The following is a 57,387-nucleotide window of genomic DNA, read 5'->3' as shown; positions in this document are numbered from 1 at the left end:
CGCCAGCAACACCAAATCGACAATCGCCTGAACCGTGGCAGCGTAGTCGTCACGCGGCGTATTGACGCGATGACGGAACAGTTCTTTACCCTGATCGGACAAGGCAATCACTTCAATTTTGGTACCGCCTAAATCAATCCCGATACGCACGATTTATTCCTCATTATTCGTTCTGGTGACCAATACAGTAGAAGGCTGAATCGGGAAAGGCAATGAAACGAATCCGATGTTTCGCTATCATGCGCGCTGACTTTGAGACTTGTGCGCCCGATCGCACCCACGGTAAGGAATCCCGATGTTGTGGTTTAAAAATATGATGGTTTATCGTCTGAATCGTGACATTCCGCTGTCCGCAGACGATCTGGAAAAACAGCTCGACGCCTTCACCTTTTCACCGTGCGGCAGCCAGGATATGGCGAAAACCGGTTGGGTTTCACCCATGGGCAATCGCGGCGAATCGCTGACGCATGAAATCAACGGACAGATGGTGATTTGCGCACGCACCGAGCAAAAAATCCTGCCGTCGCCGGTGGTGAAGCAGGCGCTGGAAGCCAAAATCGACAAGCTGGAAGCGGAACAGAGCCGCAAGCTGAAGAAGACGGAGAAAGACTCGCTGAAAGATGAAGTGCTGCACAGCCTGCTTCCGCGTGCGTTTAGCCGTTTCAGCCAGACTTATATGTGGATCGATACTGTTAATAACCTGATCATCGTCGATTGCGCCAGCGCCAAAAAAGCTGAAGATACGCTGGCATTGCTGCGTAAGAGCCTCGGTTCGCTGCCGGTGGTGCCGCTGACGCTGGAAAATCCGATCGAACTGACGCTGACCGAATGGGTGCGTTCCGGTGAGTTGCCCGCTGGTTTTGCTTTGATGGATGAAGCCGAGCTGAAAGCGATGCTGGAAGATGGCGGCGTGATCCGCTGCAAGAAGCAGGATTTGATCTCTGACGAGATCGCCACGCACATTGAAGCCGGTAAAGTGGTCACCAAACTGGCCCTCGACTGGCAGGAACGCATTCAGTTGGTTATCGCCGATGATGCTTCGGTAAAACGCCTGAAGTTCAGCGACACGCTGCGTGAACAGAATGATGACATCGACCGCGATGATTTCGCTCAGCGTTTCGATGCCGATTTCATTCTGATGACCAGCGAACTGGCCGCGCTGATCGCGAATCTGGTGGAAGCGTTAGGCGGAGAAGCGAAGCGTTAAAACGGTGCGTGGCTGATTGCAGCAAAAAACCTGCCATCCCAAAGGAATGGCAGGTTGATAAAATTCGGGTTCCACTACAACTTATAAATAGCGGCACAGATAAGAGGAAGGCTCTGCCACCTGCAGATGAAATTCGCTCTGGCCCGGTACGCTGAAGACGGAACCGGCTTCATACCATTTCCACTCAGTTTCGCCCGGCAGCAGCACTTTTAGCGCGCCGCTCACCACCGTCATCTCTTCCGGTTGATTGGTGCCGAAGGTGTATTCACCTTCCGCCATCACGCCAACGCTGGCACGGCCAATGGTCACGCTGTCGAAACCAATGGATTTCACTTTTCCGTCGAAATACTCACTCGTATTGAGCATATTACTTCCTCACAGCACATTATCGTGACTGGCAGATTACTAAGGAACTCGCTGATCTGTCACGCGAATTAGCGCCACAGATTGCAACTTGTGATCTGCTCGCATTAGACGATCAATTCTGCCGCCAGCTTGGCCACCAGCACGTTCGACAGCAGAACCGGAATGCCCAGCATTTTCTGCAGGAAATCGCGGTGCTTTTGGTGATAGCCGATGCAATCCAGCACCACCACATCCGCACCCTGCTCCTGCAGCGACAATCCCGCATCCATCAAATCGGCCTGCTCCGCCAGATACGGACTGGCGACGGCAAAGCACGGCGGGCTGTTCAGATTGCGCCACTTGTTGGCCTGCTCGGCAATCTGCTCCTCCACCGGCACCACAATGCCGACTTTATGCGCTTGCACAATCGCGCGCACCAGCGGGGGAATGATGCGATCCGGCTCCAGCAATAAAGCGGATTGGGTTTTCAGCGCGCCGAACTCACCGGTACACAACAGCAAAATGGTGTCGTAGCCCTGCTGTTCAAGCGCGTTGATCTTACGTTGCAGTCCCTGCTCTACTTTCGGCCCGGACAGGCGCACTTGCTCGCCACTGGTCATGCGTGACACCAGCACCTTGTCGCCCGGTGCAGGCCCATACTGCGACTCGACATCAGCCAGCGTCAGACCGTCGAGTAAACCGGCATGCGCTACCTGATCGGCGGGCAGATATTCCTGCAGCAGCGGCAGAATGTCGCTGCGCGGTGATTGACCAATGGTAAGAGTGATCAGGGACATATTCATCATCAGGCTTTCCGGTTACGCAAGTGGCTGAGACTACCATACAAAGATAGCAGCAGCGCGTACTCTTGCGCGTCATAGAACTGGCAGGTTTCGCGTCCGAACTCTTTCGCCACTTCCACCGCAAACTTCACCGCAGAGGCGATATCCACTTCGTGACTCGCGCCGGTACCACAGCCAGGCACCACCGACTGCGCGCAGATCGCCACGCCGACCACCGGCACATCGGTGGCGGTTGAAGGCTGCAGAATGCTGTTGAGGTGATAAACCCCGTTGCCGTATGGCGTGATGTCCTGCGTGGTGATCGGGAAGGTGACTGCCGGTTGGCCGCTGGTCATCTCCATGATGCGTAACAGATCTTCTGAGACACGCAGGATGTAGCCCTCTTTCACTGTCGGCGACAGCGCGTAGCCTTTGTGATTGAGGATGCGGTTACCTTTAGTGGTATCGATCGACAAAATCGCATCAACCCCAGCAATCACTTCATTGTCATTCATGGTGATGTCGTCGCACGGCGAATCCATGAAATCGACCGGTTCGTGCGGACGCGTTGGTGCATCTGGACAGATGTGGGTGGTGATGATCACATCACCGGCTAACACGTCACCTTTCGTCTGCATCTGCGCCAGTTTCAGCGCACTGCTCACCGCCGCGACTGCGCCATCGGCGTCTGACACCATACCAATTCGCGTTGGGCGCGCACCGATACCGCCGAGGCGACCAATAATGCCGAGCGTCGGTGCGTTGCCGCCGTTACTTTTGCCCTGCGCGCCGGGGATATCGATGCGGACGAAGTCGGTACGCCCTTTTGGCCCGCTAACGCGTTTTGTGCTGGCGGTCACGCCCGGATAGGCAGCGAACAAATCCACCACCTGTTGGCCATCAATGTAGGCGCTATCGAGTAACTCAAAGACCTGTAGTGTTTGCTGTAAACTCATAATGAATTCCCTGGATTATTTTTTGGTGCCACTGGCAAAAAGTGAATGGAAGAAGCTGTAAAGCGCGTCACCCGCGATAAATCCAGCGGCCATCACCTCCATCGGTGAACGTCCACGCTCACCCCACACGCGCAGGATCAGGATACGCAACGCGATGCCCACCATCACAGCCCAACCGGCAGCGGCGTTGTTGATTAATAAGCCGGTCGCCAGCAGTACGCCAAGCTGACGCTTCGGTCCGCCGATCAACTGAATAATCGCGCCCGGTATCGCCCACATCAGCAGATTACCGGCGATACCCGGCTCCGCACCGGCCTGAATGGTTTTAGCGTAAACGCGCGCCACCGGCGGCAGCAGATTCTCCGCAAAGAAAATCGTGTGCGCATACCACACCACCGGAATACAGATGACAAAGGCGATCATCGCGGCGATCAGCTGGATGCGGCGGCCCCACAGCTCTTGCTGCACATCGGCACCGTTACCGCGCAGGATAAAACCGGCTTTCAGGTCATAACCCATATCGGCAAACGCCGGACCGGTGGCGGCGGTAAAGCCGCACAGCAGACACAACGCCAGCGGCGGGAAGCCAAGCAAAATACCGAGAATCAACGTAATCAGCGCCACGGCAAAAGCCGGGAACCAGCCGGAGTGCATGGCGGCGATACCAACGATCAATTCATGCACGAAGGCGGCAAAGGCGGCATAGAGAATAAACAGCACCAGCATCGGCAGGCCCATCTGGCTCCATAAACCGCCTGCCAGCGCCAGCAGTGTGGAGATGACGATGTAGCCCACGGTGCCAAAACCGAGCGAACGTTTTACTTCGCTGTCGCTACGGCTGACGTTGAGCTGATCATTGCGGCGGCTGCGAATCACCTGCACCACCTGAATCAGCGCCACTAAACCCGCCCCAACCATCACGCCATGCGGAATATACAGTGCGTTGATATCGATACCCGCAACCGGTTGCGCATAAGCACGCAGTAGGAAACCGATGCCGAGCATGCTCAGCGCCCAGATATTGCCGATAAACGCGGTACCAAATGCCGACATGGGGATCTTCAGCATCGAACCGACTATGCCGCCGACAATTCCCACCACCAGCAGCCATGCCTGACGACCGCCTTTATCACCGGCTTTGATCGCTTCCGCTGCCGCCACGCCCGGCGGCCATGCATTGCTGGCCGGGAACACGCGCGTATCGAACAGGCGATAGAGTAAATAGGCATCCAGCAACATCGCCGCACTGACGCCGACAAACAGCGGCAGCACCAGCTGCGGTTCGCCCAGCGCCCACGGCACCGCAATGGGCATTAACAGGCTGTTGGCCGCACCGAAGGTGGCAGAAGAGATGGCGGTTTGCGCGAGGTTTTGCACTTCAATAGAGCGATAGCGCCGAAACCATTGCAGTGGAATACGCGCCAACAGCATGGCAAACAGCGCGCCGATAATAGAGGTATTGGGTGTCACCCCAATGGTGGTAATAAGCTGAACCCCAATGATGGCGCCTGCAACCGACAGCAGAACCAGCATTAAGGCAACGCCAACACTTTTTATTGGATTATTTTGACGCATGAGATCCCCGTATTTTCACCCTGAAGAAAACGCATTAAAATGCAATGCCCGGCACGCGGGACATCCACATCTTTATTTAATCGTTTCCTGATTATTGAAATAAGCAGGTCCGAAGACCTGCTATTTCCCTGGTGTGGCGCGAATAAACGCCTTTAAATCGAAAATAAGGTTATGCGCCGTATTTTTCGGCCATCAGTGCAGCCGTTGCGCGTAGTTCACTGAGCAGTGCTTCCGGGTATCCGGGCGCTGCTTCTTGCGATAAAAACGAGAGGCACAGCGCGGCACTTTCGCCGCGATGTTTGTTGGTTACAGACACCGCCAGAGAACTGATGCCTGGCAGCGTCTCATTGCGCGCCAGTGCCCAGCCTTGTTGGCGAATCACCGCTAATTCTTTACACAAATCATCCAGCGTCAGCGGAGAGTTCATCGACGCCGCCTGCCAGTTGCTGGCGAAACGATCGCGAACCTCTTCCTCACTCAACTGCGCCAACAGTACGCGTCCGGTCGAGGTACCGGTTAATGAAACCCGCGTGCCTGGCGGTGTCACCAGTTGGGTAAAAAAACGACCGTGATACATGCGCATGACCAACACATCATCACCATCCAGCACCGAGATATAGCCCATGCACCCACTGCTGGCCGCCAGACGCGCCATCGGCGCCGAAGCGCTATCCACCAGCGGCGTAGACAGATAATGACCGGCAACCGACAGCAGCACGCGACCAATCTGAAAACAGCGACTCTCGGTATCGCGCTCGAGCAACCCTTCACTTTCCATGGTCGCCAGCAGGCGCGACACCGTACTTTTCGGCAAGCTCAACGCATCAACCACCTCGGTAAAGGTCAAGCCGGGATGGCCCTGCGTCACGCTAAAGCGCTGGAAAAGCTTAAGTACCGCGGAGGCATTTTCGAGTGTCGTCATGGCGCTTGTTTCACTATGCGGAACTTGGTTCCTCTATCAAGTTCTCGAAAGTAAAACGCTACGCTTACTGCGTCAAGCGCAAATTTTAAGCCGGACTTTTCTCATCAGATTTAAGGCAGCATAAAATACGGTGGAAAAAGAGAATTAAATGACGTTATCAGGCGAGCAATATATTCAGCAGGAAGGTGTGCAGATTTATTTGTGGATGACAGATATTTAGCAGAATTAATAAAAACCTTTAGCAACGGAAAGTAACCAAATTTGTGCCGGCGTCCTTGCCAGCCGACATTAACCGTTTTCGAAACCTTTACTCTTTTTCGACATCTTCGTAGCGCTCTTTAGCATCTTGCGCTTCGGCTTCGGTTTTGTGTTCACTAATTAACGTATCGGGTTTGGGATGGTCGGCGCGTAATTCATACCAGGTCACGGTTTGGTCCGCCGAGCCTTTTTCGACGCTAACGATGCGAGCTTCACGCGGGTACGGTGGTCTGCTTGGCATAATGTTCCCTCTTTTTCAGTTGTCCACAGACAGTGGTGATCCTCTGCCTACCGCTAAGTATAGACAACTGAGGATCGCTGCAAAAAAAGAGAGAAGAATCTGAGGGGTTAGCTCGCGCGTGCGAGTGACAGCGCGCGCAGGATTTGCTCTACAACGCGATCCGGCGATTGCATGGCATCCACTTCGTGATGGGCCGTTTGACGATACAGATGCGCACGCTCGCGCAGGATATCGCCCATCTCTTCGGCGATCGGGCGGCCAGTCAAGGTTGGACGCTGCGCCGCTTCCGGTTGATGTTCAAGACGACCGGCCAGCACTTCAGAGGGTGCATTCAGCCAAATCACCTGACCGTGTTCGCGCATAAAGCGGCAGTTTACCTCCGCCAATACCATGCCGCCGCCGGTGGCGATAACGGTATTCGGTGCGGTAACCGCACGCAGCGATTCGGTTTCGCGGGCACGGAAGCTATCCCACCCTTCAGATGCCACAATCTCCGCCACGCTTCGCTGCGTAGTGAGTTGTAGATAGTGATCGGTATCGTTAAAGGTATAGCCCAGCGCTTGCGACAACGCCTGGCCAACCGTGGTTTTACCGCAACCGCGTGCGCCGATCAGATAGATGGGTAATGACATCCGGGCTCATCCTCCGCCGTAATGTGCCGCACGGGCATCGTCATCAGGTCAATAATGCGTCGCATAATACCTGGATTTTATTTTATCAGCCACACGTGAGGCACGTTTTACGCATATTTCAGTCACATCCTAAGCTATTCGTTTGAATAGCCAGCGAAAAACTGCGCATGAATCGTGCATCGACCAAAATGTAAGAGCGGGCAACATTTCCTTACCAGGCCGTTGATTTACTTTCCTCAACCGCGCCCTCATATATGGGGTCATACCGTAAATGGAGGTTTGCCATGCAAAACGAAGAACAACAACTTATTGATAACCTGTTCAGCCGACTGAAACAGGCAGAGACCCAAAGCGGCCCGCGCGATGCCGGTGCTGAACAGTTAATTAAACAGCATTTACAAAATCAGCCCGGCGCACCGTATTACATGTCGCAGGCGATCCTGATTCAGGAAGCGGCGCTGAAAAAACTTAATGCGCAGGTTACAGACTTGGAAAATCGTCTGGCGCAGGCGCAGCAGCAACAAGCACCGCAGCAGAGCAGCGGCGGTTTTCTCTCAAGCCTGTTTGGCGGCGGTTCGCGTCCGGCAGCGTCGCAACAGCAGCAACCGGCGTGGAATAATCCCCCACCGCAGCCGCAGCAGCAGTATGCACCGCCTCCGCAGCAGCAATATGGCGCGGCGCCGGCGCGCGGCACTGGCTTCCTTGGCGGCGCGTTGCAAACGGCTGTGGGTGTCGCGGGCGGCGTGGTAATGGCGGATATGCTGACCAGCATGTTCCACCATTCACAGCCGGAAGAGATTGTTAACATCATCAACGAACCGGCGCTGCCGCAGGTGGATAACAGCCTCGATACCTTTAATGGCAACGACAGCAACAATGCGTTCCTGAACGATAATTCGGGTTGGGATAACAACCTTGCGGATAACAATGATTTCGGTGACTTTGGCAGTGGCGGCGACTTTGATGACGATGACAGCTTCGTCTGATTAGCGCTGCCGTAACCACTTATCCAGTTCATTGGCAAATAGTTGGCGGTCGCGTTGGCTTAACGTCGACGGTCCGCCACTCTGAATCCCGCTGGCGCGCATCGTTTCCATAAAATCACGCATAGTCAAACGCTGGCGAATGGTATCCGGTGAATAACGTTCACCGCGCGGATTTAACGCCGCTGCGCCCTTCTCCAGCACTTCCGCCGCCAGCGGAATATCACCGGTAATCACCAGCTCACCGGGCTGCACGCGTTTCACAATTTCGTTATCGGCCACGTCAAACCCAGCGGCCACCTGCAGCGTTTTCAACCACGGTGACGGCGGCACTCGCAGCGGCTGGTTGGCGACAAACGTCACGGTAACGTTGGCGCGCTCGGCAGCGCGGTACAACACTTCTTTAATAACATTCGGACAGGCATCCGCATCAACCCAAATCGACATGATGAATCCTTTTTCGCAGACAATGAGGCTGATCTTGCCGTGCTGCAGCAGAATGGCAACTTTTTTTGCTGGTTGCCCGCCTTGTTATTAATCCTCGCTGACGTAAGCTTACCCCCACAGAAAATGAACCACTGAGAGGATAAAGCGATGCTGGAGAAGAAAATCGGGTTTGTCGGCTGCGGCAATATGGCTAAAGCTATCATCAGCGGACTGGTCAACAGCGGGCAGATTGCCCCTGCCAACATCTGGGTGTTTGACCGTAAGCCCGCCACCAATCAGGCGATGGCACAGCAATATGGTGTGACCGCTGCGGACAGCGTAGAAAGCCTGGCGCGTGAAGTCGACATCCTATTTGGCGCGGTGAAACCCAATGTGATTCTCAAAGTGCTGAAAGATCTTGCCGGCCAACTGAAGAAGGATGTGCTGGTGGTCTCGATTGCGGCTGGCGTGACGCTTGATTCTCTGGCGTCGGTCCTCGGCCACGATCGCAAAATCATCCGTGTGATGCCTAATACGCCATCGCTGGTGAACGAAGGCATGACCTCCGTCACGCCGAACGTGCTGGTGGAAGCGCATGAAGTGGATGAAGTGGTGGGGATTTTCGAGAGCTTCGGCAAAGCGGCGGTGGTGAATGAATATCTGATTCACGCGGTGGTTGGCGTGAGCGGTTCAGCGCCGGCCTATGTGTTTATGTTTATTGAAGCGATGGCCGATGCAGCGGTGCTTGGCGGCATGCCGCGTGCGCAGGCATATCAGTTCGCGGCGCAGGCGGTAAAAGGCTCGGCGCAGATGGTGCTGGAAACCGGTAAACATCCGGGCGAGCTGAAAGATATGGTGTGCTCGCCGGGCGGCACCACCATCGAAGCGGTAAAAGTACTGGAAGAGAAAGGCTTCCGCGCTGCGGTGATTAATGCGATGCAGCAGTGTATGGCGAAATCAGAGGCGTTGAGTAAGCAGTAAGCGAGTATGGAGGTCGCCCATGATGGCGACCTCGGGCACCCATGTTACCCTTGGTACGCCTCATACAGCGCAATTCCCTGCGCCAGCGTCATAGGCTGTTGCATCTCCTGCACCAGCGCTGCTGTCAGCGTATACAGGCCCGCCGAACACACCGCCGCAATCATCCCTTCACGGCAATAGAAAGCAATAAACTGCTTATTCTGCAGCGAACCCAGCAATCGGTAATCATCCCACTCCTTTGCATGCCCCAAATACTCATAACGCGTGCCGTAATGCGCAGTCCAGAAAAACGGCACTCGGTCATAGAGGATATGTTTGCCCAACATATTGAGTGCCGCGATGCGCCCTTGCTGGTGCGCCACGCGATAGTGCTCAATACGTTGCGGACCCTGCACCGAAGGATAACTGGCGATATCACCGGCCACCCAAATGTTATCAGCAACACGTAGCTGGCTGTCAGTCAGCAAACTGCCATCTTCTTCCAGCGGAAGGTCGTGGATGAATTTTGTCGCCGGCACCACACCGGTTCCGAACAGCACTAAGCTGGCATCCACTTTTTTGCCACTCTTCAGGCGCACGGCGCTGACTTTGCCCTCGCCTTCCAGCGCCACGGGATCGCCTTCAACAAATTTCACGCCGTTGCTGCGATGCAGATCGTAAAAGTGGCGACCAATCTCTTCACCAAACTGTTTAGCAAACGGCAGCGGATGACGCGCAATCACCGTGACATCGATATCGCGATTACGCAGCGATCCCGCCATCTCCATGCCAATAAAGCTGTTGCCGATAATCACTAATTGCTCGGTTTTATCGACCTGTTTTAACAACTCATCGGCCTGATTGAGCGAACGCAGCAGATGCACGCCGTCCAAATCTTTGCCCGGTATATCGAGCGGTTGCGGCACGCCGCCGCTGGCAATCAGCAGTTGGTCAAACTTCACCAGCTGGCCACCTTTCAGGATCAGTTTTTGCTCATGGGCTTTAAGCTGTTCGACCTCGCCCTGAACTCGCTCCACGGCGCCGAGCACATCCTGTTTTAAGAGCTTTGGTACATCTTCAATCGCCATTTTGCCTGACGGCACAAATTTGCTCAGCGCGGTACGATCGTAAGGCGCGGCCGATTCTCGCTCCACCAGGACAATGTGTCCGCGAAAACCTTCGTCTCGCAGTGTCCAGATCGCCGCGCTCCCTGCCGCGCCCGATCCCAGAATCACGCATACCGGCGACTCGCCTTGTGTGGAGGGCGCACTGGCGGGCGACATCGCCTGCGGACTGACCAGCACCTTACCTTGTTCAATACGCACCGGATAACGCTTCAGATTCGCCAGCGCTAACGGCTCGCACATCTGCCCATCCTGCAGCTGAAACACCGCTTTGTGCCACGGACAGATCAGCTTGTCACCACACACCGCGCCCTGCTCTAACGGCGCGCCGGCGTGCGGACATTTGGCCTGAAACGCCTGCACACGATCGTCGTCACGAATCAACACCACATCGGTATCGCCGACGGTAAATTTGGTGGGTTTGCGCTGCGCCAGCGACTTGAGTTCCACGACAGTTTGATAGCTCACGTTAGGCCTCCTTTCTTTTGGTTTTTGATGTAAACAGCAAATCCCTACAAAGAGTAAGCCTGGCAAAGCATGGTGATTTGTCCGTAACAACAAAGCGCAGCGGGAGTTAACTCATTGTTAATTCATTAAAGATAATCTTCGCCTGCTCTCCACACCACAGCGCCTTGCTTCACACATCCGCGTAACGCCACGCTGCCATCCGCCTGCGCAGCAAGCAGCAGCACATCAGCGGGCGCGCCGCAGGTCAGGCCTCTCTGCTGCGGCAGATTGAGCTGGCGTGCCGGACGCAGCGACGCCATTTCAATTGCTTGCGCCAGCGTCGCCAACTGGTGGCGCAGCAGGAAGTTTACCCCCTCCAGCAAGCCACGCGCCGAGCCCGCCAGCAATTTCGGCGCATCCGCCATGCAAAGCCGACCGCTGGCGCTAAGCTGCACGCGGCCACCAATGGCGGTGTCATAGATGCCCGGCGGTTGCCCGGCAAAGGAAGTGACATCACTGACCAGCAGCGCCTGCTCGCCTTTGGCACGCAGAAACACCTTCAGCACGTCCGCGGGCAGATGATCGCCATCCGCAATCAAGGTTGCCGTCAACCCATCTTCGGCCAGCTGCTGCCAGATGTAATTGGGATGACGCGGCAGTTGCAGATGCGCGCCGTTGCCGAGATGAGTAGACAGCGTGGCACCCGCTTTTACCGCCGCATGGATTTGCTCTGGCGTTGCAGAGGTGTGCCCAATGGCAACACGCACTTGCTGCGCCACACAATGCCTGATCAGTGCCTCGCTGTGCGGCCATTCCGGCGACAGCGTTAACAGCCGAATATGCTGCTGTGCGGCATGCTGCCAACTGTCGAACAGCGCGATATCCGGCGCTCGAATTGCCTCATGCGGATGCGCACCACGCGGCCCATCTTCAGGCGACAGAAAAGGCCCTTCAAGGTGGAAACCCGGCACGGCGCGCGCAACCTCAGGATGGTGTTGGCAGGCGCAGGCGAGCCGCTGCATCGCCTGCGCAATCGCCTGCGGCATGGCGGTGATTACCGTCGGCAAAAAGCTGGTGACGCCTTGCTGCCATAGTGCGCACGTGACGTGCAGTACATCCGCTTCGCTGAACGGAAAATGGTTGAAATCGACACCCTGAAAACCGTTAACCTGCAGATCGATAAAGCCCGGCGCGAGGATTACGTCCTCTTGCAACTCACTCAGCGCACGCACATTCACGATGCTGCCGTGCTCAATCTCTAATTCAATCGGTTGCAGCGTGCGGTAATCGCGGCCGCGTAACATGAGGCTAGTCAAACGTCACCTCCGGGCAAGCATCGCTATCGGTGTAGAGCGTGCAATTGGCATGCTGACGCAAACGCGTCGCCGGGCACGCGGTGGAGATGGCATCGTGAAGCGTTGCCCGCACCGCCGCGCGTTTACTGGCGCCCGGCACCATGCAGAACAGCCGCGCTCCACTCATCAACGCGGGAATCGTCAAGGTCACCGCATGCGTCGGTACCGCAGCGGAAGTGGCGAAACAACCCTCGTTGACCTGCTGCTGGCGGCAGGCATCATCAAGCTGCACCACTTTCACACAGCAAGGATCGCTGAAGTCAGCCACCGGCGGATCGTTGAAAGCTAAATGGCCGTTCTCACCAATACCGAGACACACTACATCAATCGGTGCCATCGTGAGTTTTTGCGCGTAATCAGCACAGATGTCATCGGGATCGCCGCAAGATGGAATCAAACTGACTTCGCCAGGCTGCACCCGATCAAACAGCTGCTGGCGTAAAAAGTGGCTGAAACGCTGCGGCGCATCCGGCTCAAGCCCAATGTACTCATCCATATGGAAGGCGTGAATGCGCGACCAGTCGATATTCGTTGCCGCAGCCAGCGCCGCGAGAAACTCGTTTTGCGAGGGTGCGGCGGCAAATACCATGCGCACCACATCCTGTTCACTCAACCGTTGACGCAGAAACGCTGCCACATCCTGCGCCGCGTCAGCACCTAATGCAGCGCGACTGGCAAAGCGTTTAACCCGTAAGCGTTCTCTGGTTCCCTGTTGTAATAGCATCATGCTATCCCTCCTGAGAGACGTTGGGGTTGTGCGACCAGCGCTGAGCAGCGGGTGCATCCTGATCCTGATTCAGCGCATTTAGCAGGTGATCCACTTCCAGACGCACCGGCGCGCGACGTAACCAGCCCATCACCACGAACAGCAGCAGTGAAGACATTACCGGTGCAGCCACCACGGTTGCCGTGCTGACATCGTTAAAGATAAATTTCACGCAGAAGAAGGTGCCAACGCCAATCGCCCAACTCACTAACGCGGCGGCGCTGCCGCTGCGACGAAAGGCCGGCAACAAACCCAGCAGCATGGGGATGGAGATCGGTCCGACTAAGCCGCCAAACCAGACGATCAGCAGCGACAGCACGCCGCCGAAATGGCTGGCGTTCATGGCAATCACCAGCGTGGTGATAATGAAGAGAAAGGCGGTGAGCCGCGCCACCAGCAACGAGCTTTTGCCGCGCTGGAAGCGGTGCGGCAGCATGCCGGGCAGAATATCGCGCGTCACCACTGCGGTAATCGCGTTGGCATCAGAAGAGGTCATTGAAAGCGTATGGGTAAACATCGCCACCAGCACTAATCCCACTAAGCCGTTCGGCAGCAGTTCCATCGCCATCATTGAATAAGAGCGTGACGGATCGCTGAGGTTAGGAAATAGCAGCGGCGCTGCCCACATCGGCCAGAACAAAATCAACGGCCAGATGAGATAGAGCGCGGCGGAAAGGCGCGCCGCTTTGCGGGCATCGCGGCCTGCTGGTGCGGCAATGAAACGCTGCGCCAGGTTCCAGGTGCCGCCGTTATAGCTCAGCGTGTAAATGACAAAATAGGCGAGAATAAAGCCGATGCTGTACGGCTCCTGAATGATTTGCGTATGGGTTGGCGGTAACCGCTGCCAGATAGTGAACAGCTCGGTAAAACCGCCAAGATGCACCGCCACTGCCACCACCATTACAATGGCGGCAATAAACTGCACGATAAACTGGCCGAAATCGTTGCAGGCATCGGCCCATAACCCGCCCATCACGGTATAAAACAAACTGAGCGCGCCGGATACACAGATGCCGATCAGCGGATCCAGCCCGGTGAAGACATTGATAATCACCGCTATCGCCGCCCACTTTGCGCCTACGTCGAAGGTTTTCAGCAGCACCCCGCTCCATGCCAGCACCATTTGCGTTGGCAGGTTATAGCGCGTGGAGAGATATTCCATCGGCGACTCGATGTTCATATAGATGCGCAGACGCGCCCAGCGCGGCGCGAACAGTCGGGAACCCAATAGCACGGCGATGGCGATGGGAAATGCCCACCAAAAATAGACGGTGATGCCCATGTTGTACGCCACGGCCGCATAAGCCACGAACACCGCCGCGCTGTAGCCCGACATGTGATGCGACACGCCGGACAGCCACCACGGCATTTTGCCACCAGCAGCAAAGAAATCCCGCGTGCTGCCCACCTTGCGCATCGCCCACAGGGTAATAGCCACAATCATCAGCGCATAAAGCGCCATCACAGCATAATCAAGCACATTCATAGCAGACTCCACAGGTAAAGGCTGCCCAACGAACGGTCTGGCTTCGCGGGGATTGAGCGATCAAAATAATTAGTCATAGGTTAGGACTAAAGCATCCTGGCAGCATTATGGGCGCAGTTTTGTGATGAGGATCCTGATATGAGTTTTTCATCTGACGTGATAAGTAAATGTGAATATTACAGCGCTGCAGCTTACACCAATAAAAAAAGGGTTCACGATAAACATGAACCCCTATTACTTTTCACGCATGATTGATTTAAAACGACGACGATATTAGCCGTTAATTAAATCAGCTTTTCTTCAGGCACGAACTCATAAACGTTTTACGGGCATCGCCAGTGAGCTTTTTATCGCCTGCATCAGCGTTACAGGTTTTCATCTTCATTTGTTGCGGCGTCATACTGCCCATTTTGCTGTCTTTTTTCAGACAGTCACTCATAAAGCTTTTACGCGCATCACCTTTCAGATTTTGTGTCCCTGCGCTCTGGTTACACATCGTCATTTTTTCCTGCTGCGCGGTTTTTTCTGCCGCACTCGCTCCGCCTGCAATCAGCAAGCCTGCTGCCATTATTGCCAAAAGACACGATTTCATTACCGGATTCTCCATAGCATTATTGCCCATTAAGCATGGCACGGAATAAGCAAATACGAGAAATCGATAATGACCTTTTCCTGCAAAACAGGCGATAGCCCTTATACGCGGGGATGATGCAGCAACTTCTCTACGTAATTACGCAGCATAGTGGTATCAGGCGTTTCAGCAGCGGGCGCAACGGGCGGCATGGCGACTTTAATAGCGGCCTCAACATCGTGGAATTGTTCAGTATTCAGTTTGCGCAACATCGCGGTTAACACGATCTCCAGCGCCTCAACCTGAACCACTAATTCTTTAGACTCTTCTTCTTTTTCAGCCAGCTTTAGAAGGAGTTCCGCAATCAGGTTTTTCATGCGACAAGCTCAATGAGAGAAGAAAAACAGACGTTAGCATTGTGCATAATAAAACAACAACACATTTTCAGCGTTTTTTAGAAAAAATAAAGACGCGCTGCAGCGCGAAAAAAGAAGTGAAAATTCAATCTCTAATAGCGAAACGTTTCACTGATACCCAATCTATTATTGAAACGTTTCGCTGATTAAATTAATTAACGCTGGCGCGAATTAACCAGGCCCCATAAATCCACGTCCCGGACCACCGCCGCCATGTCCATGCCCCCCGCCCCAGCCGCCGCCCGGAGGTGGGAAGATACAACCGCTCAGCGCGGTGATTAATGCCGCAACAGCAGCGAATTTAATAATACGGACCATAATTACCTCGGAATGGTGAAATCGGGCTGAGTGTATGAGGCCGCATCGGGCGCGACAATACAGAATTCTCCGCAACCCGGCGCTATTCATCTTTGCTCACCACGCTTAACAATTTTCTGGCACTAAAGCGGCAAAAGCATCACACAGGTGCCATAAAAGCCTGCCAGCCGCCGCACAATATCGCCGTTGACCGCTTTACAGGCGCTGCATTTTCACGCAATGTGAGCGCATTACAATGAATGAGATCTCATCATGAGCTTATCTGCTGTGTCCCTCAGTGAAATTCTGGCGCGCCGCGACTGGGAAAATCCGGTGATCACTAGCCTTAATCGGCTGGATGCGCATCCGCCCTTTGCCAGCTGGCGCGATGAAACCCAGGCGCGTGACGATCGCCCCTCTCCTTCACGGCTGTCATTGAATGGCCAATGGCGCTTCAGCTATTTCACGCAGCCTGAAGACGTCCCCCAAAGCTGGCTACTGCAGGATCTTCCTGGCGCTGAAACGCTACCGGTGCCAGCCAACTGGCAGTTACACGGTTTTGATGCGCCGATTTATACCAACGTGCAATATCCGATTCCGGTCACGCCGCCTTGTGTGCCTAAAGAAAACCCAACCGGATGTTACTCGCTCACATTAAAAGTGGATGATCGCTGGCTGCATCAGGGCCAGACGCGCATTATCTTTGATGGCGTGAGTTCTGCCTTCTTCCTCTGGTGTAACGGACACTGGATCGGCTATTCGCAAGACAGTCGCCTGCCCGCCGAGTTTGATCTCAGCAAGGCGTTGCAGTCAGGCCAGAACCGCTTAACCGTGATGGTGCTGCGCTGGAGCGATGGTAGCTATCTGGAAGATCAGGATATGTGGCGCATGAGTGGCATCTTTCGCGATGTCAGCTTGCTGCATAAACCGGAGACGCAACTGGCCGATGTGCAGATTGAAACTGCACTTAGCCCGGAATACCTGCGCGGCGATCTGCGCGTCAGCGTAAAAATCCATGCCGGTGATCGTCAGCCCACGCAGTGCCGTTTGCGCGTCAGTGTGTGGCGCGGTGACCACTGTATTGGCGAGCAGGAACAAGCGCCCGGTAGCGCCATTATCGATGAACGCGGACATTATCCCGAACGCGCACTGCTGGTGTTGCCGGTAAACCAGCCGCTGCTGTGGAGCGCGGAAACGCCGCATCTCTATCGCGCAGTGATTTCGCTGCTGGATGAAAATGGCGCGCTGCTGGAAGCCGAAGCTTATGACGTCGGTTTCCGCCGCGTCAGCATTGAAAAAGGTCAGCTGTGCCTGAACGGTAAGCCGCTGCTGATTCGCGGCGTGAACCGTCACGAACATCATCCGGAAAACGGTCAGGTGGTGGATGAAGCCAGCATGCGCCGCGACATCGAACTGATGAAGCGCCACAACTTCAACGCCGTTCGCTGCGCGCACTATCCTAATCATCCGCTGTGGTATCGCCTGTGTGACCAATACGGATTGTATGTGGTGGATGAGGCCAATATCGAAACGCACGGTATGCAGCCGATGAATCGCCTTTCCAGCGATCCACGCTGGTTCGCCGCTTACAGTGAGCGCGTCACGCGTATGGTGCAGCGCGACCGCAATCATGCCTGCATCATTATCTGGTCGCTGGGCAACGAATCCGGTCACGGCAGCACGCATGATGCGCTCTATCAATGGGTGAAAAGCAGCGATCCAACGCGTCCGGTGCAGTACGAAGGCGGCGGCGCCAATACGGCCGCCACCGATATCGTCTGCCCGATGTATGCGCGTGTCGATCAGGATCAGCCCTTCCCGGCGGTGCCAAAGTGGTCGCTGAAAAAGTGGATTGGTCTGCCGGGCGAAACACGTCCGCTAATCCTGTGTGAATACGCGCATGCGATGGGCAACAGCTTTGGCGGTTTTGCTAAATACTGGCAAGCCTTCCGCCAGTTCCCGCGCTTGCAGGGCGGCTTCGTTTGGGATTGGGTTGATCAAAGCCTGACGCGTTATGACGATAATGGCGCGGCCTGGCAAGCCTACGGCGGTGATTTTGGCGATACGCCGAACGATCGCCAGTTCTGCATGAACGGTCTGGTTTTTGCCGATCGCTCACCGCATCCGGCGCTCTTTGAAGCCCAGCGTGCGCAGCAGTTCTTCCAGTTTGAGCGTGATGCTAACGATGCATATCGATTTACCGTCACCAGCGAATATCTTTTCCGCCGCAGCGATAACGAAGTGCTGCGCTGGTCGATTGAGCAGGATGGCGTCACCATCGTCAAAGGTGAACTGCCGCTCGAACTCGCCGCACAAGGCAGCCGGACGTTAACGCTGCCAGCGCGTGACGATTTGCAGGGCAACGCCTGGCTCAATCTCGCCGTGCATCAGGTCAACGCTACACCCTGGTCCGAAGCCGATGCACGCGTTGCCTGGGATCAGTGGCCGCTGCCCGCCGCGCTACCGGCGCGGCCAGCGGAGAGGGTCGTCAGCGCGCCGGAACTGATCGCCAATCACGATTTGGTGGCGGTGGTACTGCCGCAGCAGCGCTGGCATTTCTCCCGCCGCAGCGGCGAGCTGGTGCAATGGTTTGTCGATGATCAAGAAACGCTGCTCACGCCGCTACAAGAGTGCTTTATTCGTGCACCGATTGATAACGATATCGGCACCAGCGAAGCCGCCAATGTTGATCCTCATGCGTGGGTAGAGCGCTGGAAACGTGCAGGCTACGATGGGTTAGAAGCGGTGTTGGTGGATATGCAGGTCGATAGCCTGAAGCACAGCGTGCTGATCGAAACCTGGCATCAATGGCAGGCAAACGGTCAGTTAGCGTTCACCAGCCATAAACGTTATCAAATCAGCGGCAATGGCGAGTTGTCGGTAAGCGTTAGCGTGGAGCAGGCGCCAGGCTTGCCGCCCCCCGCGCGCCTCGGTCTGCGATGCCAGCTGATTAACACACCTCATCAGGTGAGCTGGCTCGGTTTGGGGCCACACGAAAACTACCCGGATCGCCAACTGGCGGCGCAGTTCTCACGCTGGCAGTTACCGCTGACGGCGCTCAGCACCGCGTATGTTTTTCCCGGCGAAAATGGCTTGCGCTGCGGCACGCGTCAGTTGCAGAGCGGCGGCTTGCAGGTCAGCGGCGACTTCGCCTTCTCGCTAAGCCGTTACAGCCTTGAACAGCTGCGTGAGACCTCACATCGCCATTTACTGCAGGACGAGGATGGTTGCTGGCTGCACCTCGACGGCTTCCACATGGGCGTCGGCGGCGACGATTCCTGGAGTCCAAGCGTTAGCCCGGAGTTTTTGCTTTCTCAGCAGCGCTGGCACTACGCGCTGACGTTGCGTCAGTAGGTTTTTCCGCCGCATCACGCTGACTTAACGGTGGAGTCAGCGTGGTTTTCGGCCGGCGATAGAAGCGGCGCAAGAAGATCACGTTGACCAACACCACTATCGCGGTGGCGAAGAACACCCAGCGATAGCCGGTGGCCGCCGATACCGCTGCACCCAGCAGCGGGCCCGCCACGTTACCCAGATACATAAACGATTGGTTGTAACCGAAAATGCGTCCGGTGACGTTATCGCGTGAATGCCGCACCAGCAGCGTTTGCACCGCCGGCATCATCGCGCCATCCGCAAATCCCAGCAGGAAGCGCAGCACGCCCAACTGCGTCGCGCTGGTGACAAATGACATCGCCACCAGCAGCAGTAACGACACAATCATGGTGGCGATCAGAATGCGTTGCGTACCAATACGATCGCCGAGTTTACCCAGCCGTGGCGCAGAGATCAGCGCCGATACGCCCGGCAGCGCGGCAATCACCCCGCTGAGAAACGCGATGTTCTGTGCATTGGGTGCCAGCTCGCGCACAAACAGCGTCAGGATCGGATTCACCGAGCCGTTGCACATCTGAATCACCATGGTGGTGAAGAACAGGCAGATCATTAAGCGCGGATTATCGAGGCTGCGAAACACATCGCGTCCGCTCAATTTGTCCTGCTTGCTGACTGGCGTATAACCGGTCTCTTTTATCAGGAACAAGGTTACGAAGAAGCTCACCATCAGCAGCACTGCGGTAACGATAAATACCAGACGCAAACCGAGCCAGTCAGCCAGTAAACCGCCAATCATCGGCCCGAGGATTACGCCGCTGATCTGCCCGGTTGAGACACAGCTCAGCGCCCAGCCGCTGCGTTCGCGCGGCACCTGCGCCGCCACCAGCGCCATCGCATTGGGAATGTAGCCGGAGGTGAGTCCCATTAGCGCCCGCAGCAGCAGCAGTTGCCACGCCTGCGTGACAAACGCCTGCAGCAAAATCACCGCGCCCATACCGAACGAGGCACGCAGCAGCATCAGCTTGCGCCCTTTACGGTCAGCCAGGCTGCCCCATAATGGCGCGACGGCGGCAGAAACAATGAAGGTGACGCTGAACGTGAGCCCTGACCACACGCTGAGCGCGTTACCGCCACGAATACCGAGTTCCTCAACATACAGCGGCAGGAAGGGAATGATCTGACTGATGGCGAGGCCAGTAAAAAAGCAGCCAAACCAAACAGATATCAGATTAACTTTCCAGGACTCGATGGAGCGTAACATGGGCGTGGGCATCAGAAGAATGAAACGAAGGTTTAGTCTAACAACCTCGTAACATTACCGGACGGCAAAACATGGCATCAGCTAAAAAACGCAGTTTTACGCTGTCGAGCGTGATTCTGCTCACAGCAAATCATGTCAGAAGGCCGTTTTTTAGTGTCTTTATGTGCGGAAACAATGCCTGCCGCAAGATAAGCGCATCGCGATGACCTGCAAACGTGAAAAAATATGTCTACTCGTTACTGACAATATTCCACACCGCAACTATGTTTAAAAAACCACCAGTTATCACTGGCGACGCGCTGCCCGTTCTGGACAGTTCGCATGATTAATTCCTATTTCCCCACGCTGACCTTATCCGTCGGTGGGCATCGTTGTCTCTGCGGAGGTCAGCTATGAGAACCCAGCCAAACAGCGCCAGTCGGGCCATTACCGACTACTTTAATAGCCCAGCCTGGCATGCACCGCATGAGAGCGATGTACTGGCGGCGATCATGCGCGAACTAATGGATGACGGACAGCCTACCACCAGCAAAGCGATTATTGCTCGTGTGATCGACAAACTGGAATTTGAAGGGGACGAACAGCAGTTGCAAAGCTATCGCACGCTGCTGGCAAAATTGCTGGAATCGGGGCCGCAGAAATAGCGACCCTCGGGATTATTTCACCGCACGCAGATGGTCGGCTTCGCTAACAAAGGCCTTGCCGCTCTGACGCTGGTACAAGCACAGTTCGCGTCCGACCTGATTCTTCATATGCTTTTGCGGGTAGCGACCTTCCAGCAGCAGCGCATCAAAGCCCACGCTGTCGTCATACTGAATCGGCTTACCCACCACTTTCACTGTCTTTAGGCCGCTGGCCTTTAGACAGCTTTGCTGCATATTTTTGTCGTTTTGTTGCCATGCGGCTTCGCTCGAAGCGTGCGCCAGCGGGCTCAACAACAGGGTTAACAGCAGTAACTTTTCGCGCGTTCTCATCATCACTCCTCAATCAGCCCTGCGGACCGAGAGATAAAAAAATTCCCGCCAAGGCGGGAAGAAATAAGACGAGCATTGCATATTCGAGAGTGACGAGGAAATCTCCGTAGTGCGCAGCTATCCTCGCCCGACGCTGTGACAGCCAGATGACAATGCAATGTCGTTTTGGTGTTATCCGCAGTACACCCGGGAAATCTTACCGCTTTGATCCGCTGCGAAATTCACCCGACGCAAATTGAAATCCATCGTTACCGCTGAATTCCATGGGATAGCGCGTACAGGGACTGCGAAGCGTTTGTTGTCGAGCGCCGATAACGGCTGACCAACGTAGTTTTGATATTGCGATGCGCCGCACTGATCGGTTTCTGGATCGTGGCTGGCTGCGGCGCTGGTGTCAGGTTTGCTGGCGGACTGGCAGGCAGTCAGGGCAAAAAAGGCCGTTACCAGTAGCGCTTTTCCATAATGGGTCACAAGTTTCTCCTCCTGGATAAATAGACAACCGGTTTTTGAGAGTAGCAAAGCGTGACTGTGAAGCGAAAATTTTTACAGCAGATTGGTCGCAGAAATCAGTTCAAAAGCGCGATCTTCCTCTCAAAAGTTAGGATTAATCGCACGCACTGTCTAAAAAACAATCTGCAGGGCACTACAATTAACTAAGAATTTTCTTAGTGAGGAGACAATGATGGAACTGGTGATTTTTGTTGCCTTCGCCGCTCTTATGACATTTGTTGCCATTAGAGTGCGTTAGTCGCAAGGCACATTTTGTAGCGGCGCGATTTATCGCGCGTTTTTGACGTAAGCGCACATGCAATGCGCAATACATTGCGCCGCTACGATGTGAGACATTATTGTATTAAAACTTCTTCCTTGAGCCGGGCATTAAATGCGGCTAATGGCATTGGTCGGCCCAGAAAATATCCCTGCCCTTCTTCGCAAGAGAGCCCCTTGAGCGCTTTTAACTGCGCATCGGTTTCAATCCCTTCCGCGGTAATCGTTAGCGCAAACGCGCGCGCCAAACCGACAATCCCTGCCACAACCGATTGTGCCTGCTGCGATTCCGGAAACTCCTTCATCCATGAACGATCAATTTTCAAGCCGTTAAACGGGAAGGTTTTCAGATAGCCGAGCGCCGCATAGCCGGTACCAAAATCATCCACCGTCAGCCGCACGCCGAGCGCACGCAGGCCTTGCATGATCTCTAACGCGCGGTCGGGATGTTCAAAGGTGACGTTTTCGGTAATTTCCAATTCGAGACGCGTGGCTGGCAGCCCGCTGACGTGCAGCGCATGCGCCACGCGCTGCACCAGATCATGGGTGCGGAACTCAACCGGTGAGATATTGACCGAAACATAGCGTTGTTCACCCCAATTGAAGGCATCAAGACAGGCGCGCATCAGTACCCAATCGCTGATCGCCGTGATCAAGCCCTTCTCCTCCGCCAACGGAATGAAACGATCGGGCGTGATCCATTGATCCGGCGCCACCTGCCAGCGAATCAGCGCTTCTGCCCCCGCTAGCTTACCGCTCTGCAGCTGATAGCGCGGCTGATAGTGCAGTGTAAAAGCTTTATTTTTCAGCGCTTCTTCTATTGCCTGTACCATGTCACGTTTCGACTGCAGGTGATTCGCCATGTCCGTGGAATACCACATCCATTGATTGCGCCCGGCACTGCGTGCCTGACTCAGCGCAATATCTGCCAGGCGTAATAGCGCTTCGGGTTGGGTCGCATCTTGTGGTGCCGAGACGATTCCCATGCTGGCGGTCAAGTTGATCTGATGCGAACCGCTAATGATGGGTTGTTGCACCATACGTTGCAGCGCACGGCAGCGATACTCCACCCCCGCGCGGGTGCTTTCGCGCAACAGGAGAATAAAGGCATCGCCGCCAAGTCGCGCCGCCAGCTCATTCGGTGCCAGCAGACTTTTCAGGCGCTGGGAGATCGCATTCAACACCTCATCCCCCACTGAGTGGCCCCAAGTATCGTTGATCGGTTTAAACTGATCGAGATCGAAACTGATCACAAACAGCGGATCCTCTTCACTGACGCTTTCCAGATAGGCGGTCAAATATTCCTGTAGCTGCACCCGATTCGCCAGCCCAGTCAACATATCGTGGCGTGATAAGAACTGAATGCGTGCCTCAGCGTCCACTTCATGAGTGATATCCGATACCGTGCCGCGAAAACCTGCGCACAGGCCATTGCGGAGAATGGCTTTTGCCATTAATTGTCCGATACGCCGCTCGCCATTCGCTGACATAAACTGGCAACGCAGCGGCACGTGTTGCACCTTTTCATCCTGATGCATTAGCCATGAAACCAGCGAATGACTAGGATGACTCAGCAGTTGATCGAGTGAACGACCTAACCAGTTTTTCACCTGATGACCGGTAACCGCCGCAAAGCGCGACGAGAGATAGCAGAGACGCCCTTTTTCGTCAATTTCCCAAATCCAGTCTGAGGCGGCCTCAGCCAGGTCGCGAAAACGCTCTTCGCTATGGCTCAGTTCGCTTTGGCTAACGATTAACATTTCAAAGCGACGATCGGAGATCACCGCATTATGCAGCGCGTGGCGCACGACACGGCGCGTGACCAGCGCAACTGCCAGCGCGGTGAAAAGCAGTAGCGGCATCATCATCCAGATTACGCCAAAGCCGGGATCTTTTGGCCGCCAGCGAATCACTAGCGGCTCACCTTGCACCACCGGTTCCACCAGACGCGGCTCATACTGAGCCTCATCCGCACTGCTGGCGAGGTGCGGGTCCAGCACATTGAGTGAATTTCCCAGCGCCTGTAGTTTATCGGCGCTGAAGATATTGACGAACACCATCACCGACTCAGGACCGGGAATAGTCGGTAAATCAGGTACTTTGCCTGGCGTAATGGGCGCGGCCACCACAATGGCGGGGCTGTTCTCAACCTTTACATTGCGTGCCATCGCATCATGCAGCGTTCGCGCCTCCTTCAGCAGCAAGGTGCTTTGAGCACCTAACCAACTCTCTAGCGACGCGTTGGATAATTGGCCATTGATTACCGCATAGCGTGTTTTTCCTGCACCATCGACAACAAAGACGCCGTCGTAGTGATACTCCTTGTAGAGCCCCGGTCCGAAGTTCTCTTCATCCCAGGCCCAGACTTTGTTTACCGTAAGATGCAGGTTTTTCCAGCCTTCGCCCCAGTTGGCGTAGTCACGCGCATCAACAATCATCTCTTGCTGCTGCTGCTGCCACGCCTGACGCATTAGGTTAGCGTCCTGCTTTATTGAATCGCTGTTTTGTTGATGAGCGATAACCAGCACCATTACCACGGACAGGAGGAGAACACCGAACAGTAGCGACGTTAAAGTGCGCAAGCTACGCCGCGTTACCTGCACCGTGAGCGCTTCCATGTTGGGCTGAGCGGGTGACGCCGCGTGTCGTTGATACTGAGAATTCATGCGCAATGCTCGCAAAATACAGACAGCAAAAGAGGTAAATGATGTCGCGCTGGTCGCCCATCGCCACCCTTTAAGGGTTTGATTGGTTATCGGCGCAGACTGCCGCAGATTTAGTTTTTATGGTGGAATATTTGAGCAGTGCAAATGTGCATCACGCCACCTCGACAGCAATGATCGCCGTTGCTACTATGCGCTCTCCTCTGCTCGCTGAGTCGCCTATGGACACCCAATCCGACAAAGTTACTTTAACGCTGTTTTACGTGGGTAGCTTTGTGGTCTATTACCTTGTGACCATGCTGGTTACGCTGTTTCCCAATTACGGGATGCTGCGTACCAACGGCTTGCTGATGCCTGTGCTTTGTCTGGTTGAATTTGCGGTGATCTATCCGCTATACCGTTTTTATTGCCAACGTCGTAACGATATTCCATTGGGGTTTGTTCATCCGATGCAGACGTTGCTGTTTATCGGTTTGCTGTTTGCTTTGATGGTGGCGCAGACGCAGTTTCTGCAACCGGAAGGCTGGCTGATTGCGCAATCTCAGCAGGGACGCAGCTCGATGCTGATTCTGTTGCTCACGGCGGTCTTGTTGGCGCCCGTTTTTGAAGAAGTGCTGTTTCGCGGATTTCTACTGCAAGGTTTTCTACTGTGGGCTCCAGGAAGCCGTTTTGCCTGCATGCTCCTCACTTCCCTGCTGTTCGCCGCCATGCATACTCAATATGTGCATTGGGAAACGCTGGTGGCGTTGACGCTATTTTCACTGCTGCTGTGCTATGCGCGTCTGCGCAGTAACAGCCTGGCGCTGCCGATTTTCCTGCATACGCTGAACAATTTGATCGCCATCCTCCCCGCCTGGTATTTCGCCTGATAAAGCAAAAACAGCCATCCTGAGATGGCCGTAAACACGCCTCACACTTGCGTCAAACCGCCATCCACACAGATTTCTGCGCCCGCAATGTAACTGCTTTCATCGCTGGCGAGGAACAGCGCGACGTTGGCCACTTCTTCGGGTTTGCCCATTCTGCTGAGTGGGATGGTGCTGGTTATTCCGGTGCGCACCTCGTCAGACGCCGCCTGCATCATATCGGTATCAATCGGGCCGGGAGCCACCACGTTAACACGGATGCCACGCGCGGAGAGCTCACGCGTCCAGGTACGCGCAAAGGATCGCAGCGCGGCTTTACTGGCGCTGTAAACGCCGTAACCTTGGGTGCCAATCACATCCGCAATTGACCCTATCAGCACCACGCTGGCGCCAGGCTTCAGCAGCGGCAACGCCGCCTGCAGGGCAAATACCGGCGAGCGTACATTGAGGCCGAAGATGCTATCAAAATGCTCTGCGTTGATCTCATCAATGGTGGCGTACTCCGCCATCCCAGCATTGATCACCAACACATCCAGCTGCCCGGATTCGCGCGTAATCGTCTCAATAATGCGCGTCAGTTCACTCTGCTGGCTCACATCGGCACGCAGCGGATGCGCGTTGCCCGTGATGCTGCGGCTGGCGGCCTGTAACTCTTCGTCACGGCGCGAGGTAAACCAGGTTGTCGCTCCTTCGCGGGCAAAACGCTGGCTAATTGCCAGACCTATTCCCTTTGCGCCGCCCAATACCACCGCCACTTTGTTTTCCAGTCTGCTCATCTGCTTTCTCCTGTTTGGGTAGAAAATAGATGGTATATATTTTATACTTAATAACAATTACGCACTTTGTTTATACCAGATATCGCGGAGTATATCGCCATGGCAGAGATCGACGGTAACAGCTTGAGAGATGTAGGAAAAACCCGGCCGGTGTTGGAGCACATCACCAATAAATGGTCGATATTAATTCTTACCGTGCTGTGCACGAAGCCCGCGCGGTTTAATGAGATTCGTCGTCGACTGGATGGCATCACCCATAAAGCGTTAGCGGATGCGTTAAAGCGGCTGGAGCGGAATGGGCTGGTGAATCGTGAAGTGCTGAACACGGCCCCAATCGGTGTGGAATATAGCCTGACGCCGCTCGCGCAGACGCTGCAACAACCGTTTATCGCGCTGTATGACTGGGCGCTGGAGCATGGTCCAAGCCTGGAACGTGCGCAGGAAGAGTACGACCGCACCCACACCGAAGAACGGGTGTAAGGTCGCCATTCATGGCGTAATGGTTGTCAGTTAAGAGATGAAAAAACTTAATTACCGAGCGCACACACTGTAGCGGCGCAATTCATTGCGCGATAAATCGCGCCGCTACGGAAGGTGCGGTGATTTGGTACGGCGTTTAACCGATCGGCATGACGCCATTCATGGCGACCCAAGGCGCAGAAATTACTCTTTTTCTGCTTCGAAATGATTTTTGAACTGCTCATAGATGGAAATCATATTAGACGCATCACCGTGCAGCGGGCTCAGCTTCCCCGCCCGCACCAATTCAATCACCAGTTGCAGGGCGGCTTGTTTTGGGTTGCTAGCCGGATGGGCAATTTCGTTTGACATGTTAACGCACTCATCGTTTTTATCAGGGCCGCATAGTTTAGCCCAGATTACGCTACTGATGCGCGCCGCGATGCGTATAATCTGCTCAGTCAGACAAGAAAGCCGCTCAGGGTGATAATTGACTCCCGCCGCGTTTAGCTATACTGGATCAAAAAAGGGAACGACCAGCCACACATTCCGTACCAACGAGAAGGTGTTAAAGGAGTCTGATTATGCTGATTGGTTTTGTTTTATTAGTGAGCGCGTGTGGACATGATGCCTGCGACGCCTTACCGGTTTCGGAGCGCATTTATCCGACCAAAGTGGCCTGTGAGCAGATGGCCGATCGCATCCATAAAGTCCGGCCTAATGTGGTCTTACTTTGTGGCGAAGTGCACCGTTAATTCGGTGCCAGTTTTATTAGGGTCGCGCAAAAAACAGCCAGGCAGCATTGCAAGAATCGGTTGTAGCGTTCAAAATATAAGCTGCTTTTCACTATCACCGTTGTGAATCCAATGAAAACTTCTCGTCCCCGTCGTCCAAACGGACGCTGGGTTTATTACATTTTGTATGATGGCATCCTGTGGCCCTGCCCCGTACGTTGGGAATGGGAAAGCGGCTTCGGCGGCTGGCTGCCCTTCTACTTCTCGCCCACCTTCGAGTTTGTGGCGGGCGATCCGCGCAAAGCCTATCGCATTGCGCGCAGCAGCGTGCGTAACGTCCGGCAGACCGATGGCGAATACGCCTGATTGATTAGCGAATTTGCCACGGGAACCACGACGCCGTGAGCAGATAATGCAGTAACTCCAGTACCAAAATCACCATCACCAATACGCCGAGCTTGTGGCTGCAAATCCAGTCCTTCAGCCCCATATCATCGCCGCCCAGCGAATCAGCATCAGCGCTCCGCAGATGCACAACAGCACCACGATCATTTTCCAGTGTTTGGTTGCAGCCAGTTTTTTTGCCACGCATCCTCCAGACGGCAGAAAGCAACGATGCGCCCTAAGGCGCACCGTTGATTCTAACGCTGGTCACCCAATTGGGCGATTATTTATTCAGCGTATAGTCGAGCGTAATCTCGGCATTCAGTACCTGAGATACCGGGCAGCCCGCTTTGGCTTTCTGGATAATCTCATCGAACTTCGCGTCATCAATGCCTGGCAGCGCAATGGCGCTGGTCAGCGCGATCCTGGTGATGGCGAAACCCTCGCCCTTTTTATCCAGTGACACATCAGCCGTGGTATCGATACTGGTTGGCTTATGCCCTTCGTTGCCCAACATCAGCGACAGTGCCATTGAGAAGCAAGCGGCATGCGCAGCACCAATCAATTCTTCCGGGTTGGTGCCCTTTTGCCCTTCGAAACGGGTGTTGAAACCGTACGGTTGATTGCTCAACACGCCGCTTTCCGTGCTTACCGTACCTTTGCCTTTAATGTCGCCTTCCCAATGGGCCGATCCTTTCTTATGAATAGTCATGTCATTCCTCCTGTTGTGTTCGACAGGGTTTCAGTATAGACAACATCACTGATTTTGCTGGCACTCAGCTCACCGCCCGCGGACGTGCCGGGCTCAATCCCGCCTCGCTCAGCAGCGCATTGGCCTGCACCAGCGAGGCTTGCGTGATCTCTTTGATCGATTTCGCGCCGGTCAGCGTCATCGCCACTTTCATCTCTTTCTCAATCAAATTGAGCAGATTCTCAACGCCGCGTTGACCGTGCGTTGCCAGCGCATAGACAAATGCGCGCCCCAGCAACACGCTGTCGGCACCGAGTGCGATCATCCGCACCACGTCTAAACCGCTGCGGATGCCGCTATCGGCCAAAATAGTGATATCGCCTTTCACCGCATCGGCAATCGCCGGTAACGCGCGCGCCGACGACAGCACGCCATCCAGCTGACGTCCGCCGTGATTCGACACCACAATGCCATCGGCACCAAAACGCACCGCGTCCCGTGCATCTTCCGCGTCGAGAATGCCTTTAATGACCATCGGGCCATCCCAGAACTCCCGAATCCATTCCAAATCTTTCCAGGAAATGGAAGGATCGAAGTTGTTCGCCAGCCAGCCGATGTAATCTTCCAGCCCGGTCGGTTTGCCGAGATAAGTGGAGATATTGCCGAGATCGTGCGGGCGGCCATGTAAACCGACATCCCACGCCCATTGCGGATGCGTAGCCGACTGCCAGTAACGCCGCATGGCCGCATGCGGACCGCTCATGCCGGAATGCGCATCGCGATACCGTGCGCCCGGCGTCGGCATATCGACGGTGAACACCAGCGTGGTGCAGCCGGCGGCTTTGGCGCGCTCCAGCGCATTGCGCATAAAGCCACGATCGCGCAGCACATAGAGCTGGAACCACATGGGTCGATTGATGGCCGGTGCCACTTCTTCGATTGGGCACACCGACACGGTAGAGAGCGTAAACGGAATGCCTTTCAGCGCTGCCGCGCGTGCCGCCTGCACTTCACCGCGCCGCGCATACATGCCGCACAAACCCACCGGTGCCAGCGCCACCGGCATCGACAACGTTTCGTTGAACAGGGTGGTCTCAAGGCTCAATTCCGACATGTTCTTCAGCACGCGTTGGCGCAGCGCCACATCGGAAAGATCGGCGACATTACGCTTCAGCGTGTGTTCGGCATATGCACCGCCATCCAGATAGTGAAACAGGAACGGCGGCAAGATGCGTTGCGCCGCGGCGCGATAGTCACTGGCAGCAGAAATAATCATCCATTTTTTTCCTTATGCTGAGGTAAATCGTGGCCCGGCAGACGCGTAATGCGCGCCTGGCGCGCTTCATCTTCGTGCAGGGCTTTCATGGTGGTATGCACAAAACCGAGGTGATCCATTGCTGCCTGGCGCGCCGCTTCAGCGTCACCGGCCATCACCGCATCGAACAGCGCTTGATGCTGCTCATTAAGACGATTGAATATCACCGGATGGGTATACATGCGCTGGCGGCTGTGCAGCACCGAGGATTGCAGCAGATCAAAAAAGCCGCGCATGGTTTGCAGCAACACCACATTATGCGAGGCTTCGGCGATGGCCAGATGGAAGCGCAAATCGGCCTGCGCGGCGAGATCGGGATCGTCGCTCTCATTCATCTTCAGCAACGCATCGAACGCATAGCGCAGCCGCTCTTTATCCGATTCGGTGGCACGTAACGCCGCATGCCACGCGGTGCTGGCTTCAATGGCGTGCCGTGCTTCAAGGATGTCATAACGATAATCGGGATCCTCCGCCAACAGCTGGCGAATCGGCTCAACGATGCGCTGTTCCGACCACGGCTGCTGCGGCTGACGCAGCCAGGTACCGCCACCGCGTTTGCTGACCAGCACGCCGCTGCTGATCAGCTGCTGAATCGCCTCGCGCAGTGACGAACGCGAGACACCGAACTCCGCCGCCAGTGCGCGCTCCGAAGGTAAACGCATGCCCGACTCAAGCTGATGTTCTGTGATCCAGGCGCTGAGCCGCGCCCGCAGTGTATTTTGCGTCATCGCATTATCCTGAGTAATTCTCTCCCGCCACGCTGAATTGGTAGGACCAAAATTCAGCGCAACGGGTTTTGTGGAAGAGAATGGTTAATGCTTTGTTATTTTGATGCAATGAAACGGGCGGGATTTTTCAGGTTATGTGACGGCTTGGCCATATTTGCACCGTGCGGTAGGACCAATTACGCCGCAGTCCGACCAAAGGCACGCCGATAACTGCGGGGATGAAAGCGCAAGTTGAGCAAGATCAGCCCAACCGTCACCGCCGCCTGCATCAACCACACGCTGGAAAAACTGTGGGTTAACGCCTGTAGCTGGCCGGCAATAAACGGCATGCTACCGGCGATAATAAAGCCCGCGCCCTGCATAAAGGCAACCAGTCGCGCACCGGCCTGCGGATGTGGCAGGTGATCGAGCGCCAGCACCATCGCCAGCGGGAATGCTGCACCCAGCCCAAATCCAGCAATTGCCGCCCACAGCCACGGCGCGAACAGCGGTGCAAACAGGAAGCCACTCATGCCGACCAGCTGACACAGCAGGCTGATAATCAGCTGCGGACGCCGATCCGCCTTACGCGCCAGCAGCGGCATCAGTAATGCCCCCGCAACCTGACACAAAATCATCGCGCCGAGCAGCGATCCGCCGGCCTGCGCCGACCAGCCAAGGTGATGATAAGCATCCGGCAGCCAGGCAACGCAGGTGGCGTAACCGCCGTTCACCAGGCCAAAACTGATCGCCAGCGTCCAGGCGCGCGGCGTACGCCACAGTGACGGCAGCGCAATGTTTTCCGTGCTGGCGGTGGTGGGTACGCGCACGTATAACCACAATCCAATCGCCAGCAGCACCGGCAGCGCCCAGCCGGTCAGCGCTAGCGACCAGCCGAAACGCTCGCTGAGCCACGGCGATAACGCCGCGCCCAACCCGCCGCCGCCCATCAGTGCGCCCGCCCACAATCCGGTGACCGGCGCGCTGCGCTGTGCAAACCGCTGACGAATCAGGCCCGGCATCGCCATCTGCACCACGCCAACGCCAAGCCCGCCAAACAGCGCGCTGACCACCAGCCAGCCGCCGTCATGGATCAGGCCGCGCGCCGCCAGCGCCAGCAGCAGCAGCGTCAATCCGGCCAGCAGCAAGCGTTGCAGCGGCACGCGCTGCATCAGCGAAGCGCTCAGCAGCGCGACTGCGCCCATCATTATCATGGGTACCGCAGGCAGCAGCGAAGCCGCCAGTGAAGAGAGTCCCATCGTCTGACGAAGCTGACCGAGTAATGGACTAATAGAAGTGAGTAACGGTCGCATATTCAGCCCAGCCAGCACCAAAGCGCCGAGCGTTAATCCGTCATAATGTCGATTCATACACAATCCTGCTGTAAAGAGGTTGTCAGCATCGCAGCAGTCGCTACTATTTGGAAATGAAATAACACCATAACGACCAGTGGAAAAATGAATCGACAGCCGATGTTTACCCCGCAGCAGCTGCTGAGTTTTGTGGCGGTGTGCGAAACCGCCAGCTTCACCCGCGCCGCCGATCGTGTGCATCTGTCGCAATCCACCGTCAGTCAGCAGGTGCGTCGGCTGGAAGAGATGATTGGCAAACCGCTGCTGGAGCGCACCTCGCATCAGGTGGCGCTCACCGAAGAGGGCGAGAAACTGCTGGGCTATGCGCGCCGCATTATTGCGCTAAACGGAGAAGCGCATGACGTGCTGAGCGATAAATGGCGCGACGGCGTGTTGCGTCTCGGCGTGCCGGAAGATTTTGCCGCGCCGACCGCCGGTTTACTGGCGGAGTTCAGCCGCGAACATCCGCAACTGCGCCTCGACGTGATGAGCGGCATGTATGTCGATCTGCACCGCGCCTGGCAGCGCGAGGAGCTGGATATCATGCTGATCAAACAGCCGGGCGGCGAACGCCCACTGGCTTCGCGCCCCGAGCCGCTGCTGTGGCTGGACAGCGCCGAACATCCCTGTTTTGAGCAAACGCCGGTGCCGCTGGTGGTGTTCCCGCAGCTCGGTCTCTATCGCGAAGAGATGGCGCAGACGCTGGATACCCTCGGCCGCAGCTGGCGCATCAGCTACAGCAGTGCCAGTTTGGTGGCGCTCGCCAGCGCCAGCGCCGCCGGATTAGGCTTAACCCTGCTTCCTGCCAGCTGCCGCCTGCCTGAGCATCGCGTGTTAGGTGAGGCTGACGGGTTACCCGATATCAACCATTTTGAACTGGCGCTGTTTTGCCGTGCGCCACAGGACACTCCGCAACAGGCTCTGGCCGCCGCGCTGGTCACGTTTTGCCACTTACAGTGGCAGTGATTTTTCCACTGCTCATCAGTGGCAAATATCGCAGCGCGATGCGTTGAGTTTTGCCAGATTAAGCGTTTCTCATTTGATGGAACCTCTGATGCAACTTACCTCTCCCAGCCGTCGCGAATTTCTTAGCCTGACCGCCGCCGGTAGCCTGCTGGCCGCCGGTATCAGCTACGCCGGCCCCGCTTCTCCACTGCTCGCCAACAGCATACAGCCGCACACGCCACCGCCGCGCGTGGCGCATTATCAACTGCTCAACGTACGCCTCGAAGAGGGTTTTGAGCGCGACGGTAATGAGGTGATCGCCACGCGCACGGCCCTGTATGACATCACGATTAAAGACGGCACGTTTGCCGCAATCGAGGCGGCAGGCAACGCGCGCAACGCCGCGCTGCCGCAATGGGATGCCAACGGCACCCTGCTGCTGCCGCGCACGCGCGACATGCATATCCATCTCGACAAAACCTTCTACGGTGGGCCGTGGCAAGCGCCGCGTCCGCGTCAGGGCAAAACCATCATGGATATGATTGCACGTGAACAGGTGCTGATACCGCAACTGCTGCCGACTTCGCAGGCACGTGCCGAAGCGATTATGGGTCTGCTGCACAGCAAAGGCACCACCGAAGCGCGCAGCCACTGCAATATCGATCCGGTGAGCGGTTTGAAAAGTCTTGAGCATCTCAAGCTGGCGCTGGCCGATCACCCGGAATTCCCGTGTGAAATCGTTGCCTTCCCACAGCACGGTTTGCTGCACTCGAAGGTGGATGGCTTGATGCGCGAAGCGATGCAGATGGGCGTACAGTTCGTGGGCGGACTCGATCCCACCAACGTGGATGGCGCGATGCAGGCGTCGCTGGATGCCATGTTCCAAATCGCCATCGACTTCCAGCGCGGCGTAGATATTCATCTGCATGAGACCTCACCGTCTGGCGTGGCGGCGATTCAGTACATGATCGATACCATTGCTAAAAATCCGCAGTTGAAAGGCAAAGTGACGCTGAGCCACGGTTTTGCGCTCGGGACGCTGGAAGGCAAAGCGCTGGATCAGATGATTGCAGGCATGGCCGAGCAGCAGATGAGCGTGGCCTCGACGATTCCGATTGGCAAACTGACCATGCCGCTGCCGCAGCTGCAGGCGGCGGGCATTACCGTGATGACCGGCACCGATAGCGTGATCGATCACTGGTCGCCGTTCGGCACCGGCAGCATGCTGGAAAAAGCCAATGTGTATGCGCAGCTGTATCGCGGTTCCGATGAGTTCGGTTTGAGCCGCGCGCTGCATATCGCCACCGGCGGGATTTTGCCGCTGTCGAATCAGGGCGAGCGACAATGGCCGAAGGTCGATGATGAAGCCAGCATGATGCTGGTCGATGCCAGCTGCTCCGCCGAAGCCGTGGCACGCATCTCCCCGGTACGCGCCACTTTCCACCGTGGATTGCCGGTGTTTAGCGCGTAATATTCCGTAGGGTCGCCATTCATGGCGGCCGTTCCAAAAACCGCACAGATCAAAACAAAAAAGCCTCCGCAAGGAGGCTTTACGTACGACATAAAAAGGGTGGCACACGCACACCCGATGAGTGCTGGATTTACGAAAGCATCTGAATCGCCAGCGCATACAACCGCTGGTTTTCATCGTCACTAACAGGCTCTTCTTCCGCGTAACAGGCAATCATGGAGCTGACTTTATCAGATGACAAAGTTTCTCCGTGCAGATGCAGCGTTAACACGGCGCGGCCGACGATTTTCAGAATGTCTTCGTTTTGTCCCTGGACGTAATGACTCAATGAAATGACCTCTGAATTATTTTGAGTATCTAATCGTTCACCTAATGGCGCGCTAAATATAAAGCAAAGCGACAGGTTTTTTTAATCAGAATTTCTCCCATCCGTAGCAACACATAAGCGTTACATCTGCAAAAAATCGAACAAAAGCCCCTGAATAACCCGCTTATCAAGGCTAATTGCACCTTTTCGTTCACTATGTATGTTTTTAGCGCACTCATCTTTGAGAATATCTACCGCAAAAGCATTAGAATTTCGCGATAGTTATCGTTGATTAATTAAACAAAGCGAACGTGACACTTACTGATTTCAGGGGTAAAGCAAGCGCGCTTTTGCCATTGCCGATGCGGGTCCTTTCTGCCAGACTGACCGCCGCAATCCTACCCGCAATTAGAGACATTCCCGTGACTGCTTTTTCTACCCTGACGCAACTGCCCGCCAGCCAACTCGATAACCTGCGCGAGATGGGCTTCGACGCCATGACGCCGATTCAGGCCGCTTCCCTGCCCGCTATTCTGGAAGGGCGCGACGTGCGTGCGCAGGCGAAAACCGGCAGTGGCAAAACCGCCGCCTTTGGCGTGGGTTTACTGAATCGCATCGACAACAGCCAGTTCCACACTCAGGCGTTGATTCTGTGCCCGACGCGCGAACTGGCCGATCAGGTCAGCAACGTGCTACGTCAGCTGGCGCGTTTTACCCGCAATATCAAAATCCTGACGCTGTGCGGCGGCCAGCCGATGAGCGCGCAACGCGATTCACTGGTGCATGCGCCGCATATCGTGGTGGGGACGCCGGGCCGTTTGCTCGATCATCTGAAGCGCGACAACCTCGATCTCAGCAAGCTGCAAACGCTGGTGCTGGATGAAGCGGATCGCATGCTGGAGATGGGCTTCCGCGACGACATGGAAGCAATCATTGGTTTCACGCCGGAAACGCGCCAGACGCTGCTGTTCTCTGCCACCTGGCCGGATACCATCGCCAGCCTCAGCCAGCGTTTTCAACGTGATGCGCTGGCGGTGGCCACTGAAGATAAAACCGAGTTACCCACCATCGAGCAGCAGTTTATTGAAGCCAGCGCCAAAGAGCGTCACAGCCTGCTCGGCGCCCTGCTCAGCCAGCAGCAACCGGCCTCCTGCGTGGTGTTCTGTAACACTAAGCGCGAGTGTGATGACGTCGCCGCTGCATTAAATGAACGTGATATCAGTGCGTTAGCGCTGCATGGCGATCTGGAACAGCGCGATCGCGAGCGCGTGTTAATTCGTTTCGCCAACGGCAGCATCCGCGTACTGATCGCCACCGATGTGGCTGCACGCGGCCTGGATATCAAATCGCTGGCGTTAGTGGTGAATTTCCAGCTGGCGTGGGATCCGGAAGTACACATCCACCGCATCGGGCGTACCGGTCGCGCCGGCGAAAAAGGGCTGGCGGTGAGCTTTGTTGCCCCAGACGAAATGGTGCGCGCCAATGCGCTGGAAGAGTATCTGCAGCAGAAGCTCAACTGGATCGCTTCCAGTACGCTGAAAGGCATTAGCGCTAAATCGCTGCCGGCGACCAAAATGACGCTGTGCATTGATGGCGGCCGCAAAGCCAAAATCCGTCCGGGCGATATCCTTGGCGCGCTGACCGGTGAAGCCGGATTCAATGGCGATCAGATCGGCAAGATCGATATGACCGCCACGCACGCTTATGTTGCCATCGACGCCGCTCTGGCGAAGAAAGCCCTGATCAAGCTGAAAGAGGGCAAGATCAAAGGCAAAAGCGTGCGCGCCATTCTGCTGAAGTAAGATGTGTAAGCGTGAGGGCGATCGCTCTCACGCTAAAATTTCCGTTATCTCCCCTTCATTTTTTTTCTCTTCTGCCGATAAGTTAATCATGGCGATTTTGCCCTGCCCTTTTCCCTGCCCAGATCTGCTCCGAGGCCATGATGGATAATTTTCAGAAAGAGATCGATGAACGCGCCAATCTTGCGCTTTCCAATAAATTCGAACTGCTGTTGTTCCGATTGGGTTCCGATCAGCTGAAAGGCAAATCTGAGCTGTACGGCATCAACGTGTTTAAACTGCGCGAAATCGTGCCGATGCCAACCATCACCCGCGCCGCGGGTATGCAATCGCCGCTGTTGGGCATGGCGAGTATTCGCGGTCAGTTTATTCCGGTTATCGATCTGCCGGCTGTCACCGGCTGCAAACCGGAAACCGGCCTTAACCTGCTGCTGGTGACGGAGTATGCGCGCAGTACTCAGGCGTTTGCGGTGGAATCGGTGGAGAACATTGTGCGTCTCGACTGGAGCCAGGTGCATACCGCGGAAGCGGGCATCGGCAGCCGTAACATCACCAGCATCGCCTGTCTGGATACCGACGGTCAGAGCAACAATCTGGCGATGGTGCTGGATGTTGAGCAAATTCTGTATGACATCATCCCTTCAGTACGTGGCGTTGAGCCGAGCGCCGAAACTGCCAAAGATTTCAATCTTAAGCCGGGTCAGGTGGCGATTGTTGCGGAAGATTCCAAAGTGGCGCGTCAGCTGCTGGAGCAAGGGCTGAAAAGCATGGGCATCCCGGCGATTATGCATAACACCGGTCTGGAAGCCTGGATTAAGATTAACGAGATGCAGAAAGAAGCCGCAGCCAACGGTGAATCGATCCATGACAAGATCGCCCTGGTGCTGACCGATCTCGAAATGCCAGAAATGGATGGCTTTACCTTAACGCGTAACATCAAGCGCGATAACAATCTGCGCCAGATTCCGGTGGTGATCCACTCCTCGCTCTCCGGTAGCGCCAACGAAGATCACGTGCGTAAAGTCGGTGCCGATGGTTACGTGGCGAAATTCGAAATTAACGAACTCTCCAGCGTGATCCACGGCGTACTGAAAAAACCCCGTTAATTACATCGTTATCCCGGTGCGCATAAATGCGCACCCTACGAAACGCCCTTGTAGGGTCGCCATTCATGGCGACCTTATGACAACTTCTTAAATACCAGCCAAAAATCACCGTTACTGCCGTTAACCATTCTGTGACCTATCTCTAAAAATTAAAGTTAAAACATTAATAACCGATAACAGAAAGCGCTTGCGCCGCAACTGCCATACCAGATTTGTCACGCTGCGTAACGAATTTTCATCTTAGAAAACATCAACCTGATGCGGGCACCTTGCCTGCTTTTCCGTCTTGAAACATTAATTTCTGGTATTACGGGGAGAACCAATGTTGAGCTTAAAGAATATGAAGGTCGGCGTCCGTCTGGGCATCGCTTTTGGTTTAGTGGTCGCACTGTTAGTTATCGTCGGCGTGACGTCGATCAGCAAAATCAACAATATCAAAACCGGCATCACTTCGATTGTTGAAGATCGCTACGTAAAAGTCCGTCTCGGTTTTGACGTGCGCGACGGGGTTAACGATCAAATCAAATATCTGCGCGGCATCGTGATTGATACCACGCGCCCGGAAAATAACGTCAAACGCTACCAGCAATTAGCCGAAGCCACCGAACATACCAATAACGCAATGAATAAAATCAAAGCGCTGCAGGTAACCGAAGTGGGTAAAAAGAAAATTGCTGGCCTGCTGGCGGCCAGTGACAAGTTTGAAGTTGAGAAGAAAGAATTATTGGAACTGGTGCGTGCTGGAAATGCCGAAGCAGCAAGTACTTATGTGTTGAAATCTATAACGAATACGCAGAATGCATTCCTGGAAAGCGCTGTCGCTTTTGCCAACTCTCAATCGGCACAGTTGGAGCAAGAAGGCGCAAGAATCATTGAAAACGGCTCATCTGCGATTGAGATGACGCTGATTTTCTCTGCCATTGCGATTGCGGCCGCAATTGTATTGGGCTTTATGCTGACACATTCGATTGTGCGCCCACTCAACGAAGCGGTAGAAATCGCCGGGAAAGTGGCGGCAGGTGACCTCAGTTCACACATTGAAATCAGCGGCAAAGATGAAACCGCCGTACTGATGCAGGCGCTGCAGGCGATGAACGACAACCTGCTGACCATCGTTTCCGATGTGCGCGCGGGATCCGATACTATCGCCGTCGCATCGAATCAGATCTCCAGCGGCAACATCGATCTCTCTTCGCGTACCGAACAGCAAGCCAGCTCGCTGGAAGAGACCGCTTCGGCGATGGAGCAGATGACCGCCACCGTGAAACACAATGCAGAGAACGCGCGTGAAGCCAATCAACTGGTGGCGAATACCTCCAATGTGGCGAAACAGGGCGGTGTGGTAATGGAACAGGTGATCGAGAAGATGGAAGCCATTACGCTCTCTTCGAAGAAGATCGTTGATATTATCAGCGTAATCGATTCGATTGCCTTCCAGACCAATATTCTTTCACTTAACGCCGCGGTCGAAGCCGCACGCGCCGGTGAGCAAGGCCGTGGTTTTGCCGTGGTGGCGACCGAAGTGCGTAATCTGGCGGCACGTTCTGCTTCTGCCGCAAAAGAGATCAAGGTGTTAATCGAGGATTCTGTGGCACAGGTCGATGAAGGCAGCCGCCTGGTGACGCACGCCGGTTCCACCATTGGTGAAGTGGTTAGCAGCGTGAAAAGCGTGGCGGATATCATGAGTGAAATCACCATCGCCAGCAGCGAACAGAGCAGCGGGATTAGCGAGATTAACTCGGCGATAACCCAGATGGAAGCGGTGACGCAACAGAACGCAGCACTGGTGCAGGAAGCCTCAGCAGCGTCGCAGGCGTTGCAGGAGCAGGCGGATCGTTTAGCGCAGTCGATGAGCGTGTTTAAAACCGCGGCGGTGTAAGGATAACCAGGTCGCCATAAATGGCGCCCCTACGGCGTAAGGTGCGCATTAATGCGCACCTTGTTGATGACCAATATTAATTCATCAGCGAATACGCAATCGACGAAATCGCCAGCACGCCAACAATCACCACAAACAGGTTACTGATCTTCCCGCTGTACTGCCGCATCGCCGGCACTTTCTGGATGGCGTACATCGGCATCAGGAACAGAATCATCGCAATAATCGGCCCGCCAAGGGTTTCAATCATCCCCAGAATGCTTGGATTCAGCGTCGCCACCAGCCAGGTGGTCAGCAACATAAAGCCGGTGGTTAGACGATTCAGGCGCTGCGGCGTGACGGTTTTACCGCGGCTGCGCAATGACTTCACCACAATGCCGTTAAAACCTTCACGCGCCCCCAGATAATGCCCAAGGAACGATTTGGTGATCGCCACCATCGCGACAATCGGGCCCATCCACGCAATCATCGGCACATTAAAGTGGTTAGCTAAGTAAGACAGAATGGTGATGTTCTGATCTTTCGCCGCCTGCAGATCGGCTGGCGACAGGCTCAGCACGCAGCTGAACACAAAGAACATCACCGTCACCACCATCAACAAATGGGCGTTCGCCAGAATGCGTGAACACTTTTTCTCGGCGCCAGCACCGTATTCATCGCGCTTGGCGACAGCAAACGACGAAATGATCGGCGAGTGGTTGAAGGAGAACACCATTACCGGAATTGCCAGCCACAGCGTCATCAGGATGCCGTGACCGCTGACGCTCTGGCTCAGCGACAAGGTTTCCAGCGCCGCGCCATGCCAGTGCGGCACCAGATAAGCCGCCAGTAGCATCAGCACCGCTACAAACGGGAACACCAGCACGCTCATCGCTTTCACAATCATCTGCTCACCGAAGCGCACCACCGTCATCATGCCGATAATCAGAATCAGCGACAGCAGCGCACGCGGCGGCGAAACCAGACCTAGCTGATGCACGATAAAGCTATCAACGGTATTGGTAATCGCCACGCTGTACATCAGCAGGATCGGATAGATGGCAAAGAAGTAGAGCAAGGTGATGATTTTGCCGGCACCCACACCGAAATGCTCTTCAACCACTTCGGTGATATCTTCGCCGGGATTTTTACCGGAGAGCACAAAGCGCGTCAGCGCGCGATGGGCGTAATAGGTCATCGGGAAGGCAAGGATCGCCATGATAATCAGCGGAATCAGCCCGCCTGCCCCGGCGTTAATCGGCAGGAAAAGTACGCCCGCACCAATCGCCGTACCGTAAAGACCCAGCATCCACACGGTATCACTCTTGCGCCAGCCCTTCGCCGCCGTTTCTACGGTGCCAAGCGTACCGGTTTGTGAGTTGTCCATCTGTCTCTCCAGAATTTCAAGCTTTATCAACATGCAGCCACAATGATGGCTGCCAATCATGGCGTGGGCGGCTCCGCCCGGCCGGAACGCAAAGGATGACGCTTCATGAGATGAAATTCACGCATCCTGATGTCCTGCGCCGCAGAAAATGCACGAAACATGCGCGCAATCGATTGCATGGGGCGCTATTTGACATGAGACGCGGGATGAGTGCAAGAAGGAGTAATGGGGAGTCAGCAGAAAGGCGTGAGGAAAGTGGACAGGTGCGGCAACGGGTAGGTTGATAACATCGGGGGAAACTCCCCCGATAATTAGCCTCTGAAACAGCAAATGCGTCCAGAGGCTAACACCGGGAGAATTTAATTAGAATGCACGCATTCTGTATAATGCATAAAGAAAATAGTACGCTGTAAGTGTATTCAAATTCATAATCATGTACTTCAATTTTTCATTTTTATTCAGCAGGATGAAAATACCTTTTGAGTATTTACCCCGCTTTATTTCATTAATTTCCTGGGCAATATCCGCAGGTGAAAACGAAGCGTGATACATAGCGGTCACAATCTGCATATCCAGCGCGAGCACACGTTTTGAGATGCCTTTGAGGAAATAGTCGAGATCGCTGGACTGATATTTACTAATGATCGAATCATAAAGCGCGGTGAGAAACTGTTTACGCACTTTCAGTTCACTGTATTGCACTTTACGCTTCGATAATGAACCCTCCACGTCTTCATAATGATAAGCCGCACCCGGCGTCACCAGGAAGTTGCTAATGCAGCTGAAGAATTTAAGGTTAAACAGCAAATCCTCGCTCATTGAAATACCTTCCAGGAAGCGCAGATTCAGTTCCTCAATAATCTGACGGCGATAACATTTGTTATGGAGATAGCCGATGTTATCACTCATCTCCAGTTCACCCAGCACGTAAGGAATGTCCTCCTGGCTGAAGAAGCCCGCCTGAGACACTTTCCCTACGCGGTTGTCGTTGAGGTTTCCTACCATCAAATCGACAGATTCCGCTGGCCAGGCATCAAGATGTTGTTTGAAGATCATGAGGAAATTATCGTCCACCCAATCATCCGCATCGAGGAATAACATATATTCGCCGCTGGCGTGCTGCATTCCATTATTACGGGCGGCGCTGACACCGGCATTAATCTGGTTAATGACCGTGACCTGTGAATAAGCGCTAAACTCCTCCAGTATTTTCGCGGTTGAATCGCTGCTGCCATCATTGACCACAATAACCTCATAACTGCTGAACGTCTGTTGAAGCACGCTCTGCAAGGTACGTTTAACGGTTTTTTGTGCGTTATAGACGGGAATGATAAGACTAAATAGTGTTTTTTCATTCATGATAAACTCTCTTTACTGTCTGAGGTTTTGATATTGTTAAATAACAGCCATAGTTTCCTGGGGTTGATAAATACCTGGTGAATACGCATTACAGGTTGAGCAGGGAAAAAATAATTAAGCAGGGAGAACGATAAGAACTCGGTTAATACCACGCTCATGGCCGCGCCGTTTAAACCAAAATAAGGAACCAATAATAAAGAGGACGCCACGCAAATTAATAACACTACGAAGGTTTTCTTAACTAAGTAACGATATCCGTTGTACTTAATAATAAAACGGTCCATAACACTGCTGAGCACTGCACACATCGCACCCACGCTGAGTAACAGCGTTGGCGCTACGGCATCGAGATAATCCGCCCCGTAGAAGTTGCGAATAAACCATCCGGACAATAACCAAATCGCCAGAATCACCAGCGAGGAGACGCCAATCACCAGCAGATGTAATTTCTGCGCTTTGATAATTGACTGCTTATCATCACGCTCGGCAAAAAATGCTGGAAAAAAGGAAGCCAGTAACGCATTGGGTAAAAAGACCCATGCAGTGGCGAGTGTCAGCGCTACGGTGAAAATGCCCGCCTCTTTTACACCAAGGAAATAAGAGACGCTGAGTTGGTTCACGCGGGTATAGATCGCCACAGCAATCACTGAAAACACCAGGGAAATACCCGATGCCACCATATAGCGTGAATATTTTTTCATCTGGCGCAGTGCCGGAATCGGCACCTGGCGATGGTATTTAAGGAAAATCACCAGCTTGATAGCAAACGGAATAAAGGTTGCCAATACGATCGGAATCGACAATAGCTGCGGGTCCAGGCCGTAATAAGAGATAAAGAAGCGCACGGTTAAACTGATGGCCAGCCCCGCCAGATTGGCCATCACATTCAGGCGCGCATTGAGCCTCGCCTCGTTGTAGATATTCACCAAATCGAGTGAGGAAAACAGGCAGGCAATTGCCGCTGCGCAGATAAACACCCGCGCTTCAGCACGCCACTCTTCTCCCATGATCAGCATGCCGCTTGCCGCCAACACGCCATAAATCAGCAACACCAACAGAAACGTCGCCATCATTAAGCGCATGCCGGAGTGATGATTTTGCGACAGGCGTTTCAACAAAATCACATCGCTGCCCATCAGCGCGATGCTCTGGATGAACTGAAATACCAGCATTGAGATCGAAATAATGCCGAAGGTGGTTGGCCCAACATATTTCGCCACATAGGAGGTGACGAATATCAGGCCAAATACCGCAATCAGCTTTTCAGCGATCATCCACATGGAATTTTTTAATTTATCTTTCACAACTCAACCTCAGCGTTTATTTCTGTGCCAGTCGGCGCAGACGCGATACCAGTCGTGGACTGACAAAAAACAGCGCAAAGTACAGGCTCCACGGATTGAGCATCAATCCAGAGGTGAAATAGGACTTAAAGCTGCGACGGTAGAGCGAAATATATTCATCAATAAAGGCGCGACTGAATCCGTCGCTGTGCAGCGCTTTATAGATATAGGACGAGGTGACTTTTAAATAGAGATGGTAATAACAGCGACTATGCTGCGCGGATAAAAACGCCTGCATGCCATTAAAGGAACGCGCAAATGAGAAATGCTTTTCACGTAACGCCGACCGTGTGGCCGAGTTGGTGGATACCACGTAGTGATAAACCACCTGCTGGGTGAAGACCACCTGACGATCCTGTTGCAGATGCAGGTAATTGATCACAAACAGCAGATCTTCGAAGTTGTAAATCTCTTCGTTAAAACTGAGTTGATGCTGGCGAATGACATCGCCGCGAAACACCTTATCGCAGATGCCGTGACGCGGATTAAAATAGAGCAGATCATTGATTGCCGCCGACGCCGCCAACTGGCGAGTGTCAGTGGTGTTCGCCGGGAAATCGAGCGGCTCACCTTGCGGCGTGAAGTGCTGAGATGCTCCCACCACCATCGCCACCGGGTTTTGCATCAACCGCACATAGGTGGCAAACGCGCTAGCAGGCAAAAAATCATCGGCGTCTAAAAAACACAGCAGTTTGCCGCGTGAAGCGCGAATGCCCTGATTGCGCGCCGACGAGACGCCACCATTGGTTTTGTCGATGATGTGGAAATGCGGGTAATGGGCGTAGTTCTGTAATATCGCGAGCGAATTATCGCTGGAACCGTCGTTAATAAAAATCACTTCAAAACGGCTTTCTTCCTGCTTTAGCAGGCTATCAATGCATCGCTCCAGATACGCCGCGGCATTATACACCGGCACGATGACGCTGATTAAAACGTCGTTAACGGGATTTTGCATATAACCTCTGGACTCTGTCGAAGTAAAAAGTTGCGGGCGGAAAAAGTAATCGCTGAACGTTGCAGCGATTAACGCTGCGCGTTGCTTGCGCCCGGCTTAACATTTATTGCCTGTTTATTTCAGAGTTTCCTCAGGTCAACTAAAATTGGCCTTTAATTCTCTCTAAAAAGATGACTGAATAAGATAATCGCCAAATAAACCGTGCAGATTTATTCTGTTTTCTTCAGGTAAATCAGGCAGGCTACCGCCCCAGGCTTGCAGCTACCTGTTTACTGACTACGCAGAAATCCACTTTTTAGGCGTAAAGAGGCTGCGCTGCACCCGTAAGAGTTCAGTTAATTTTCAGCCAGTTACGTTTTTTATTTGGGTGATTAAGCTAATGCCGTCACCACGGCTTTCACGACGTACTTAAATTAAATTTTTTATCTTTCTGTAATGAGAGTTAAAAAAACCTGGCGTCTTTATCACGCCCATTACCGAAAACAAGACATGCCGACCGGGGCTGAGAAGGTGCATCAAAAGACGGGCCTTCTCAACGAACGTCACGACATTAACGATATTTGCTGTATGCCCTGCACTTTTATTAATCCGGCGCGTCTTTGGCTGTCCGATAAGTGCAAGTGGCGTTAATTCAGTGCGGCTCTCGCAGTCGCACTGCAACAGGCTTTATGCCCAAAATTTGCGATCTAATTCAAAACTTTTCCCAGCATTCTCACCACTCGGGGTTATAAGGTCAATGGTTGCCAGGCCAAACCGGAATTTACTCAGAGAAAGGATGGATTAAATAATTGCGCATTGATTAGCCGTGATGAAGAGGTTTTTAGTGCATTGATTAGCGTCGCAGCAGGCGAATACCAGGAATAAGATCGGAATATCGATGACATCGTGCCAACAGAAACCCGCGCCTTAGCCTTGCTGAGAGTGAAGCCAGCTCACAACTCTGGCGTTAGGCTGTCACGGCCCGCATTTTCGCGTGCTAGTCTCCAGCCATGCCTCTCTCCAGTTTTCCTTTACTGCAGGTTGTATGAAACGCAGATTATCTTTCCAGGTAAAACTCTTCCTGTCGCTGGTGCTGTTTTCCTGCCTGCTACTCGCCTTGCTGGGCACCATTTTGTTTCATTTCATTGACCGCCAGTTGCATCACGATCTGGGACAGCGCGCACGGGTGCAGGCCAGTGAGATTGCGCTGATGCCCGGTCTGGCGGAGAAAGTAGCGAGCCGTGATATCGCCGGCATCGCCGCGCTGATTCAGCCCTTACGCAATCAAAGCGATGCCAGTTACATCGTGATTGGTGACACGCAAGAACAACATCTCTATCACTCGGAATCACCGGAGCGCCTCAATTTACCCATGATTGGCGGCGACAATGCGGAAGTGCTACAGGGGAAAACCATTATTTCCGTGCGCAAAGGCGGCATCGGCGTGTCGCTCCGCAGCAAAGCGCCGATCGTTGATGCGCAGCATCAGGTGATTGGCATTGTCTCGGTGGGGTATCTCACCTCCTATATTGCCAATATCAACGTCAGCCTGCTGTGGCAGGCCAGCTTGTATGGCGTGGCGCTGTTGCTGCTGCTGTTTATTTTCTCCTGGGTATTTAGCCGCAACCTGAAAAAACAGATGTTCTGGTTGGAGCCGAAAGATATCGCGCTGCTGGTGCTGCAGCAAAAAGCGCTGCTGGAAGCGATGTATGAAGGCGTATTTGCGGTAAACGCGGAGCGGCAGCTGATTCTTATCAACCGCGCGGCGAGAGAGTTGCTGGAAATTCAGCAGAGTGAAAGTGAGCTGCTGGGGAAACCGCTTGATGCTGTCCTGCAGATCCATCCGGCGTTTTTAAATCAGCATGAGGTGAAAACCCACGACCACATCACCGTGCTCAATCAGCGTCAGGTGATCGCGAATCGGGTGGCGATCGAGCTGGAACCCGGCGAACCCGGCGGCTGGGTCTGCAGCTTCCGCGATAAAAACGACATTAATACGCTGAGTAGCCAGCTGAGCCAGGTTAAACGCTATGCGGATAATTTGCGCATCATGCGCCATGAACAGTTGAACTGGACCGCCACCCTGGTCGGTTTGTTACAGATGCAGCGTTACGATGACGCGATGCGCTATATCCATGCCCAATCTGCCGGGGCGCAGCAGGTGCTGGATTTTGTCTCGGCGCGCTTTACCTCGCCCGCGCTGTGCGGGCTGCTGCTGGGGAAATATGTTAGCGCGCGGGAAAAAGGCGTTGAGCTGCAATTCGATCCGGCCTGCCAGCTGAGCCGCATTCCAGCTGCGTTGAGCGAAACGGCGTTGATGTCGGTGATCGGCAATCTGCTGGATAATGCAGTGGACGCCACGCTGAATGCCAGAACGCCCGCGGCACCGATTGAAGTGTATATTTCTGGTCGTAATCAGGAACTGCTCATCGAAGTGGCCGATCAGGGCTGCGGCGTGGATGACAGCATCAAACCGAATCTGTTTGAACAAGGCGTTACCAGCAAGCCGTCCAGCGGTGACGACATGCTCGGTTCAGAACACGGCATCGGTCTCTATCTGACTGCGGGTTACGTGCAGCAGGCGGGCGGCAGCATTGAGATCAGCGACAACTCGCCGCAGGGCACTATCTTCTCGGTGTTTATTCCGTTCCAGCCCGCCGCGTTAACAGGACTTTCCCATGAATAATGCTAAGCCACTTGATGTGGTGATTGTGGAAGATGAGCCGCATCTGGCCGATTTGCACCGTGAATATATTGAGCAGAACTTCCATCTGCGCGTGGTGGGCATTGCCGCCACGTTGGCGCAGGCGCGTGAACTGATTGCATTGCATCAGCCACGGCTGCTGCTGCTCGACAACTTTTTGCCGGATGGTCAGGGCGTGACATTGATTGACGATCCGCTGTTAAAGCGTTTTGAGTGTTCGGTGATTTTCATCACCGCTGCCAGCGACATGCAAACCTGTAGCCACGCGATACGCAGCGGCGCATTCGACTATCTGCTGAAGCCGGTGTTTTTCCATCGCCTGCGCGCGTCGCTGGAACGCTTTATGCGGCTGGTACAGACGATGCGCCAAATGAAGAACGTCGATCAGCAGGCGCTGGATAAGCTGTTCAATCTGCCGACCAGTGATGCGCCTTCGGCACCGTCCAGTAAAGGGATTGAATCCATTACGCTGGATCGGGTGAAAGCGTTTTTTAGTGCTGCGCCAGACCGCTGTTGGTCGGTCGAACAGGTCGTGGAAAACGTCGGCATCAGCAAAACCACCGGCCGCCGTTACCTGGAATATTGTGTTGAGATCGGCTTTATTGGCGTTGAGATGCAGTACGGTAACATCGGCCATCCGCGTCGGCTGTACCGCAAAATCCTGTGATCCCGCGCAAATGCTGCGCGTTGCCGGTTGTGGTTTTTATGGTGTTAATTGCCTAAACAGCGCCAACAATCACACTTCGTGAAGATAACAATCCGTCACCTCTTGTGTGGGAAAGGCGATCGGCTATGTTGACCATTAGTTCCTCAAATGTAACTAAAAGGTTAATTATAATGTCGAACAAATTCCCACTCTCTCTGGTTGCCGCTACTGTACTGATCTCTTGTTCTGCCCTTTCCGCTCCGCCGCAGGGTTATCCGGCGGATTACCAACGCGTTATTGATGCCGCGACCAAGGAAGGCAAAGTGGTGATCTATTCCACCACCGACACTAAAGCCGCCGGGCCGCTGATTAAGGGCTTCGAAACCACGTATCCCGGCATCAAAGTTGAATATAACGATATGAACAGCACCGAGCTGTACAACCGTTTTATCAGTGAACAAGCCTCGGGCGGCACCAGCGGTGATGTAGTCTGGAGCTCCTCCATGGATACCGGCCTGAAGCTGGCGACCGACTACGCGCAGGAATATAAATCTCCCGAACTGGCGCAACTGCCGAAGTGGGCGGTGTGGAACAACAAAGCCTATGGCACCACCTACGAACCGGTGGTGTTCATCTATAACAAACGCCTGATCCCCGCCGGTGACGTACCCGATTCGCACACCGCACTGGCCAAGCTGATCGCCAGCCAGACCGACAAATTCAAGAGCAAAGTCACCACCTACGATATTGAGAAATCAGGCCTCGGCTTCATGCTCTCGGTGCAGGATGCCAAAGCCGATCCTCATTATTTCAAAACGTTGGCTGACGTGGCGAAAGGCGGTTTAGCCGTGCAGTCATCCACCGGTACCATGATGGAAAGGGTGTCGTCCGGTGAAAACCTGATCGGCTTCAACATCCTCGGTTCATATGCCGAAGCCCGCGCGAAAACCGATCCGTCGCTGGGCATCTCTTATCCGAAGGATTACACGCTGGTGCTGTCTCGCGTCTCGTTCATCAGCCAGCAAGCCAGTAACAGCAATGCAGCAAAACTGTGGCTGGATTATGTGCTGTCTGAAAAAGGGCAAAGCATTCTGGCCAATCAGGCCGACATCCCTTCCCTGCGCAATGATATTGAAGGCAAAAACGACATTGATGGCATGACCAAAATGTTAGGCACCGCGCTGAAACCGATCCCGGTTGATGAAAGCCTGCTGGAATATCTGCAACCGAAAAAACGTCTGGATTACATCAAACAGTGGCGCACAGCCGCCGGTAAATAACGGCATTACTGCAGCGCGTCTACTGCGGCGCGCTTCTCTTTCTGTTATCTGATTCGCCATTCAGGGTCTCAATATGCGTGCATTGCAGAGAAAGTGGCAAAGCCTGCCGCGCGGCATTGTGGTGCTGATAACCACGCTGGTTATCTACATTCCGCTGTCGTTTATTGTTATTCAAAGTTTCTTATCTGCGCCGTTCTTTGCGCCGTCGAAAGCGTGGAGCCTGGAATCGTTTGAATTTATTTTCACCGATCCCGATTTCTATAAAGCGTTGCGCAGCGGATTTATTCTCGCCTTCGGGTTGGTGATCATCGCCATTCCGCTGGGCGGCATTCTGGCGTTCTTAATGGTGCGTACCGATCTACCGGGCAGACGCCTTATTGAGCCGCTGATCCTCGTGCCCATTTTTGTCTCGCCGATGGTGCTGGGATTTGGTTATGTGGTGGCCGCCGGTCCAGTGGGATTCTTCTCGCTGTGGGCGCAATCACTGCTCGGGTTTGTGCCGTGGAATATCTACGACATGTCGAGCATCGTGGTGATTGCTGGTCTGACGCACGTACCGCACGCCTATCTGTATATTTCATCGGCCCTGCGCAGCGTAGGATCGGATGTGGAAGAAGCGGCGCGTATTGCCGGTGCCTCGCCGTTGCAGGTGATGACGTCGGTGAGCTTGCCGATGGTACGTCCTTCGATGCTGTATGCCACCGTGCTGCTGTTCTTCCTCGGGCTGGAAGTGTTCGGCCTGATGCTGGTGCTGGGCGATCCCGAAGGCAACATGGTGCTGGCCACCTATCTCTATCAGTTAACGAATAAGCTCGGCACGCCGTCCTACCACCTGATGGCTGCGGTGGCCGTGGTACTGATTTGTATCACCATTCCGTTAGTCATGCTGCAACGCCGTCTGATGCGTACAGCCAACCGCTTTGTCACGGTAAAAGGCAAAGCCTCGCAGGCGCGTGCGTTGCCGCTGGGCAAATGGCGCTGGGTGGCCGGTGCCGTGGTGGCGTTCTGGCTGACGGTGACCATTGGCGTGCCGCTGCTGGGCGTGGTGCTGCGCGCGTTCATCTCTAACTGGGGCGTTGGTGTCTCACTGTGGGATGAGTTGTCGATTAAAACCTTCCAGACCATCTGGGCGCAGCCCAACCTGCTGCGCGCTATCGTCAACTCGATGGCGATTGGCGTGATCGGCGGCGCGTTGGCGGTGGTGTGTTATCTGTTTATCGGCATCGCCATGCACCGTAAACCGGATAACACTACGCGCTTCCTCGACTACAGCGTATTAGTGCCGCGTGCGGTACCGGGCTTGCTGGCCGGTCTGGCGTTTCTTTGGGTATTCCTGTTCCTGCCGATGTGGCTGGATAACGCACTCAAATCGGGCTGGCTCTCCGATTTCGCCTGGTCGCAGTGGCTGCGCGATAACCTGGTCGTCTGGCTGCGTTCGCTGCGCAGCACCATCTTCAGCGTCTGGCTGGCGTATACGGTGGTGTGGATGGCCTATGGCCTGCGCTTGATCTCCTCAACGCTCTTGCAAGTAGGGCCGGAACTGGAAGAAGCGGCGCGTAGCACTGGCGCCACGCGTGGACAAATTACGCGTCACGTTACCATCCCATTATCCCGTTACGGCCTGATTGGCTCATGGCTGCTGATGTTCCTGATTTTCGAGCGCGAATATTCCACCGGCGTGTATCTGCTGTCGCCCGGTACGGAAACCATCGGCTCCATGCTGGTTTCCCTGTGGGCGGCGGGCGCGATTGATATTGTTGCCGCACTCTCCTTTATTAACATCCTGCTGGTCGTCGTCGGTTTGGGTATTGCCCTGCGATTTGGAGTCAAATTACATGATTGAATTATCGGTGGAAAATCTGCACTTAACTTATGGCGACAACCCGGTGCTGAAAGGCGTGTCGATGAATTTGCAGCGAGGCGAAGTGGTTTCTCTGCTTGGCCCGTCCGGCAGCGGTAAAACCACGCTGCTGCGTGCGGTCGCCGGGCTGGAGAAACCGACTCAGGGCACCATCGTGATTGGTAGCAACACGGTGTACGCCGGTACGCCGCGCAGTGAGATTCCAGCGGAAGAACGTAATCTGGGATTGGTGTTCCAGTCCTATGCGCTGTGGCCGCACAAAACCGTGTTTGAGAATGTGGCTTATCCATTAAAGCTGCGCAAAGTGCCCTCTGCGGAGATCACCCAACGCGTACAAGATGTGTTGGTGCAGTTGGGTTTGGGTCATCTCGGCAAGCGTCATCCGCACCAGCTTTCCGGCGGTCAGCAGCAGCGCGTGGCGATTGGTCGTGCGCTGGTTTATAACCCGCCGGTGATCTTGCTTGATGAACCGTTATCGAATCTGGATGCCAAACTGCGCGAAGAGGCGCGCGTGTTCCTGCGTGAGCTGATCATCAAGTTAGGCTTATCCGCGCTGATGGTAACGCACGACCAAAATGAGGCGATGGCGATTTCCGACCGCATTTTGCTGCTCAATAACGGCAAAATCGAACAGCAAGGCACGCCGCAAGAGATGTATGGCTCGCCGAAAACCCTGTTTACCGCCGAGTTCATGGGCAGCAACAACCGATTGCACGGTAAAATCACCGAGCTGCGCGACGGCAAAGCGCGTATTGAGGGCAAAGGCTGGGCGTTATGGGGACGGGCAGGCGAAGGCGTGCAAAACGGCCAGGAAGCCACGGCGGTGATTCGCGTCGAACGTGTAAACGTGGTCGATGCGCCGGGCGAAAACCAGCTGGAACTGCCGCTACTCACCAGCATGTACCTTGGCGACCGCTGGGAATACTTGTTCCGCACCGTGGGCGATGATTTTGTAATTCGCGCCTACGGCAGCGACGTGCGTGATCCGCAACATTGCCATCTGGCGTTGCCGGAAAACCATGTGTGGATTTTCCCGAAAGGGTGATTTGCCGGGAGGTCGCCATGAATGGCGACCCTACGTTTAATTTGCGGAGTTTTCGTAGGGTGCGCATTCATGCGCACCTGCATATATACGTAACCACAAACAAAAAAAGGCGAGGCCGAAGCCTCGCCAAAAAGGTGCTGGACCTCAATCGTAATAAGGAAGTTTACGATCGACACCGTTAATGTTGACCAGCACAAAGCCCGTAGGCGCGGTTTTGTTGGTCGGTGTGCCGGCCGCCGTCGCGACGGTGAGCACCCCTTTCTCGTTGGCACCAATACCGGCCAAACCGTTATGCAGCCCGAAGCGCGCCGCCGGTTTGAAACCGCCCAGTTTGGTGGTATCGGTCACGACAGAGAAGTCCTGCTGGAACAGCGAGCAAGAACCGGTATCGAAACGCGTTGGACCGGTGCATTTCAGGTTCATCATGGTGTCACCACTGTTGGCGCGCAGTTTTACCCACACCGCCGCATAAGTGGTTCCCACGCGGCTGTAGCGGATATCCAGCACCGCTGGCTGCCCCATGTGATAAGCATCCGCCCATACCGTTTCCAGACGCTGCAGGTTGACCCAGGTTTTACCGGTCGCCGCCACATTGACCGGTGAGCCAGCGGTGCCGGTTGGCTGTGTGGCATCCGCCTTACCAATAAACTCCATCACCCACTGCTGGTTGGCGTTCGGGAAGAACAACTGCCCGACGCGATACCAGTTATCGGTGTCGGTATTATTGGTAATTTTGTAGCCGCTGAAATAGCCCGCGCGCAGCGACCCGGTCATAAAGGTGCCGTAGTTCTCGTCGCGGCGATAACCGTATTCAAAGGTGGATAACCAGCGTCCAGCAGCTGCATCAAGACTCAGTTTTGCGCCAGACTGCAGGTTGAGCTGACGGATCACCACGCGTGCATTGTTGAGATTCAACGGCGTACCGCAATCTTCAATATTCAGCGTATCAACCGTCCAGCCGCCATCCGACAGGTCGCCCGGATTGCGCGTGTGCTCAATCCACACGTTGCGGATAATCCCCTGCGTCACACGCGGCATGTAGAGCGTGGCGTCACCGTAACCGGTCTGGAAGTTACAGTTACACAGCTCAATGGCGGTGGAGTGATCCCAGGCGCCTTTCGGCGAGTTCGACCAGCCAACATCAAACACACGTCCGTAGGTATACAGGGTGTAAATCTGGTCGAATTTGCTGTCGAGGGTATCCAACACTTTTATCACCGTACCGCCGTTATTCTGCGCGCGGAAACAGTAGATATTGACGGTGGTGCCTTCGATACAGGTGTTTTCGAAGAAGGGCTGCACGTTGCTGCACATATCGGAGGTGATAGTGCTTTTGTTGGTGGTGATATCCGCCGATGCCTGGCCATTCCACGCGATACCTCTGATTGAGGTACGACGCGCCTTCACCTTGAATACCGTGTTGGCACTTTTGTCGGAAATGATGGTGGTACGCGGCAGCGAACCCAGTTCGACATCATCACCTTGCAAGCCAAAAAAGGCGCGCTCGGTACCGCTGATGTCGATCGGGCTGATCAGGAATTTACCGCCAGGGAAACGCACCGGTAACGCGGTAATGTTACCGGAGTAGCTTTGCGTCCATGCCAGCATACGGTTGAACGCCTCCGTATCGTTGGCGTAACCATCGCCTTTAGCACCGAAGTGATAAAGGTTGATGTCCTTTGGATCGTTAATCACACGTTTCCAGTAAAAACCGTTACCGATCACCAGCGTACCGCCATCTTCTACCGCGGTCGTGGTACCGATAAAGCCGGTAAAATCACCGCCGCCGTGGAAGGTGGAGTCAGCGTTGTAGCGACGTAAGAATGCCAGATCGCCGTTTTTGGCCGGTACGGTGGTACGCAGTTCTGCATAAGAGTTAACTTCGATCATTATAGCCTCCTCGGCTTTTCGGGTAGGTAATGCAAATGCGTGAGAGCAGCGTTACTGGGCCGGTTGACCGCAGTGCTGATCCCAAAGATCGTTGTGATTGTTGATGGCGCGCACGGTGCGAACGTCCATGCGCTCGGCGTCATTGCCGTGGGTATAAATCGGGGAAAACAGGGTACAGGCTGAGTCGATGACGACAGGAGCTTTAGGGCTGGTGGTATTTCGACTGCTGCAGCTTGTCACGAGCAGCAGCGTCATCAAGATTAAGGTTGCTGGCTTCCACACGTTTGGCCTCCTCACGCAGCTGTTGCTGCTGCTGGTTAACGGCTACCGCTTGCGCCGCGGCTTGATCGGCGCGCTCGACGGCGGATTTGGATTGTTGCTGCACCTTGCCGATTTTCTTGCCACCGAAGTAGCTGGCCGCTAACGCGGCAATGACGCCTGCCAGGGCGGCGAGCCAGTGCCAGCTGCCGCCAAGCAATGTCGTGATAAGTGTCATGCTTTTTCCTCCATCGCCGTTTTTTGCTGGTTGAGGCCTTTCTGGCGAACGAATTGGGCAATGACGCCCATCGCCACCATGAAAGCGCCAATCAACCCGAGATAGTTGTGCGGCAGAATCGCTTTCACATCCGGCGGCATGCTGTTCCATGCATCAAGCGCAGCGGTGGGAAACGATTGCACCCACGCGCTGAGCATCGAACCGAGTGACGCCAGCCACACTGACCAGGTTTTGAATAACAGCCGCGCATGTTTAACAAATTCCAGCGTGGTGAAGCGCTGCATCACCATCACCACCACGATTACCGCCAGCACTGCGGTGACAAAAATCAGCAGTTTCAGATTCATAGCAGCCCCCGATAGATGTCATACGTGCCGCTGCGCATCACTTCGGCATGCCGCCGGGCGCGGCCCGAGGTTTGGCGAGCCCACAAACTGTCGAGCATGGCGTTGGCTGCGCTGTTGAAATCGCCCTGAGTGATGGCGGTGAGCATGCCGCGAAACATCGCCAGCCCATCCACACCCAGTTGATAACCCATACTGATCAGCACATCGCAGCGCGCCTCATTGCATTTGGCCAGCGCCTGCTGCACCAGCGCACGCTGATGCATCTGCTGCACCTTGCCCTCGACAATGCACTGCTTCCACACATCGCCCACCGGACGCGGCACCTGGAAGATGTAGTTGCTGAGTGAGGCCCCTTTCGGGCCGATGCGAATCCCCCCCGCCACCGTAGGGAAACCCAGGGTATCGAGGTAAGGCGCTTCGCGGTAACCCTCTTCAAAATTCAGGATGGCAATAATCTGACTCATAGAAATTCCTCTTAGACGGGCGCGACAGCCTGAAAATGGCTGCGCAAAGCGGTAAAAACACATAAATCTCGCTGATCGTTTCCTGATCTCAGCGCATTGTTTGATAAGCGAAACGCTCAAGGATGGTTAAACACTGAGCATCTATAAAACGTTCCGCTTAAAACTGGGGAAAGGGGAGAAAGATTTAGCGCACGGCGTACAAATAGACATGGGGTAAACAGCAGTTATCGAAACTCGCTTGTGCCTGCTGAACGCGAACAGGCGCTAACACCGCGCAGTCAATGCGTGAGTGCGTTTGGCGCTGACAGATGCGTTCAGCGGTGCGCAAAGTAACGTTTTCGTATTCGATGCCGAGCGCGTTGTCGATGCTGCGCTTGAGGCGACTGAGGGACTGGCGTCGCCGATGGCGGCGCGTGCGTGCATTGCCTGAAAATACTGACTTCCCGTACTGGATAATCGCCATAACTCCTCCTGTTAATGAGTCTTTGGCGATGGGGTGGCAGGCACGGCGATTCGGCTGAAGCCGACGCGTTCGCTGTTCCTCTGGAAAATACTCGACGTCAACTCGCCCGGCTGCATTCGCGGCCAGGGTGAAGTAGAGGAGAGTGAAAACAGAGGGCAACTGACAACGCTGCAAAGTGCGTATCCACCCCATCCCAAAGTTCACTAACTTTGGATGGTATGTATCGCGCTTGTGCAGCGCCTCAATTGTTTAAGAGCGGGCTCATCCGTGAGCAGGTATGTTGTCCATCCATGCTCAAATTATTAACAGGTTCTAATGCATTGGCAAACACCAATGGTTAATTTTTTATTTACCGTCAGTTAAATTTATGATTTCAGCCAAAATATTTTTTTACCGCATTCTGGCGTTTTGTGATCAACCCAGGATTTGATAATCCCGCGCCTGGCTCATGATCACCCGCGCCACCACCTGCAGCGTCCTGGCTTCTTCCAGGGTTAAATACCAGGTTTCATAGCGCTTGTTATCTGAGATCACCGCGACCTTTTTGTGCTGCAGCTGCAGGCGTTTGAGATAGAGCTGATCGTCAAGCGTGAAGAGATAGATGCCATCGCCATCAAAGCGATGCACGCTGATATCGACGAACAGCTGATCGCGCGGCGCAAAGGTGCCCGCCATCGAATCGCTGTTCAGCGCGATGAGGCGAATATTTTCGGCGGGGCGGCCATTAAACAACACGCGCGCCTCTTCCAGCCCATATTCAATGGCTTGAATGGTTTCTACCAGTTCATCGCGCGTGCTGCTGCGCACACCGTGTTGACCGATATCCAGACTCTCTACGCGAAACAGATGCTGTGGATTAACCAAACTTCGCTGCGTCAGCAGGGCGGCCGGTTTTTCCATACCAAATTGCAGCCACTCAACACGCACGTCGAGTAACTGGCTGAGCGCCAGTAAATTGTTATCATCGGGTATCGATTGTCCGTTAAACCATTTCCACACCCCCGGCGTTGAGATCTTGCATCCCCTCTCTTGCAGCGCAAGCGCAACCTGTTTGTTCCGTCCATGTCCGATAATTCCCGCGCTTTCGCACGCGGCAATCAGCCTGGCAGTGAATGCTTGTCTCGTACTTTCTTTTTTAACCATCAGTTAATAATCTGCCTTCAGTAAAAGACTGAATGTTATTTTCATTTTTGCTACCAGTTCATTTTATATTACCGGCAGTTTACTACCCAACCGCTTTTATCAATGAAGCTGGACAATCATTATCCCTTTCGGGTAGGCCGAAACCAGTGATCATTGCCATATCGCTTGTTCTCACAGGGGTTTTCAGGATTGTTCTGTAGCAGTAAGACCAGCATCTAAAGGAAAAAATGGGTGAAAAGCAGCGAGCCCGCCATAGATGACAGAAATAAATCAAAAAGCTCTTAGAATAACTGGATCGAAAGCGAAAAAAATGGGCACCGTTTTCGGTGCCCATTGTCATGCAGGAGCGAATATTAGCGACGTAGCGTATCGTCGCCCCACCCTATCCATTTATAGGTGGTGAGCGCCTCAAGTCCCATCGGACCTCGCGCGTGCAGCTTCTGCGTACTGACCGCCACTTCGGCGCCGAGGCCAAACTGGCCGCCGTCGGTGAAGCGCGTGCTG

58 protein-coding genes (2 of these 58 only partly in view) are annotated in these 57,387 nt (G+C 54.5%); 19 read left to right on the top strand and 39 right to left on the bottom strand.

Features of this window, described 5'->3' with window-relative positions:
* A protein-coding gene (gene mak, locus AC6I8K_RS04410; protein ID WP_497826285.1) for a fructokinase crosses the window boundary here: on the bottom strand, nt 1-150 show its 5' portion. Its footprint begins 762 nt before the window's first position; only the first 150 of its 912 coding nucleotides appear in the window; the start codon lies at nt 148-150; the stop codon falls past the left edge of the window.
* Between the two features lie 145 nt (nt 151-295).
* Here mak and rdgC point away from each other — a divergent pair, with 145 nt between their 5' ends.
* On the top strand, nt 296-1,207 hold the full coding sequence (rdgC, locus tag AC6I8K_RS04405) for a recombination-associated protein RdgC (RefSeq protein ID WP_064740410.1): 912 nt from the start codon (nt 296-298) through the stop codon (nt 1,205-1,207).
* Nucleotides 1,208-1,288: 81 nt separating this feature from the next.
* On the opposite strand, the gene ppnP is transcribed toward rdgC, so the two are convergent.
* From ppnP to aroL, 7 genes are all read right to left on the bottom strand, one after another.
* Nucleotides 1,289-1,573, bottom strand: coding sequence for a pyrimidine/purine nucleoside phosphorylase (ppnP, locus tag AC6I8K_RS04400; protein ID WP_064740407.1), 285 nt, complete (start codon nt 1,571-1,573; stop codon nt 1,289-1,291).
* A gap of 104 nt (nt 1,574-1,677) precedes the next feature.
* Complete coding sequence (locus AC6I8K_RS04395; RefSeq protein ID WP_497827218.1) at nt 1,678-2,355, bottom strand: AroM family protein; 678 nt, start codon at nt 2,353-2,355, stop codon at nt 1,678-1,680.
* A gap of 2 nt (nt 2,356-2,357) precedes the next feature.
* Nucleotides 2,358-3,290, bottom strand: a complete 933-nt coding sequence (locus AC6I8K_RS04390) for a DUF1177 domain-containing protein (RefSeq protein ID WP_064740406.1) — start codon at nt 3,288-3,290, stop codon at nt 2,358-2,360.
* 15 nt (nt 3,291-3,305) lie between these two features.
* Complete coding sequence (locus tag AC6I8K_RS04385; RefSeq protein WP_064740405.1) at nt 3,306-4,865, bottom strand: OPT/YSL family transporter; 1,560 nt, start codon at nt 4,863-4,865, stop codon at nt 3,306-3,308.
* A 169-nt stretch (nt 4,866-5,034) separates the two neighbouring features.
* Nucleotides 5,035-5,787 carry an IclR family transcriptional regulator gene (locus AC6I8K_RS04380; protein ID WP_483816892.1) on the bottom strand — a complete coding sequence of 251 codons (753 nt, stop codon included), beginning with the start codon at nt 5,785-5,787 and terminating at the stop codon, nt 5,035-5,037.
* Nucleotides 5,788-6,094: 307 nt separating this feature from the next.
* Nucleotides 6,095-6,286: a YaiA family protein gene (locus AC6I8K_RS04375; protein ID WP_064740403.1), complete on the bottom strand. Its 192-nt coding sequence runs from the start codon at nt 6,284-6,286 to the stop codon at nt 6,095-6,097.
* A 107-nt stretch (nt 6,287-6,393) separates the two neighbouring features.
* Nucleotides 6,394-6,918, bottom strand: coding sequence for a shikimate kinase AroL (gene aroL / locus AC6I8K_RS04370; RefSeq protein WP_064740402.1), 525 nt, complete (start codon nt 6,916-6,918; stop codon nt 6,394-6,396).
* 284 nt (nt 6,919-7,202) lie between these two features.
* Between aroL and AC6I8K_RS04365 the strand changes: the two genes are divergently transcribed.
* Nucleotides 7,203-7,904: a DUF2076 domain-containing protein gene (locus AC6I8K_RS04365; protein WP_497826284.1), complete on the top strand. Its 702-nt coding sequence runs from the start codon at nt 7,203-7,205 to the stop codon at nt 7,902-7,904.
* Here AC6I8K_RS04365 and AC6I8K_RS04360 read toward each other — a convergent pair whose 3' ends face one another.
* Complete coding sequence (locus AC6I8K_RS04360; protein WP_064740400.1) at nt 7,905-8,348, bottom strand: YaiI/YqxD family protein; 444 nt, start codon at nt 8,346-8,348, stop codon at nt 7,905-7,907. It abuts the gene before it with no gap.
* Between the two features lie 147 nt (nt 8,349-8,495).
* On the opposite strand from AC6I8K_RS04360, the gene proC reads away from it, so the two are divergent.
* The gene (gene proC, locus AC6I8K_RS04355; protein WP_064740399.1) at nt 8,496-9,308 is read left to right on the top strand and encodes a pyrroline-5-carboxylate reductase; all 813 of its coding nucleotides are present in this window, start codon (nt 8,496-8,498) and stop codon (nt 9,306-9,308) included.
* A 44-nt stretch (nt 9,309-9,352) separates the two neighbouring features.
* Here the strand turns inward: proC and AC6I8K_RS04350 are convergent, their stop codons facing one another.
* From AC6I8K_RS04350 to AC6I8K_RS04320, 7 genes are all read right to left on the bottom strand, one after another.
* Entirely contained in the window at nt 9,353-10,879 is a 1,527-nt protein-coding gene (locus AC6I8K_RS04350) for an FAD-dependent oxidoreductase (RefSeq protein ID WP_497826283.1), read from the bottom strand.
* A gap of 125 nt (nt 10,880-11,004) precedes the next feature.
* Nucleotides 11,005-12,174: an N-acetylglucosamine-6-phosphate deacetylase gene (locus AC6I8K_RS04345; RefSeq protein ID WP_497826282.1), complete on the bottom strand. Its 1,170-nt coding sequence runs from the start codon at nt 12,172-12,174 to the stop codon at nt 11,005-11,007.
* Nucleotides 12,167-12,940, bottom strand: coding sequence for a glucosamine-6-phosphate deaminase (locus AC6I8K_RS04340; protein WP_497826281.1), 774 nt, complete (start codon nt 12,938-12,940; stop codon nt 12,167-12,169). Before AC6I8K_RS04340 ends, AC6I8K_RS04345 begins: the two co-directional genes overlap by 8 nt.
* A 1-nt stretch (nt 12,941) precedes the next feature.
* Nucleotides 12,942-14,465 carry a sodium:solute symporter family protein gene (locus AC6I8K_RS04335; RefSeq protein ID WP_497826280.1) on the bottom strand — a complete coding sequence of 508 codons (1,524 nt, stop codon included), beginning with the start codon at nt 14,463-14,465 and terminating at the stop codon, nt 12,942-12,944.
* A 289-nt stretch (nt 14,466-14,754) separates the two neighbouring features.
* Nucleotides 14,755-15,057: a PsiF family protein gene (locus AC6I8K_RS04330; RefSeq protein ID WP_064740395.1), complete on the bottom strand. Its 303-nt coding sequence runs from the start codon at nt 15,055-15,057 to the stop codon at nt 14,755-14,757.
* Between the two features lie 101 nt (nt 15,058-15,158).
* Entirely contained in the window at nt 15,159-15,413 is a 255-nt protein-coding gene (gene iraP, locus AC6I8K_RS04325) for an anti-adapter protein IraP (protein WP_064740394.1), read from the bottom strand.
* Between the two features lie 210 nt (nt 15,414-15,623).
* Entirely contained in the window at nt 15,624-15,770 is a 147-nt protein-coding gene (locus AC6I8K_RS04320; RefSeq protein ID WP_497826279.1) for a hypothetical protein, read from the bottom strand.
* Nucleotides 15,771-16,022: 252 nt separating this feature from the next.
* On the opposite strand from AC6I8K_RS04320, the gene AC6I8K_RS04315 reads away from it, so the two are divergent.
* Nucleotides 16,023-19,103, top strand: coding sequence for a beta-galactosidase (locus tag AC6I8K_RS04315; protein WP_497826278.1), 3,081 nt, complete (start codon nt 16,023-16,025; stop codon nt 19,101-19,103).
* Here AC6I8K_RS04315 and AC6I8K_RS04310 read toward each other — a convergent pair.
* Nucleotides 19,042-20,346 (bottom strand): multidrug efflux MFS transporter, encoded by a 1,305-nt coding sequence (locus AC6I8K_RS04310; protein ID WP_064741184.1) that lies wholly within the window; start codon nt 20,344-20,346, stop codon nt 19,042-19,044. The genes AC6I8K_RS04315 and AC6I8K_RS04310 overlap by 62 nt on opposite strands.
* A 392-nt stretch (nt 20,347-20,738) precedes the next feature.
* Here AC6I8K_RS04310 and AC6I8K_RS04305 point away from each other — a divergent pair, with 392 nt between their 5' ends.
* On the top strand, nt 20,739-20,990 hold the full coding sequence (locus tag AC6I8K_RS04305) for a biofilm development regulator YmgB/AriR family protein (protein WP_064740392.1): 252 nt from the start codon (nt 20,739-20,741) through the stop codon (nt 20,988-20,990).
* Nucleotides 20,991-21,002: 12 nt separating this feature from the next.
* Here AC6I8K_RS04305 and AC6I8K_RS04300 read toward each other — a convergent pair whose 3' ends face one another.
* The 3 genes from AC6I8K_RS04300 to AC6I8K_RS04290 all read right to left on the bottom strand — a co-directional run bounded on the left by AC6I8K_RS04300 (nt 21,003) and on the right by AC6I8K_RS04290 (nt 24,754).
* Complete coding sequence (locus tag AC6I8K_RS04300) at nt 21,003-21,320, bottom strand: hypothetical protein (RefSeq protein ID WP_483817956.1); 318 nt, start codon at nt 21,318-21,320, stop codon at nt 21,003-21,005.
* Nucleotides 21,321-21,491: 171 nt separating this feature from the next.
* Nucleotides 21,492-21,791, bottom strand: a complete 300-nt coding sequence (locus AC6I8K_RS04295; protein WP_064740390.1) for an I78 family peptidase inhibitor — start codon at nt 21,789-21,791, stop codon at nt 21,492-21,494.
* 374 nt (nt 21,792-22,165) lie between these two features.
* Entirely contained in the window at nt 22,166-24,754 is a 2,589-nt protein-coding gene (locus AC6I8K_RS04290; protein WP_497826277.1) for a bifunctional diguanylate cyclase/phosphodiesterase, read from the bottom strand.
* A gap of 218 nt (nt 24,755-24,972) precedes the next feature.
* Here AC6I8K_RS04290 and AC6I8K_RS04285 point away from each other — a divergent pair, with 218 nt between their 5' ends.
* Nucleotides 24,973-25,620 (top strand): CPBP family intramembrane glutamic endopeptidase, encoded by a 648-nt coding sequence (locus AC6I8K_RS04285; RefSeq protein WP_064740388.1) that lies wholly within the window; start codon nt 24,973-24,975, stop codon nt 25,618-25,620.
* Between the two features lie 41 nt (nt 25,621-25,661).
* Here AC6I8K_RS04285 and AC6I8K_RS04280 read toward each other — a convergent pair whose 3' ends face one another.
* Nucleotides 25,662-26,393, bottom strand: a complete 732-nt coding sequence (locus AC6I8K_RS04280; protein ID WP_497826276.1) for an SDR family NAD(P)-dependent oxidoreductase — start codon at nt 26,391-26,393, stop codon at nt 25,662-25,664.
* 99 nt (nt 26,394-26,492) lie between these two features.
* Between AC6I8K_RS04280 and AC6I8K_RS04275 the strand changes: the two genes are divergently transcribed.
* A complete protein-coding gene (locus tag AC6I8K_RS04275) occupies nt 26,493-26,873 on the top strand; it encodes a winged helix-turn-helix transcriptional regulator (RefSeq protein ID WP_483816881.1) in 381 nt (126 codons plus the stop codon).
* 183 nt (nt 26,874-27,056) lie between these two features.
* On the opposite strand, the gene AC6I8K_RS04270 is transcribed toward AC6I8K_RS04275, so the two are convergent.
* Nucleotides 27,057-27,224, bottom strand: coding sequence for a hypothetical protein (locus AC6I8K_RS04270; RefSeq protein ID WP_196762366.1), 168 nt, complete (start codon nt 27,222-27,224; stop codon nt 27,057-27,059).
* Nucleotides 27,225-27,436: 212 nt separating this feature from the next.
* Here AC6I8K_RS04270 and AC6I8K_RS04265 point away from each other — a divergent pair, with 212 nt between their 5' ends.
* Nucleotides 27,437-27,607, top strand: a complete 171-nt coding sequence (locus AC6I8K_RS04265; RefSeq protein ID WP_007887091.1) for a hypothetical protein — start codon at nt 27,437-27,439, stop codon at nt 27,605-27,607.
* A 111-nt stretch (nt 27,608-27,718) separates the two neighbouring features.
* Nucleotides 27,719-27,952 carry a hypothetical protein gene (locus AC6I8K_RS04260; protein ID WP_064740385.1) on the top strand — a complete coding sequence of 78 codons (234 nt, stop codon included), beginning with the start codon at nt 27,719-27,721 and terminating at the stop codon, nt 27,950-27,952.
* Nucleotides 27,953-28,066: 114 nt separating this feature from the next.
* On the opposite strand, the gene yniD is transcribed toward AC6I8K_RS04260, so the two are convergent.
* From yniD to AC6I8K_RS04235, 5 genes are all read right to left on the bottom strand, one after another.
* Nucleotides 28,067-28,174: a small membrane protein YniD gene (gene yniD, locus AC6I8K_RS04255; protein ID WP_021507251.1), complete on the bottom strand. Its 108-nt coding sequence runs from the start codon at nt 28,172-28,174 to the stop codon at nt 28,067-28,069.
* 79 nt (nt 28,175-28,253) lie between these two features.
* Entirely contained in the window at nt 28,254-28,682 is a 429-nt protein-coding gene (locus AC6I8K_RS04250; protein ID WP_483816880.1) for an OsmC family protein, read from the bottom strand.
* Between the two features lie 64 nt (nt 28,683-28,746).
* Nucleotides 28,747-29,937, bottom strand: a complete 1,191-nt coding sequence (lldD, locus tag AC6I8K_RS04245) for an FMN-dependent L-lactate dehydrogenase LldD (protein ID WP_064740382.1) — start codon at nt 29,935-29,937, stop codon at nt 28,747-28,749.
* Nucleotides 29,934-30,704 (bottom strand): transcriptional regulator LldR, encoded by a 771-nt coding sequence (gene lldR, locus AC6I8K_RS04240; RefSeq protein ID WP_483816879.1) that lies wholly within the window; start codon nt 30,702-30,704, stop codon nt 29,934-29,936. Before lldR ends, lldD begins: the two co-directional genes overlap by 4 nt.
* A 176-nt stretch (nt 30,705-30,880) precedes the next feature.
* Nucleotides 30,881-32,053: a cyanate transporter gene (locus AC6I8K_RS04235; protein WP_497826275.1), complete on the bottom strand. Its 1,173-nt coding sequence runs from the start codon at nt 32,051-32,053 to the stop codon at nt 30,881-30,883.
* Between the two features lie 87 nt (nt 32,054-32,140).
* Between AC6I8K_RS04235 and AC6I8K_RS04230 the strand changes: the two genes are divergently transcribed.
* Nucleotides 32,141-33,001 (top strand): LysR family transcriptional regulator, encoded by an 861-nt coding sequence (locus AC6I8K_RS04230; protein WP_497826274.1) that lies wholly within the window; start codon nt 32,141-32,143, stop codon nt 32,999-33,001.
* Between the two features lie 88 nt (nt 33,002-33,089).
* The gene (locus AC6I8K_RS04225) at nt 33,090-34,451 is read left to right on the top strand and encodes an amidohydrolase family protein (RefSeq protein ID WP_497826273.1); all 1,362 of its coding nucleotides are present in this window, start codon (nt 33,090-33,092) and stop codon (nt 34,449-34,451) included.
* A gap of 130 nt (nt 34,452-34,581) precedes the next feature.
* Here the strand turns inward: AC6I8K_RS04225 and AC6I8K_RS04220 are convergent, their stop codons facing one another.
* Nucleotides 34,582-34,779, bottom strand: coding sequence for a hypothetical protein (locus AC6I8K_RS04220; RefSeq protein ID WP_039333073.1), 198 nt, complete (start codon nt 34,777-34,779; stop codon nt 34,582-34,584).
* Nucleotides 34,780-35,180: 401 nt separating this feature from the next.
* Here AC6I8K_RS04220 and dbpA point away from each other — a divergent pair, with 401 nt between their 5' ends.
* The 3 genes from dbpA to AC6I8K_RS04205 all read left to right on the top strand — a co-directional run bounded on the left by dbpA (nt 35,181) and on the right by AC6I8K_RS04205 (nt 39,542).
* Nucleotides 35,181-36,560, top strand: coding sequence for an ATP-dependent RNA helicase DbpA (gene dbpA / locus AC6I8K_RS04215; RefSeq protein WP_064740377.1), 1,380 nt, complete (start codon nt 35,181-35,183; stop codon nt 36,558-36,560).
* Between the two features lie 140 nt (nt 36,561-36,700).
* A complete protein-coding gene (locus tag AC6I8K_RS04210) occupies nt 36,701-37,663 on the top strand; it encodes a chemotaxis protein (protein ID WP_007887101.1) in 963 nt (320 codons plus the stop codon).
* 322 nt (nt 37,664-37,985) lie between these two features.
* Nucleotides 37,986-39,542 carry a methyl-accepting chemotaxis protein gene (locus AC6I8K_RS04205; RefSeq protein WP_497826272.1) on the top strand — a complete coding sequence of 519 codons (1,557 nt, stop codon included), beginning with the start codon at nt 37,986-37,988 and terminating at the stop codon, nt 39,540-39,542.
* 76 nt (nt 39,543-39,618) lie between these two features.
* Here AC6I8K_RS04205 and AC6I8K_RS04200 read toward each other — a convergent pair whose 3' ends face one another.
* The 4 genes from AC6I8K_RS04200 to AC6I8K_RS04185 all read right to left on the bottom strand — a co-directional run bounded on the left by AC6I8K_RS04200 (nt 39,619) and on the right by AC6I8K_RS04185 (nt 44,565).
* A complete protein-coding gene (locus tag AC6I8K_RS04200) occupies nt 39,619-40,908 on the bottom strand; it encodes an HAAAP family serine/threonine permease (protein ID WP_497826271.1) in 1,290 nt (429 codons plus the stop codon).
* A gap of 363 nt (nt 40,909-41,271) precedes the next feature.
* Nucleotides 41,272-42,267 (bottom strand): glycosyltransferase family 2 protein, encoded by a 996-nt coding sequence (locus AC6I8K_RS04195; protein WP_497826270.1) that lies wholly within the window; start codon nt 42,265-42,267, stop codon nt 41,272-41,274.
* Entirely contained in the window at nt 42,264-43,571 is a 1,308-nt protein-coding gene (locus AC6I8K_RS04190) for an oligosaccharide flippase family protein (protein WP_497826269.1), read from the bottom strand. Before AC6I8K_RS04190 ends, AC6I8K_RS04195 begins: the two co-directional genes overlap by 4 nt.
* Nucleotides 43,572-43,587: 16 nt before the next feature.
* Complete coding sequence (locus AC6I8K_RS04185) at nt 43,588-44,565, bottom strand: glycosyltransferase family 2 protein (protein ID WP_497826268.1); 978 nt, start codon at nt 44,563-44,565, stop codon at nt 43,588-43,590.
* Between the two features lie 1,024 nt (nt 44,566-45,589).
* On the opposite strand from AC6I8K_RS04185, the gene AC6I8K_RS04180 reads away from it, so the two are divergent.
* From AC6I8K_RS04180 to AC6I8K_RS04160, 5 genes are all read left to right on the top strand, one after another.
* The gene (locus AC6I8K_RS04180) at nt 45,590-47,230 is read left to right on the top strand and encodes an ATP-binding protein (protein ID WP_483816872.1); all 1,641 of its coding nucleotides are present in this window, start codon (nt 45,590-45,592) and stop codon (nt 47,228-47,230) included.
* Nucleotides 47,223-47,915, top strand: coding sequence for a response regulator (locus tag AC6I8K_RS04175; RefSeq protein ID WP_483816871.1), 693 nt, complete (start codon nt 47,223-47,225; stop codon nt 47,913-47,915). The genes AC6I8K_RS04180 and AC6I8K_RS04175 overlap by 8 nt, the downstream gene beginning before the upstream one ends.
* Before the next feature lie 170 nt (nt 47,916-48,085).
* A complete protein-coding gene (locus tag AC6I8K_RS04170; protein WP_497826267.1) occupies nt 48,086-49,174 on the top strand; it encodes an ABC transporter substrate-binding protein in 1,089 nt (362 codons plus the stop codon).
* 73 nt (nt 49,175-49,247) lie between these two features.
* The gene (locus AC6I8K_RS04165; RefSeq protein WP_064740368.1) at nt 49,248-51,017 is read left to right on the top strand and encodes an ABC transporter permease; all 1,770 of its coding nucleotides are present in this window, start codon (nt 49,248-49,250) and stop codon (nt 51,015-51,017) included.
* A complete protein-coding gene (locus AC6I8K_RS04160; protein WP_064740367.1) occupies nt 51,010-52,080 on the top strand; it encodes an ABC transporter ATP-binding protein in 1,071 nt (356 codons plus the stop codon). The genes AC6I8K_RS04165 and AC6I8K_RS04160 overlap by 8 nt, the downstream gene beginning before the upstream one ends.
* A 144-nt stretch (nt 52,081-52,224) precedes the next feature.
* On the opposite strand, the gene AC6I8K_RS04155 is transcribed toward AC6I8K_RS04160, so the two are convergent.
* The 7 genes from AC6I8K_RS04155 to proA all read right to left on the bottom strand — a co-directional run.
* Complete coding sequence (locus AC6I8K_RS04155; RefSeq protein WP_483816869.1) at nt 52,225-53,970, bottom strand: putative phage tail protein; 1,746 nt, start codon at nt 53,968-53,970, stop codon at nt 52,225-52,227.
* Nucleotides 53,971-54,172: 202 nt separating this feature from the next.
* Nucleotides 54,173-54,466, bottom strand: a complete 294-nt coding sequence (locus AC6I8K_RS04150) for a hypothetical protein (RefSeq protein ID WP_064740365.1) — start codon at nt 54,464-54,466, stop codon at nt 54,173-54,175.
* A complete protein-coding gene (locus AC6I8K_RS04145) occupies nt 54,463-54,807 on the bottom strand; it encodes a DUF7940 domain-containing protein (RefSeq protein WP_196762376.1) in 345 nt (114 codons plus the stop codon). Before AC6I8K_RS04145 ends, AC6I8K_RS04150 begins: the two co-directional genes overlap by 4 nt.
* 2 nt (nt 54,808-54,809) lie before the next feature.
* On the bottom strand, nt 54,810-55,277 hold the full coding sequence (locus AC6I8K_RS04140) for a lysozyme family protein (protein WP_064740363.1): 468 nt from the start codon (nt 55,275-55,277) through the stop codon (nt 54,810-54,812).
* Nucleotides 55,278-55,461: 184 nt separating this feature from the next.
* Nucleotides 55,462-55,740, bottom strand: a complete 279-nt coding sequence (locus AC6I8K_RS04135; RefSeq protein WP_483816868.1) for a transcriptional antitermination N peptide — start codon at nt 55,738-55,740, stop codon at nt 55,462-55,464.
* 414 nt (nt 55,741-56,154) lie between these two features.
* On the bottom strand, nt 56,155-56,883 hold the full coding sequence (locus AC6I8K_RS04130) for a S24 family peptidase (RefSeq protein WP_064740361.1): 729 nt from the start codon (nt 56,881-56,883) through the stop codon (nt 56,155-56,157).
* Between the two features lie 353 nt (nt 56,884-57,236).
* A protein-coding gene (gene proA, locus AC6I8K_RS04125) for a glutamate-5-semialdehyde dehydrogenase (protein WP_483817955.1) crosses the window boundary here: on the bottom strand, nt 57,237-57,387 show its final stretch. It continues 1,103 nt past the right edge of the window; only the last 151 of its 1,254 coding nucleotides appear in the window; its start codon lies beyond the right edge, outside the window; it ends in the stop codon at nt 57,237-57,239.

This window comes from Pantoea sp. X-Soil-ISGK-421, assembly GCF_059730785.1.
The sequence above is the reverse complement of the archived record's forward strand: the minus strand, read 5'-3'. Positions and strand labels throughout refer to the sequence as shown.

Coding starts and splice junctions, on each gene's coding strand:
- rdgC (WP_064740410.1), top strand. CDS start 296: ATGTTGTGGTTTAAAAATATGATGGTTTATCGTCTGAATCGTGACATT.
- ppnP (WP_064740407.1), bottom strand. CDS start 1,573: ATGCTCAATACGAGTGAGTATTTCGACGGAAAAGTGAAATCCATTGGT.
- AC6I8K_RS04395 (WP_497827218.1), bottom strand. CDS start 2,355: ATGAATATGTCCCTGATCACTCTTACCATTGGTCAATCACCGCGCAGC.
- AC6I8K_RS04390 (WP_064740406.1), bottom strand. CDS start 3,290: ATGAGTTTACAGCAAACACTACAGGTCTTTGAGTTACTCGATAGCGCC.
- AC6I8K_RS04385 (WP_064740405.1), bottom strand. CDS start 4,865: ATGCGTCAAAATAATCCAATAAAAAGTGTTGGCGTTGCCTTAATGCTG.
- AC6I8K_RS04380 (WP_483816892.1), bottom strand. CDS start 5,787: ATGACGACACTCGAAAATGCCTCCGCGGTACTTAAGCTTTTCCAGCGC.
- AC6I8K_RS04375 (WP_064740403.1), bottom strand. CDS start 6,286: ATGCCAAGCAGACCACCGTACCCGCGTGAAGCTCGCATCGTTAGCGTC.
- aroL (WP_064740402.1), bottom strand. CDS start 6,918: ATGTCATTACCCATCTATCTGATCGGCGCACGCGGTTGCGGTAAAACC.
- AC6I8K_RS04365 (WP_497826284.1), top strand. CDS start 7,203: ATGCAAAACGAAGAACAACAACTTATTGATAACCTGTTCAGCCGACTG.
- AC6I8K_RS04360 (WP_064740400.1), bottom strand. CDS start 8,348: ATGTCGATTTGGGTTGATGCGGATGCCTGTCCGAATGTTATTAAAGAA.
- proC (WP_064740399.1), top strand. CDS start 8,496: ATGCTGGAGAAGAAAATCGGGTTTGTCGGCTGCGGCAATATGGCTAAA.
- AC6I8K_RS04340 (WP_497826281.1), bottom strand. CDS start 12,940: ATGATGCTATTACAACAGGGAACCAGAGAACGCTTACGGGTTAAACGC.
- AC6I8K_RS04335 (WP_497826280.1), bottom strand. CDS start 14,465: ATGAATGTGCTTGATTATGCTGTGATGGCGCTTTATGCGCTGATGATT.
- AC6I8K_RS04330 (WP_064740395.1), bottom strand. CDS start 15,057: ATGAAATCGTGTCTTTTGGCAATAATGGCAGCAGGCTTGCTGATTGCA.
- iraP (WP_064740394.1), bottom strand. CDS start 15,413: ATGAAAAACCTGATTGCGGAACTCCTTCTAAAGCTGGCTGAAAAAGAA.
- AC6I8K_RS04320 (WP_497826279.1), bottom strand. CDS start 15,770: ATGGTCCGTATTATTAAATTCGCTGCTGTTGCGGCATTAATCACCGCG.
- AC6I8K_RS04315 (WP_497826278.1), top strand. CDS start 16,023: ATGAGCTTATCTGCTGTGTCCCTCAGTGAAATTCTGGCGCGCCGCGAC.
- AC6I8K_RS04310 (WP_064741184.1), bottom strand. CDS start 20,346: ATGTTACGCTCCATCGAGTCCTGGAAAGTTAATCTGATATCTGTTTGG.
- AC6I8K_RS04305 (WP_064740392.1), top strand. CDS start 20,739: ATGAGAACCCAGCCAAACAGCGCCAGTCGGGCCATTACCGACTACTTT.
- AC6I8K_RS04300 (WP_483817956.1), bottom strand. CDS start 21,320: ATGAGAACGCGCGAAAAGTTACTGCTGTTAACCCTGTTGTTGAGCCCG.
- AC6I8K_RS04290 (WP_497826277.1), bottom strand. CDS start 24,754: ATGAATTCTCAGTATCAACGACACGCGGCGTCACCCGCTCAGCCCAAC.
- AC6I8K_RS04285 (WP_064740388.1), top strand. CDS start 24,973: ATGGACACCCAATCCGACAAAGTTACTTTAACGCTGTTTTACGTGGGT.
- AC6I8K_RS04280 (WP_497826276.1), bottom strand. CDS start 26,393: ATGAGCAGACTGGAAAACAAAGTGGCGGTGGTATTGGGCGGCGCAAAG.
- AC6I8K_RS04275 (WP_483816881.1), top strand. CDS start 26,493: ATGGCAGAGATCGACGGTAACAGCTTGAGAGATGTAGGAAAAACCCGG.
- AC6I8K_RS04270 (WP_196762366.1), bottom strand. CDS start 27,224: ATGTCAAACGAAATTGCCCATCCGGCTAGCAACCCAAAACAAGCCGCC.
- AC6I8K_RS04265 (WP_007887091.1), top strand. CDS start 27,437: ATGCTGATTGGTTTTGTTTTATTAGTGAGCGCGTGTGGACATGATGCC.
- AC6I8K_RS04260 (WP_064740385.1), top strand. CDS start 27,719: ATGAAAACTTCTCGTCCCCGTCGTCCAAACGGACGCTGGGTTTATTAC.
- AC6I8K_RS04250 (WP_483816880.1), bottom strand. CDS start 28,682: ATGACTATTCATAAGAAAGGATCGGCCCATTGGGAAGGCGACATTAAA.
- lldD (WP_064740382.1), bottom strand. CDS start 29,937: ATGATTATTTCTGCTGCCAGTGACTATCGCGCCGCGGCGCAACGCATC.
- lldR (WP_483816879.1), bottom strand. CDS start 30,704: ATGACGCAAAATACACTGCGGGCGCGGCTCAGCGCCTGGATCACAGAA.
- AC6I8K_RS04235 (WP_497826275.1), bottom strand. CDS start 32,053: ATGAATCGACATTATGACGGATTAACGCTCGGCGCTTTGGTGCTGGCT.
- AC6I8K_RS04230 (WP_497826274.1), top strand. CDS start 32,141: ATGAATCGACAGCCGATGTTTACCCCGCAGCAGCTGCTGAGTTTTGTG.
- AC6I8K_RS04225 (WP_497826273.1), top strand. CDS start 33,090: ATGCAACTTACCTCTCCCAGCCGTCGCGAATTTCTTAGCCTGACCGCC.
- AC6I8K_RS04210 (WP_007887101.1), top strand. CDS start 36,701: ATGGATAATTTTCAGAAAGAGATCGATGAACGCGCCAATCTTGCGCTT.
- AC6I8K_RS04205 (WP_497826272.1), top strand. CDS start 37,986: ATGTTGAGCTTAAAGAATATGAAGGTCGGCGTCCGTCTGGGCATCGCT.
- AC6I8K_RS04200 (WP_497826271.1), bottom strand. CDS start 40,908: ATGGACAACTCACAAACCGGTACGCTTGGCACCGTAGAAACGGCGGCG.
- AC6I8K_RS04195 (WP_497826270.1), bottom strand. CDS start 42,267: ATGAATGAAAAAACACTATTTAGTCTTATCATTCCCGTCTATAACGCA.
- AC6I8K_RS04185 (WP_497826268.1), bottom strand. CDS start 44,565: ATGCAAAATCCCGTTAACGACGTTTTAATCAGCGTCATCGTGCCGGTG.
- AC6I8K_RS04180 (WP_483816872.1), top strand. CDS start 45,590: ATGAAACGCAGATTATCTTTCCAGGTAAAACTCTTCCTGTCGCTGGTG.
- AC6I8K_RS04175 (WP_483816871.1), top strand. CDS start 47,223: ATGAATAATGCTAAGCCACTTGATGTGGTGATTGTGGAAGATGAGCCG.
- AC6I8K_RS04170 (WP_497826267.1), top strand. CDS start 48,086: ATGTCGAACAAATTCCCACTCTCTCTGGTTGCCGCTACTGTACTGATC.
- AC6I8K_RS04165 (WP_064740368.1), top strand. CDS start 49,248: ATGCGTGCATTGCAGAGAAAGTGGCAAAGCCTGCCGCGCGGCATTGTG.
- AC6I8K_RS04160 (WP_064740367.1), top strand. CDS start 51,010: ATGATTGAATTATCGGTGGAAAATCTGCACTTAACTTATGGCGACAAC.
- AC6I8K_RS04155 (WP_483816869.1), bottom strand. CDS start 53,970: ATGATCGAAGTTAACTCTTATGCAGAACTGCGTACCACCGTACCGGCC.
- AC6I8K_RS04150 (WP_064740365.1), bottom strand. CDS start 54,466: ATGACACTTATCACGACATTGCTTGGCGGCAGCTGGCACTGGCTCGCC.
- AC6I8K_RS04140 (WP_064740363.1), bottom strand. CDS start 55,277: ATGAGTCAGATTATTGCCATCCTGAATTTTGAAGAGGGTTACCGCGAA.
- AC6I8K_RS04135 (WP_483816868.1), bottom strand. CDS start 55,740: ATGGCGATTATCCAGTACGGGAAGTCAGTATTTTCAGGCAATGCACGC.
- AC6I8K_RS04130 (WP_064740361.1), bottom strand. CDS start 56,883: ATGGTTAAAAAAGAAAGTACGAGACAAGCATTCACTGCCAGGCTGATT.